The organism is Variovorax sp. FW301-JW7, from assembly GCF_058788795.1.
Genome location: NZ_JBYTBC010000001.1, coordinates 344,170 through 401,047, shown reverse-complemented (window position 1 = coordinate 401,047; position 56,878 = coordinate 344,170). Strand labels below are relative to the sequence as shown.

Sequence of the window (56,878 nt, the reverse complement as noted above, 5' to 3'; positions counted from 1 at the left end):
GCAGGCGTCCATGCCAGCCCCAGGGCTCCCGCAGCCCACCGGCCTGCTGAACCAGGTGATCGCGCAGCAGATGGAGCTGATGCGCCAGCAACTCGCGCTCCTGTCCGGCGGGGCCGCGCCGGTCGCACCCGAGGCCGCACCCGCCGTGCAGCCACCACAACCACCCGCCGAAGCCCCGCTTCGCTACGACGTCAACAAGGCCTTCGGTGCCATCGCCCGCATCCACACCCAACGCACCGCCGAGCCCAGCGCGCGGCAGAAGGCGCGGCTGGCGACCTTCGTGCGGCGCTATGTCGAACGCACGCAGAAGAGCAAGCGCTTCACCGAGGACAACCGCGCCCACATGGCCGACCCGCGCGTGGTCAACGGCTTTCGCCCGCTGACCAAGGAGATCACCTACCAGATCGTGATCGAGCGCTCCAAGGGCTCGAAGATGTGGGACATCGACGGCAACGAGTACGTCGACGCGCTCAACGGCTTCGGACTGAACCTGTTCGGCTGGCAACCCGACTTCGTGCAGGACGCCGTGGGCCGCCAGCTCGACGCGGGCTACGAGATCGGGCCGCAGCATCCGCTCGCGGCCGACGTGACCCGCCTCATCTGCGAACTCACGGGCAGCGAACGCGCCGGCCTGTGCAACACCGGCTCCGAGGCCGTGATGGCGGCGCTGCGCATCGCGCGCACCGTCACCGGGCGCAGCACGGTGGTGGCCTTCACGGGCTCCTACCACGGCACCTTCGACGAAGTGCTGGTGCGCGCCGGCAAGGGTGGCAAGGGCCTGTCGGCCGCGCCTGGCGTGATGAGCGGCATGTTCGGCGACATCCGCGTGCTCGACTACGGCACGCCCGAGGCGCTGGCCTTCATCCGCGACAACGCCGCGGACCTGGCGGCCGTGCTGGTCGAGCCGGTGCAAAGCCGCCGCCCCGACTTCCAGCCGCGCGAGTTCCTGCACGACGTGCGCGAGGTCACCGCGACGAACGGCTGCTGCCTCATCTTCGACGAGGTCATCACCGGCTTTCGCAGCGCGCTGGGCGGCGCGCAGGAACTGTTCGGCGTGCGCGCCGACCTGGCCACCTACGGCAAGGTGATCGGCGGCGGCTTTCCGGTCGGTGTGATCGCCGGCAAGCGCGAGTTCATGGACGCGCTCGACGGCGGCGCCTGGCAGTACGGCGACGACTCGATCCCGGGCGTGGGCGTGACCTACTTCGCCGGCACCTTCGTGCGCCATCCGCTCGCGCTCGCCGCGGCCAAGGCCTCGCTCACGCACCTGAAGGAGGCCGGGCCCGCGCTGCAGGCCGGGCTCAACGCGAGCACGACCGCCATGGCCACGGAACTCTCGGGCTGGTGCCGGGAGGTCGGCGCGCCGATCGAGATCCGCCATTTCGCCTCGCTGTGGCGCGTGAGCTGGCTCGAAGACCAGCCGCTGCAGGACCTGCTGTTCGCCATGATGCGCAGCCGCGGCGTGCACATCCTGGACAACTTCCCGTGCTTCCTCACGAGCGCGCACAGCGCCGAGGACATCGCCTTCCTGCAGCGTGCCTTCAAGGAGTCAGTCGCCGAGATGCAGGAATCCGGCTTCCTTCCGCGCCGCGCTCCCGCCCCGACCCGCTTCGACGCGCACCAGCCCGCCGAGGACGGCAGCGTGCTGGCCCGCGACAGCGACGGCCAGCCGTACTGGTACGTACCCGAAGACGCCGCCTCGCAGGCGCGCCTCATCAACGGAAAGGCTGCAGCATGAACGCCGCACTCAAGCCCACCGCGAGCGGTGGCCTCGTCGAATGCATCATCGCGACCACCGAGTCGCAGCGCGAAATCTGGCTCGGCGCCTCGCTGGGCTCCGAGGCCTCGATGGCCTACAACGAGTCGGTCGTGCTGCGCCTGCGCGGCGCGCTCGACGCCGACGCCATGGCGCGCGCCACCGACCGTCTGCTAGAACGCCACCAGGCGCTGCGCGCCACGATCTCGCCGGACGGCAGCTTCATGCTGGTCAGCCCGCCCACCGGGAACCACCTGGTCCGCCACGACCTGGGCGGGCTGGCGCCCGAAGCCCTCGCGCAGGCGCTGCACGCGGCCCACGACGACGCCGTGTGCACGCCGTTCCCGCTCGAACACGGGCCGCTGTTCCGGGCCGTGCTGTACCGCCTGGGCGATGACGAGCACGAGCTCGTGATGTCGGCGCACCACGTGGTCTGCGACGGCTGGTCGTGGGCGGTCATCACCGAGCAGCTGGGCCACCTCTATGCGGAGGAAACCGGCGTGGGGCTCAAGCTCAAGGCCGCACCGCTCTTCGCGGACTTCGCCGCCGAGGAAGCCGCCGCCGCCGCGAGCCCCGAGATGCAGGCGCACATCGACTACTGGCTGGCGCGCTTTGCCGGCACCACGCAGCCGGTGCTCGACCTGCCGCTGGACCGCCCCCGCCCGGCCGTGCGCACCTTCAACTCGCGCCGCGCCGAGCGCCTGCTCGACCGGCGCGTGGTCGGCGCCGTGCGCATCGCGAGCACCAAGGCCGGCGTCAGCCTGTTCACGGGCCTGCTCAGCGGCTTCGTGGCGACGCTGCACCGCCTCACGGGCCAGGAAGACATCGTCGTCGGCATCCCGACCTCGGGCCAGCTCGCGCACGACGTGCCCGGCCTGGTCGGCCATTGCGTGAACCTGCTGCCGCTGCGCATCGCCGCGCACCCGGCCATGCGCTTCGACGCGCTGATGGACGAATGCAGCACCGCCGTGCTCGACGCCTTCGATCACCAGGCCCTGACCTACGGCGCGCTGCTGGGCCAGCTGTCGCTCGAGCGCGACCCGAGCCGGCTGCCGCTGGTGAGCGTGAGCTTCAACGTCGACCCCGACGTGGCGAGCAGCGCGCAGGCCTTCACCACGCTCGACGTGCTGCAGGACACCATCGCCCGGCGCTACGAGAACTTCGAACTCTTCGTGAACCTGCGCCCGCACGCCGGCAGCCTGCAGGTCGAGGCCCAGTACAACACCGACCTGTTCGACGACGTGAGCGTGCAGCGCTGGCTCGACATGTTCGAGTGCGTGCTGCAGTCGGCCGCGCACAAGCCCGAGGACACCATCGGCGGGCTCGACGTGCTGTCGGCCGGCGCCGCGCGCGCGCTGCTGGCGCTGCAGCCCGCGCGCGTGCCGCTGCGCGGCGCGCCGCTGGCGCACGCCGGCTTCGTGGCGCGCGTGCCGCAGCAGCCGCACCGCCCGGCGGTGCGCGACGGCGCACGCAGCTGCAGCTACGGCGAACTCGACGCGCTGTCCAACCGCCTGGCGCGTGCGTTGCGCGCGCGCGGCGTGGGGCGCGGGCAGCGCGTGGGGCTGTGCCTGGAACGCAGCCTGGAGATGGTCGTCGCGATGCTGGGCATCCTCAAGGCGGGCGCGTCCTACGTGCCGCTGGACCCCGCGTTTCCGCCGGCGCGGCTGGACCACTACGCCAGCGACGCCACCCTCGCCCTGATGCTGACCTCGTCCGACATCGCGGTGGCGCCGCGCGACTGGCGCGTCGACGCCGACCAGCGCATCTTCGAGATCGATCGCGACACCGCCTGGCGCCAGCTCTCGGGCGACGCGCTGCCGCCGAGCAGCGACGACCCCGGCTCCGAAGACGCGGCCTACGTGATCTACACCTCCGGCTCCACCGGCCTGCCCAAGGGCGTCATTGCGCACCATCGGGGCGTGGCGCACCTGCTGCAGTGGATGCAGCGCGAATCGGGCATCGGCCCGTCCGACCGCATCGCCGCCGTTACCACGCTGTCGTTCGACATGGCCGTGCCCGACCTGCTGCTGCCGCTGGCGACGGGCGCCGAGCTGGTGATGGTGCAGCGCGAGGTCGCCATGGACGGCAACCGCCTGTCGCAGGCGCTGGACGACGAACAGATCACGCTGCTGAACGCCACGCCCGGCATGTGGCAACTGCTGCTCGATGCCCAGTGGGCCGGCGGCACACCCGGTTTTCGCGGCTGGACCGGCGGCGAGGCGCTGCGTCCGAGCATGGCGCTGGCCCTGTGCGAGCGCATGGAAGGCCTGTGGAACGGCTACGGACCGACCGAGACGACGGTGTACTCCTCCGCCTGGCATGTGCGTCCCGAAGAGATCGCCTCGCGCGGCGTGTCGATCGGCAGGCCCGTCGACAACACCGAGATCTGGATCCTCGACGCCGACCTGCAGCCCTGCCCGATCGGCGTGCCCGGCGAAATCTGCATCGCGGGCGAAGGCGTCTCGCTGGGCTACCTCGACCGCCCCGCGCTGACCGCCGAGCGCTTCGTCACGGTGCGCATCTTCGGCGCCACCAAGAAGGTCTACCGCACCGGCGACCGCGGCCGCTGGCGCAACGACGGGCTGCTCGACCACCTGGGCCGGCTCGACTTCCAGGTCAAGGTGCGCGGCTACCGCATCGAGCCCGGCGAGATCGAGGTGCGCTGCTGCGAAGCGGCCGGCGTCTCGCGCAGCGTGGTCGTGGCCCGCGAGGACACCCCCGGCGACGTGCGCCTGGTGGCCTACCTGGCGCTGGTGCCCGGCGGCGGCTTCGACCTCGATGCGCTGATGGTGCACCTGCGCAAGCACCTGCCGGTCTTCATGCTGCCGCAGCACGTGGTGACGCTCGATGCGCTGCCCACGCTGCCCAACGGCAAGGTCGACCGCGTCTCGCTGCCGCCGCCGCAGGCGGTGGCGCGCGACGAGGTGCGGCGCGGCGCCGGTCCGCGCAACGCGCACGAGCGCCAGGTGCTCGCGGTCATGGAGAAAGTGCTGAGCCTGCCGGGCCTGGACATGCACGACAACTTCTTCACCATGGGCGGCCACTCGCTGCTGGCCGCGCGGCTCACCACGCTGCTGAGCCACGAGTTCCAGGTCACGCTGCCTCTGCGTGCGCTGTTCGAGGCGCCCACGGCCGAGAAGCTGGCCGCGGCCATCGAGGCCCTCCAGGGCGCGGGCGTCGGCCTGCAGGCGCCGATTGCCTGCCACCTGGATCGCCGCAGCGCACCGCTCACGCCCTCGCAGGAGCGCATCCGCTTCATGGAGCAGCTGTATACGGGCCGCTCGGTCTACAACGCGCCGTCGGCGCAGCGGCTCACCGGCAAGCTCGACGCCGCGCGCTTCGAAGACGCGCTGCGCGAGATGATCCGCCGCCAGCCGACGCTGCGCACCTGCGTCGGCTTCGACAAGGACACGGGTCGGCCGATCCAGTCGATCGCAGCGTCGGTGGAATTCGCCTTGCCGCTGGTCGACCTGCGCGGCCTGCCCGCGGACCAGCGCGAGGCGGAGCTGGCCGAGCAGATGCAGGAGCTGTCGGACCGGCCGATCGACATCCACAGCGCGCCGATGATGCGCGCGACCCTGTTCCAGCTCGACGACACCGAGCACGTCTTCCTGTTCGTGCCGCATCACCTGATCTGGGACGGCTGGTCCTTCGACCTGATGCAGCGCGAACTGGCTGCGTTCTACGACGCCGCCGAACGCGGCCGTCCGCACAACCTGCCCGCGCTCGCCACCACCCAGGGCGACTATGCCGAGTGGCTCGAGACCTGGCTGACCGAACCGGCCTGCGAAGAGCAGCTCGCGTTCTGGCGCGGCCGGCTCGCGGGTGCCAAGGCCGTGCGCCCGCCCCGCACCGACATGCCGCGCCGCGCGGGCAAGAGCGGCCAGGGTGGCGCGCACTGGATCCACATCGACCTGCAGAGCACGCAGCGGCTGCGCGAGGTGGCGCGCGACATGGACGTGACGCTCAGCATGCTGACCTTCGGCATCTACGCGCTGACCATGGCCCAGGCCACCGGCAACGACGCCATCGTCATCGCGAACCCGGTGCGCGGACGCCAGCAGGCCGAGACGGAAGACGTCATGGGCTTCTTCAGCAACGTGCTGCCGGTCTCGCTCGCGGTCGACATGGCGCTGCCGCTGCCCGACTTCATGCGCTACGTGAAGCAGGAGCTGCTGTCGATGATGAACCACCAGCAGGTGCCGTTCGAGCGCCTGATGGCCGAGCCCGGCTATGCAGGGCAGATCAAGGCCTCCGGGCCCTACCAGGCGATGTTCTCGTTCCAGGACGCCCGCGAGCGCGCGCGCACCGTCGGCAGCCTGCAGACCCGTCAGGTGCACGTGATGCAGCACGGCGCCACCGACGACGTCGGCGTGTGGCTGATGGACAAGCCGCACGGCCTGGAAGGCGCGCTGCTCTACAACGCCGACGTCTACCTGCGCGAGACCGGCGCCCAGCTGCGCGAGCGCTACCTCGAGGTGCTGGGCCGCATCGCCGACCACCCGAACGCCACGCTGGCCGAGATCGCCAGCACCGAAGGCTCGGCCAGCGCGCGCTATCTGCGCAAGCTGGCGGCCGACGACGCGGACAAGGGTGCGCCGGCCGAGCCCCTCAACGGCGACGCGCGCGAGGCGAAGCGAGGCCTGCTCAGCCCCGAGCACGCCCAGCTGGCCCAGATCTGGGCCGACGTGATCGGCATCGACGTCGACGAGATCCGCGCCAGCGACAACTTCTTCGACCTCGGCGGCGACTCGCTGCTGGTGCTGCGCGCCGTGCAGCAGGCGGCGCAGACGCTGGGGCACCGCGTGGAGCCGCGCCGCTACCTGTTCGAGAACCTCGGGCAGATCGCCTCTTCGGCGCCCGGCACGGCGCACGGCGTGCCCCCGGACCTCGCCGACCTGGCTGCCGGCACGGCCGCGCATGCACAGCGCGGCGGGCTGCTCGGCGCACTCGGCAACTGGCTGCGCAAGGGGTGACCATGACCGGCGCCGCCCACGCCCTGTCCATCGACGCACCGGTCTGCCGGTACGTCGAGCTGGACCACTTCACCGACACCCTGCCCGCGCAGGTGCTGTCGGCAGAAGAGTGCGCGCGTGCCGAGAGCCTGCGCTTTCCCGTCGACCGGGCGCGCTTCGTGGCGGCCCATGTCGCGCTGCGCCAGGCGCTGTGCGCGTACACGGGCCTGGCGCCCGATGCGCTGACGCTGGCCACCGGCGCCTTCGGCAAGCCGTCGCTGGCGGGCCACCCGCGCACCCAGTTCTCGCTGAGCCACAGCCAGGGCCTGGCACTGATCGCCATCGGCGGGCGCGGCCCGCTGGGCGCCGACGTCGAGCTGCTGCGCCCGATGTCCGACGCGGCAGCCTTGGCCGCGGCGCATTTCACGCCGCATGAACAGGACGCACTGGCCGCCCTGCCCGCGCACGACCGTGACCGCGCCTTCCTGACCTGTTGGACCCGCAAGGAAGCCTGCCTGAAGGCCATCGGCGTGGGCCTGCTGGTGTCGCCGCAGAGTTTCGAGGTGGGCGTGACACCGGACTGCCGCAGCGTCGAGCTGCCGGTGGCCGGACGTACCCTCGTGCTGGTGCTGGAGCCCGCACCCGCGCGGCCGGACAGCGTGGGCTCGCTCGCCGAATGGCGCCACACCGAAGCCCGCGCCCAGGCATCGGGAGCCGGTTTCGAAGGCGGCCCCATGCGCGCCCTGGACGCGCGCCAAGGGATGACCGAGGCGCGATGCGCAGGGGGTGTCGCATGACCCTCTTCACGCCGCTCATGTTCGGGCCGGCTTCGCGCCAGGTCTTCGGCGCGTTCCACGCTCCCGACGAAGACCGGGGCGAGCCCACCGCGGTGCTCCTGTGCCCGCCCTTCGGGCAGGAGGGCCTGCGCACGCACCGCTTCTTCAAGGTGCTGGCCGAACGCCTCGCGCGCGCCGGCGTTGCCACGCTGCGTTTTGACTTCTACGGCGCCGGCGACTCGCCGGGCGACGAGAGCGAGGGCGAGCTCGACGGCTGGCGCCGCGACCTGTGCGCGGCGCACGAGGAGCTGCGGCGGCACGCGCCCCACGCCGCCATCGTGTGGATCGGCGCGCGGCTGGGCGCCACCCTGGCCGTGCTGGCCGCGCGCAACGGGCGCTGCGACCCGGCGCGGCTGGTGCTCTGGGAGCCGGTGATCGACGGGCAGGGCTACGCGCGCCTGCTGCGCGAGCGGCACGTCGAGGCGATCGACACCACCTTCTGCATCCCCGACCTGTCCTGGCGCCGCCACCTCGCGCGAGAACCCGACGCGCTGCCCGAGGAGGCGCTGGGCGTGCGCCTCTCGCCGGCGCTGCAGGCGCAGCTGCGCGCCCTCACACCGCAATCGCTGCCGCTCACCGCCCTGCACGACACCCTGGTGCTGGCCCCGCCCGACGACACGCCCACCGCGCAATGGGCGGCCGAGCAGCAGTCGCGCCACATGCCGGTGCGCCTGGCCTACCTGAGCCACCCGCTGGACTGGACGTCCGACCCCTATCCCCACAGCGCGATGGTGCCGGCCGATGCGCTCAGCCGCCTGCAGGGAGCCATCCATGAATGACCTGACGCAGACCCCGGTGTGCTTCGGCCCCGGCAACGCACTGATGGGCATGCTCACCGTGCCCGCGCAGCGGGTGCCGGCGCCCGTCGCCTGCCTGATGTTCAACATGGGCGCGAACCACCGCGTCGGGCCGCGCCGCATCAACGTGAAGCTGGCGCATGTGCTGGCCACACACGGCGTGGGCAGCCTGCGCTTCGACCTGGGCGGCATCGGCGACAGCGAGGCGCTGGACACCGGACCCGACCTGCAGACGCGCGCGGTGCACAGCCTGCAGGCCGCCATGGACCTCGTGCAGCGCAGGCTGGGCATCCACCAGTTCGCGGCCGTGGCCATGTGCTCGGGCGTGGAGCACGCCATGTCGGCGGCCGCGGTGGACGCGCGCGTGGTGGCGCTCTCGCTGTTCGACGGCTTTGCCTTTCCCCAGCGGCGCACGCGCTGGGAGCTCACGGTGCGCCGCGCGCTCGCGGCGCCGCTGCACCCGTCGTTCCCCGGCAAGGCGCGGCGCTGGGTGCTGCGCCATCTGCCGGGCAGCACGGTGGGCAAGCCGCTGCCGGGCTACTTCGTGGACCGGCGGCCGCCCAACGTCAACGCGATCTGGTTCGAAGCCACGATGAAGCAGCTGGTCGAGCGCGAGGTGGCGGTGCAGCTGCTGTATTCGGGATCGCTGCACGTGCGCGACCGCGACCGCGACCAGCTCGGCGCCCTGCGCCACGAACCGTTCATGCAGGGCCTGCAGTACGAGTTCATTCGGGACGTGGACCACACCGTCTGCACGGTGAAGGGCCAGCAGCTCTTCCTGCAGTCCGTCGGCGACTGGGTGGTCGCGCACTGCCTGGCCGCCCCCAGCCCGCAGCGGCAAGGCCGCCCGGCGACAGGCACCCCGCGCGCGATCCCCGCCACGCTCGCCGCGCCCTGAAACAACAACCGAAGCCAAGGAGATTGCCATGACATCCGCAACCCCAGCAAACCCGCGCGGCGAACGCCGCCTCAGCACCGAAGGCGCTTGCGCCCTTCCCGGTGGCCGCTTCCGGTCGCGCGCCATGGCGCTGCTGCTGTCGCTCGGGTTGTGCGGCTGCGCACCCGGCTTCGGCACGCCGGGCCCGTTGCAGTCCTCCGACGGCACGGCCGGCGGCCGGATCGCGGCCATCACGCCGGAGCTGATCCGCGCACAGCTGGCCGGCAACACGGGCATCCCGCCCGAGGTGAAGGCGCTGTTCGGCCGGCCCACGGCCTACACCATCGGGCCGGGGGACGTGGTGGGCATCACCGTCTACAACAACCCCGAGCTGCAGCCCAACCTGGGCGCGGTGATCGCGCAGCAAAGCGACCCGACCGGCGTCACCGTGGCGCCGGGCTTCATCGTCGATGCCGCGGGCGAGATCAGCTTTCCCTACATCGGCCGCACGCGGCTGCAGGGCCTCACGGAAAGCGGTGCGTCCGAGCTGATCGCCAAGCGCATCGGCAACATCATCAAGGCGCCGCTGGTGAGCGTGCGCATCCAGTCGTTCCGCAGCCAGCGCGCCTATGTCGAGGGCGAGGTCCGCACGCCGGGGCTGCAGATCTTCACGGACATCCCGATGACGCTGTCGGAGGCGCTCAACCGCGCGGGCAGCATCACCGCCGTGGGCGACCGCTCGCAGGTGACGCTCACGCGCGGCGACCGCACCGTGGCCATCGACCTGATGCAGCTCAAGCGCTTCGGCGCCGACGCCAACAACATCCCGCTGCGCAACGGCGACGTGGTGTACGTCGGCACCCGCGACGACAGCCGCATCTACGTGATGGGCGAGATCCTGCGGCCCTCGGCGCTCTTGATGCGCAACGGCCGCATGAGCCTGAACGAGGCCCTGGGCGATGCGGGCGGGCCCGACCTGCTCACGGCCGACCCCGGGCAGATCTACGTGATCCGCAACTCGCCGCAGACGCCCGACACGCCGCAGATCTTCAGCCTGAACGCGAAGAACCCGGCCGCGCTGGCGCTGGCCGACCGCTTCGAGCTGAGGCCGCGCGACGTGGTCTACGTCGACCGCGTGCCGCTGGTCTCGTGGAACCGCGTCGCCACCCTGATCCTTCCCGCCGCCCAGGTGATCAACCTCGCGCGCGACACCGCCCGCAAATAAACCGCGCGGCGCCCCGGCCCGACCACGAACCCAAGGTGAAGCCCATGAATGCGCGTTGGTACCCCCCGCTTCCCCCACCGTACAACCCGGAACCCGAGCGCCCCCGCTCGCGGTTCAAGGAGTACGTCGACCTCCTGCTGGACAACCGCTGGCTGATCGCCTCGGTCACCGCGGTGGCGCTGGTGCTGGGCACGGGCTACGCGCTGTTCGGGCCGCGGGTGTACGAGACGAACGTGCTGATCCAGCTCGAGGATGCCGAGCGCTCGCCCGGCGGCGCGGGCGATGCCGCCGTCAACGGCGTGAACGTGAAGACGCCGACCTCGGGCGAGGCCGAGATCCTGAAGTCGCGCATGGTGCTCGGCCAGGCGATCGAGAACACCAAGCTGTTCATCACGGCCCGGCCGCACTACATCCCGGTCGTGGGCGAGTTCATGGCACGGCATTCGAAGACGCTGTCCCGGCCGGGCTTCCTCGGCATGCGCGGCTACGTGTCGGGCACCGAGCGGATCGCGGTGCCGCAGATGGACGTGCCGCCGGCCCTCGAGGGCAAGAAGTTCCTGCTGACCGCCGGCGCCAACGGCAGCTACACCCTGACGCACCCCGACCTCGACACGCCCCTGCACGGCCGCGTCGGCGAGCCGATGGACAGCTCGGTGCCGGGCGGCACGGTCCACCTGCTGGTGGCCTCGTTCGACGCCCTGCCCGGCGGCGCCTTCGAGCTGACCCGGCGCTCCACACAGCTCACCATGCTCGCGTTGCAGCGCGAGCTGCGCGTGATCGAGAAGGGCAAGCTGTCCAGCGTGATCGACGTGAGCTGGCAGACCGACGACCGCGAGCACCTGGCGAACCTGCTCAACGAGGTGTCGCGCTTGTACATGCGCCAGAACATCGACCAGAAGACCGCGCAGGCCGAACGCACGCTGAACTTCCTGGGCACCGAGCTGCCCAAGTTCAAGCAGCAGCTGGAGCAGTCCGAAGAGGCCTACAACCAGTACCGCAACCAGAACGGAACCATCAGCCTGGACGACGAGGCGCGCAACGCGCTGTCGCAGAACGTCGACCTGCAGGCCAAGCTGCTCGACGCGCGCCAGAAGCGCCTGGACCTGGCGAGCCGCTTCACCAACGAGCACCCGATGCTGATCACGCTCGACGCGCAGATCGCCTCGCTGCGCAAGGAGCTGGGCGGCGTGGACAACCGCATCCGCCGCATGCCGATGCTGCAGCAGAACTCGCTGCGCATGCAGCGCGACATCAAGGTCAACACCGAGCTCTACGCGTCGCTTTTGAACAGCTCGCTGCAGATGCGGCTGGCGCGCCAAGGCCGCATCGGCAACGTGCGCGTGCTCGACCAGGCGCTGTCGCCCGAAAAGCCGGTGCGGCCCAAGGCCGTGATCTCGGTGGCGCTGGCGCTGGTCGTGGGGCTGTTCCTGGGCGCGCTCGCCGCGGTGCTGCGCCAGGCGCTCAAGAGCACGGTCGCCACCCCCGACGAGATCGAGATGCGCACCGGCCTGAACGTTTACAGCACGATCGCGCTCAGCGCGCGGCAGGCCGTGCTCGACCGCGCCATCCGCCACGGCAGGCCCGGGATCAAGCTGCTGGCGGCCTCGCACCCGGAAGACCCGGCGCTCGAAGGCGTGCGCAGGCTGCGCACCACGCTGGGCTTCCTGATGGCCGGCGCGCAGAACAACCGCATCCTGCTGACCAGCGCCACGCCGGGCGCGGGCAAGACCTTCCTGTCGGCGAACTTCTCGGCCGTGCTGGCGGCCTCCGGCAAGCGCGTGCTGCTGATCGACGCCGACATGCGCCGCGGCAAGCTGGCGAGCCAGTTCGGGCTGAAGGCGGGCACCGGCCTGTCGGAGCTGATCGCCGGCACCGCCACGCTCTCGCAGGCGGTGCACGCGCAGGTGCTGCCGCACCTGGACGTGATCACCACCGGCAAGCTGCCGCTCGACCCGGCCACGATGATGGGTTCCAGCGCGTTCACGCGATTGCTGGAGACCCTCTCGGCGCTGTACGACGCCGTGGTCATCGATGCCCCGCCGATCCTGCTGGCGACCGAGACCGTGGCGATGTCCCCGGACATCGGCACCCTGATGCTCGTGGCCCGCGCCGGCGACAGCGAGCTGAGCGACCTGGTGGAGAGTGCGAAGCGGCTGGCGCACGTGGGCGCGGCGTTCCACGGCGTGGTGCTCAACGCGCAGGACGCGCGCCAGCGCCACAGCACCTACGGCTACGACTACGGCCCCAACCGCCTGCCGCCGAACATCTATCCGCCCGCGCTGGGGCACACGCCCCACGCCGAACCGGAGCGCGCGACATCATGAGCACGCACCTTTCACGCACGTCACGCACGTCAAGCACGCCGCAGCGCACCGCCGCCCGCCCCGTGCCGGTGGGCGGCTCGCGGCGCCTGCAGGCCGCCAAGCGCGCCATGGACATCCTGCTGGCGGGCGCCTTCTTCCTGTTCCTGGGCTGGGCCTACGCGCTGATCGCCCTCGGCGTGCTGCTGACCTCGGGCGGCCCGGCCATCTACGTGCAGCCACGCTACGGCCGGGACGGGCGGATCTTCCGCTTCTACAAGTTCCGCACCATGGCGCCCAACGCCGACGCCCTGCTGGCCCGGCACCTGCGCGAGAACGACGCGGCGCGGCGCGAATGGGAGAAGTTCCAGAAGCTCGAACACGACCCGCGGATCACCCGCTTCGGCGCCTTCCTGCGCCGCTACAGCATCGACGAGTTTCCGCAGTTCTGGAACGTGCTCAAGGGCGACATGAGCATGGTCGGCCCGCGCCCCTGCATGTTTGCCCAGAAGGAACTCTACGGCCCCTACTGGGCGTACTACTGCGCCGTGCGCCCGGGCATCACGGGCCTGTGGCAGATCAGCGGACGCAACGAGGTGAGCTACCGCCGTCGCGCGGCCATGGACGCCGAGTACGTCGCCACGCTCTCGCTGCTGCGCGACGTGGTGATCCTGCTGAAGACCTTCCGCGTCGTGCTCGGGGCGCGCGGTTCGCGCTGACGCCCGCAGCCCCCTCTTCCTTCACCGAAAGAACGCCATGCGAATCTATGTTGCAGGTCATCGCGGAATGGTCGGCCAGACGCTCACGAGGCGCCTGGGCGAGCTTGGCCACGAGGTCGTGACGCGCAGCCACGCCGAGCTCGACCTGCTCGACCAGGCGGCCGTTGCGCGCTTCTTCGCGACCGAGCGCATCGACCAGGTCTACGTGGCGGCGGCCAAGGTCGGCGGCATCCACGCCAACATGACCTACCCCGCGCAGTTCGTCTACGAGAACCTGATGATCGCGGCGAACCTCACGCACCAGGCCTTTCTCGCCGGCGTCAAGCGCCTGCTGTTCCTCGGCTCCAGCTGCATCTACCCGCGGCTGGCCGAGCAGCCGATCCGCGAAGAGGCCCTGCTCACCGGCAGGCTCGAGCCCACCAACGAGCCCTATGCGATCGCCAAGATCGCGGGCATCAAGCTGTGCGAGAGCTACAACCGGCAGTACGGCGCCACGCACGGCGTCGACTTCCGCAGCGTGATGCCGAGCAACCTCTACGGCCCCGGCGACAACTACCACCTGGAGAACAGCCACGTGGTGCCCGCGCTGATCCAGCGCTTTCACCTGGCCAGGATCAGCCGCACGCCGAGCGTGCTGATCTGGGGCAGCGGCCGGGCGCGGCGCGAGTTCCTGTACGTGGACGACATGGTCGAGGGCTGCCTGGACGTGATGAACCTGTCGCGCGCCGCCTACGACCAGCACACCGACCCGATGCGCGGCCACATCAACCTCGGCACGGGCGAGGACGTCTCGATCGCCGAGCTGGTGGAACTCATCCGCGAGGTCGTGGGCTACGAGGGCAGCATCCGCTACGACCTGGCCCAGCCCGACGGCGCCCCGCGCAAGCTGCTGGACGTGTCGCGCGCGGCCAGCTTCGGGTGGCACGCCACGGTGCCGCTGGCCGAAGGGCTGCGCCGCACCTATGCGGACTACCAGGCGGTGCGCCGCAGCGCCACCGAGGCCGCGCACGCCTGAAGCAGAAACGGACCTCGCCATGCGAACCCTCGTCTTCTGGTCCGGCATCGTCTGCGCCGCGCTGTGCGGGCTGATCGATCCTGTCTGGGGCTACGGGGTGGTGTTCGTGCTGACGGTGGTGCAGCTGTCGATGCTGGGCACCGCCGGCGACAGCGTGTTCCTGCTGATCCACTACACGGCGGTGCTCATCTACTTCTCGCTGGCGCCGGCGATGCAGATCGCGACCGACACCGACTTCTGGGACGTCGGCATCGTCGGGCAGGCCGCGCACACGCAGGCGCTGATGCTCGTGCTGATGTACATGGCGGGCGTGGAGGCCGCACGGCTGGGCCAGCCCGCGCCGCCGGCCGGGCCCTGGCCGACGCCCCGCACGCACGGAGCACACGCCGCCGGCGTCGCCCACCCCTTCCTGCTGCTGGCCTGCCTGGAGGTGGCGTTCGCCATGCTCTTCCTGCGCCCCGACATGAACTTCACGGCGCGCGGCGTGATTTCCGAAGAGGAGGCCGCGCCGGTCCAGTACATCGTCTATTCCACGCTGCCCAAGCTCATGGTGCTGCTGTGCTGCGTGGCGCTCGCGATCCACGCCACGCGCCAGCGCACGCTGTGGGCCTGGTGCGTCGCGGGCCTGTCGTTCGCGCTCGCCGCCATTGCCGCCAACCCGGTCAACACGGCGCGCCAGATCATCCTGATCGGTCTGCTGCCGCTGCTCATCCATGCCCTGGGGCGGCGCCACCGGTGGGCGCTCGTCGCCGTGATCTTCGGCGCCATCGCGGGCCTGGGGCCGGTGCTGAACCTGATCTCGCGGGACGCCATGTGGGGCGCGGAGCTGGCGTCGTACCCCTTCAGCCAGGACTTCGACGCGATGTTCGTCATCGCGGGCATCCTGGAGCGCGCGCCCTCGCCCGAGCTCGGCTACGGGCGCTACCTGCTCTCGGCGTTCTCCTTCGTGCTGCCGCGCGAGCTGAAGATGTTTCCCGAGTTCGACCCGCTCGGCTGGCCGGCCGTGCTGGGCAACTTCTCGCAGAGCAACCTGTCGCTGCCGCCCTTCACCACCGCGTACTTCGACTTCGGGCTGGCGGGCCCGGCGCTGCTGGGCTTTGCGGTCTCGGCGCTCTTTCGCGTCGTCGACCGGGCCATCGACCCCCACCGCGCGCTCACGCCCGGCTACCTGTGCGCGCTGGTGCTGCTGGCCGCCTACGTGCCGTTCCTGCGCGGGCCGATCCTGGGCTGGGGACCGTTCGCCGTCTCGGGGCTGGCCGCGGCCGTCGTCGCCGGCAGCCTCGCCGCGTGGTTCCGCCGGCCGGCCCCCCGCCCGGCGCGCCAGCCTGCCGACGGCCTGAGAACGTGAGCGCGACCATGGCCACCTACCTCTTCTACGACACCATCCGGCTCAACGCGTCGGCGGGCGGGGTGCTGAACGTGTCCGAGGTGCTGCTGCAGAGCATGCGCGGCTCGCCGGACCACCAGGTGCAGCCGATCAGCGAGCGCCATCCGCGCCTGTACGCGGTCGCGCGGCGGTTGAAGATCAGCCGCTTCGTGCTCGACACGCTGCTCTACAACGTCCACCTGGTGCGCGGATGGCTGCGCGGGGAGCGCGTGTACTCGCTGTTCCCGAACTACTTCCTGCCCTTCTCGCTGCTGGCGCCCTTCGGCCGCCACCGGGACTCGATCGTGGTGGTGCACGACGTGCAGTACAAGTCGTACCCGCAGTACTTCACGCCGCAAAAGCGCCTCTGGCTCGACTGGAACCTGCAGCGCGTCGCGCGCAGCGCCGCCGACGTGGTCTTCATCAGCCGCAGCAGCCAGGAAGATTTCGAGCGGCACTTCAGGCGCTGCGAGCACCCGGCGGTGATCTTCAATCCCGTGGATGCGGGCGCCGTCCCCCCGGCTTGCGGCAGCACGCCGGCGCCCGGTGAGCGCTACCTGATCGCGGCCTACCACTACTACCCGCACAAGAACTTCGAGGGCATCCTGAAGCTGTTCGTGCGCATGAAGCGCCAGGGCCTGGTCGACTGCCTCGACATCACGGGCAACGGCGCCAAGGAGGTCGAACGCATGATCTCGGCCCTGGCGCCTGCGTTGCGCGCCAGCGTGCGGCACCGGGGGCTGGTGTCGCGGGACGAACTGCTGCGGCTGTACCGGGGCGCGACGGCCTTCATTTCGCTGTCGACCTTCGAGGGCTTCAACCTGTCGGCCGCCGAGGCGGCCACGCTGGGCGTGCCGCTGCTGCTCTCGGACCTGCCGGTGCACCGCGAGCTCTTCGCGGGCTACGCGTTCTTCATCGGCAACGAATTCGGCGGCCTGGGCGGCATCGAGCGCTACCTGGCCGCGCACCAGCGCACGCGCCCCGCGTGGTCGCTGTCGCGGGCCTGCGCACCGGGCGCGGTGGCGGCGAGCTATCTCACGCTCAAGCGCGGCGACGCGTCGCTGGCGAGGGCCACGCCATGACGACCCGCGCACGCGCCCTGCTTCACGCGCTCGCGGTGCTGGCGTTCGAGCTGGCCGCGTGGGCCGGGTCGGCCGTCGCGGCACTGCCCGAAACGCAGGGCGTGCAGGGTTTCGGCGTGATGGTGCACTACCTGCCCGACAAGCAATCCATCGCCGGCATCGGGCGCTTCGACGTCGAGGCCTTCGCTGCCGCGCTCGCCGAGATGCGCGCCAGCCATCTCATCCTCACGCTCGGGCAGAACAACGGCCAGTTCATCGCGCCGAATGCCGCCCTCGAAGCGCTGTGCCCGCGCAGCGCCGCGAACCGTTCGCCGCGCGACCTGCCGATGGAGATCGGCCGCGCGCTGCGCCGCCACGGCATCGCGCTGATCCTCTACCTGCCGTTCCGCGCACCGCAAGGCGACCCCTACCTGATGGAATGCCTGGGCGACGTCTCCGAGCAGCAGCCGCCGCCGGCGCGCTTCATCGCCGCCTGGTCGGCCGTGATCGACGACTGGTCGCAGCACTACGGCGCGCTCGCCACCGGCTGGTGGTTCGACGGTGTCTACAACACGACCGGCATGACCGCGCGCGACTGGGACCGGCTGTGCGCCGCCGCACGCAGCGGCGCCCCCACCCGGTGGCTGGCCTTCAATGCCGGCGAAGGTGCGGCGCGCTTCAGCCTCAAGAGCGCGCCGTGCCAGACCCTGATGGCGGGCGAGTACCTGCAGCCCACCGCACGCCTGGCCTCGCCGCCCTCCGAACTCCGGCTGCATGTGCTGACGCCGCTGGGTGCCTCCTGGGCCCAGCCGAGCGCGCCGCGCTTCTCGGCGACGCAGCTGCGCAGCTGGATCGGCGACGCCAACGCCCGGGGCGGAATGCTCACGCTCGACATGCCGCTGGACGCCGACTTCCACTTTCTTCCCGCGCACGTCGCGCTGGTGCGCAGCGCCACCGCGCCGCGGCCCTGACCCGTCTTGCCAACCTGCTTGCCCCGACCATGGACCACGCCCTCCCCTTCATCGTTGTGGAAGACCGCCAGAACACGGCCCTGCGCCTGTGCGGCGAATCCGCGGCCAGGGCGCAGGAGCCGCTGGTCGTCCTGTCGGACACCGACGCCGGGCCGGCATACGAACGCTTCTGCCAGGCCTACGTGCACCTGTCGAGCAACACGCCGGCGTTCGAGAAGATCTGCTTCCGGCGCTACTTCCTGCTGGCGAACCACCTGGCGGCGCACCCCGATTGCCGCGCCTTCGTGCTGATCGACAGCGACGTGCTGCTGTTTCGCGGCGTCGGCGCCCACATTGCGCGCCTGGTGGGCAGTGCCGATTTCTCGGGCTCCAGCATCCTGCCCACGGGCGGCTGGAACCCCTGCCAGGTTTCGCCGCACGTGAGCTACTGGACGGCCGCCGGCCTGCAGGACTTCGTCGCCTGCCTCGTGCGCATGTACAGCACGCCCGCCGGCCTGCACCAGCTGCGCGAGATTGCCGAGCGCTTCGCGGCCCGCAGCGTGCGCGGCGGGGTGTCCGACATGACGCTGCTGTACCTGTGGGCGCAGGCCACGGGCAACACCGTGCCGATCAACCGGGTGTTCGAGGGCCAGGTGATCGACCACAACGTCAACGGCGGCACCAACCACCTGGCGCGCGAGTTCCGCGTTCGCGGCGGCGCCAAGCGCCTGGCCTTCGTCGACGGCCAGCCCTGCCTGCGGACGCCGGCGGGCGACACGGTGCGCGTGCTCGCGCTGCACTTCCAGGGCTCGGCCAAGCTGGCGATGCAGCCCGCGCTGCATCGCCGCGTGTACACGGTCGCGGCGCTTACCTGGGCCCTGCAGATGGCGCGCCGGGCCAAGAACAACGCGCACCGGATCGCCTCGCGCGCGCGCCGCATGGCCGACAGCCTGGGCTTCGCAGACGCACCGGCGGCCAAGCACCCCGCGGACGGGAGCACGCCATGAAGCCAGCCGCCGGCACCTCGTTCGCCCTGCCCGGCGTCCGCCTGGCGCAGCGCCTGGGGCTGGGGGCGCTCGCGTCGCGGCTCTATGTGTACCTGTCGGGTTTTCTGGCGATCTTCCTGATCGCGGCGCAGGTGGCGCCCGCGCGCTTCGGCGAGTACTCGATCTACCAGTCGGTGCTGGAAGTGGCGCTGGTCGTGGGCACGCTGGGCAGTTCGCTGCTGTTCTCGCGCAATGCTGCGAGCGTGCCGCCCCGGGTGACGCGCGGCGACCTGGTGCGCACGCTGGCGATCGGGCTGCCGCTCGCCGCGGTGCTCGCGGCCGGCGTCGTGGGTGCGCAGCGCCTGCCGGTGGTCGGCATGCCCTTCGTGCTGATCGTGTTGTCGCTCGCGGTCTTCGCGTTCAACAGCCTGCGCCTGTCGTACAGCCGGGGCCTGGGCCATGCGGGCCTGCTCAACCTGGAGTCGGGCATGCGCGCGACCGTGCTGGTACTGGGCGTGGCGGCGATGGCTGTGCTCGGTCTGGAGATCGGTGTGGCGCACCTGCTCGCCATCAACCTGCTGGCCTTGATGCTCGTGGGCGCGGCCATCTTCCTGACGGCGAACGGCGCGGCACCGCCGGTCGGGCCGCCCGTGCTGGCGCTCGCGTCGCAGGCCAGCGCCACGGTGTATGCGCTGCTGACCTTCCTGCTGCGCAAGTCGGACCTGCTGCTGGTGGCGCTGTTCATGCCGCTGGGCTACGTGGGCGCGTTCAAGCTGGCCTTTCTTCTCGCGGAGGCGCCCTCGCAGTTCGTGCAGGCCTTTCTGGTCACGAAGACGCCGGCGATGCTGGACGCCAACGCAGCCAACCTGACGCGCGAGAAGCTGCGGCTGGCGCGGCATTCGTTCCTGCTCGGCTGCATGCTCTTCGTGGGGCTGGCGGGCCTGATGGCGGTGGCCGCGCCGTTGCTGAAGCTCGGCCCCGAGGCGCGCGACATCTTCGTGTGCATCGCGCCGTACTTCCTGCTGAGGACCTACACGGTCCATCACGAAATCATGCTCTCGCTCAACGCCACGATGGGCTCGCTCGGCTGGTGGACGCTGCTGGAGTTCGCGCTGCGCATCGCCTCGTACGGCGTCGTGATCTCGCTCTTTCCGGACAAGCCGCACTACGTCTTCTTCATCGCCTTCGTCTCCGACTTCCTGCTGTACGAGCTGCGCATGCGCGCGCTGTTCGGCTTCTTTCCGATCGTGCGCCTGCTGCGCCCGGTCATGGAGACGTCGCCGTGAAGATCCTGCTGTACTCGATGAACTTCGCGCCCGAGCTGGCCGGCATCGGCAAGTACTCGGGGGAAATGGCCGACTGGCTCCAGGCCCGGGGCCACGACGTGCGCGTGATCGCGGCGCCGCCCTTCTTTCCGCACTGGGCGGTGTTCGAGGGGCATTCGGCCTGGGCCTATCGCAAGACCACCGGGCGCAACGGCCTCACGGTCTGGCGCGCGCCCACCTGGGTGCCTTCGCAACCGCGTGCGCTGTCGCGCGTGGCGCACCTGTGCTCGTTCATGCTGTCGAGCCTGCCGCTGCTGCTGGCGCAGGCACGCTGGAAGCCCGACCTCGTGGTCGTCGTGGAGCCGCCGCTTTTCTGCGCGCCCGCGGTGCTGTGCTTCTCGAAGCTGCTCGGCGTCCCGTCGTGGCTGCACATCCAGGACTTCGAGGTCGATGCGGCGTTCGGCCTGGGCCTGCTGCGCGGTGCGGGCGTGCGGCGTGTCGCGCTGTCGCTGGAGCGCTGGCTGCTGGCGAGGTTCGACCGCGTGTCGACCATCTCCGCGGCGATGATCGACAAGGCCCGGAGCAAGGGCATCGATGAAGGTCGCCTGGTGCTTTTCCCGAACTGGGTAGACGTCTCGGCGATTCGCCCCGCCCCCCATGCGGGCGGCGGCTACCGGGCCGAGCTGGGCATTCCGCCCGAGGCCGTGGTCGTGCTCTATGCGGGCAGCCTGGGCGCCAAGCAGGGCATCGAGCTGCTGGCCGAGGCGGCAGGCCTGCTCGCCGACCGGCAGCACATCCACTTCGTGATCTGCGGCAACGGTCCGAGCCGCGGCCCGCTGATGTCGGCCTGTGCCGGCCTGGACCGCGTGCACTTTCTCGACCTGCAACCCGCCGAGCGGCTCAACGAATTGCTGGGCATGGCCGACATCCACGTGCTGCCGCAGCGCGCCGATGCCGCGGACCTCGTGATGCCCTCGAAGCTGGCCGGCATGTTCGCCAGCGGCAAGGCCGTGATCGTCACGGCGCACCCCGGCACCGAACTCGCCCGCGTGGTCGCGGACCGCGGCGTCGTGGTGTCCCCTGGCGATGCCGCCGTGCTGGCCGATGCGATCGCGCAACTCGCGTGCTCACCGGGCCTGCGCCAGGCGCTCGGCGCGGCGGGCCGCGCGTTCGCGCTGGCGGAGCTCGACCAGGACGCCATCCTGTCGCGCTTCGAGCAGGAACTGCTTCGCTGCGTGGCGCAGCCAGGCACGACCACGCCGTCTTCCCTTCACGAGTCACGGCCATGACCCCCTCCAAGATCCTCGTGACGGGTGGCGCCGGCTTTGTCGGAAGCCACGCCTGCGTGGCGTTGATCTCGGCCGGCTTCCTGCCGGTGGTGCTGGACACGCTGGTCAACAGCGATCCGCGTTCGCTGGAGCGCGTGGGGCGCATCTGCGGCGTGCAGCCGCAGCTCGTGCGCGGCGACGTGCGCGACGCGGCGGTGCTCGACCGCGTGTTCGCCGAGCACGGGGTCGACGCGGTGCTGCATCTCGCGGGGCTGAAGGCGGTCAGCCGCTCGGTGAGCGACCCGCTGGGCTACTACGACGTCAACGTGGCGGGCAGCCTGGCGCTGGCGCGCGCCATGGAGCGCGCCGGCGTGCGCACGCTGATCTTCTCGTCCTCGGCCACGGTCTACGGCGACATCCCGCGCTCGCCGATACGGGAAAGCGCGTCATACGCGGCCGTGAACCCCTATGGGCGCTCCAAGGTGATGGTGGAGCGCATGCTCGCGGACCTCTCGCGCTCCGATCCGCGCTGGGGCATCGCGTGCCTGCGCTTCTTCAATCCCATCGGCGCGCACGAGAGCGGCCTGCTGGGCGAACACCCCCAGGGGCCACCGGACAACCTGGTGCCGTATGTCTCGCAGGTCGCGGTGGGCGAGCGCGGGCACGTCGTCGTGCATGGCAACGACTACGACACACACGACGGCACGGGGGTGCGCGACTACGTGCACGTGATGGACGTGGCCGAAGGCCATGTGGCGGCCCTGCGGTACGCGGCGCTCCATCGGGGCCTGCTCACCGTGAACCTGGGCACGGGGCGCGGCGCGTCGGTGCTCGACGTGATTGCGGCGTTCGAACGCGCGTGCGGGCACCGCATCGCGGTGCACATCGGGCCGCGCCGTCCCGGCGATGCCGCGGCCTACTGGGCGGATGTGCAGCACGCCCAGGACAGGCTCGGCTGGCGTGCACAGCGAAGCCTGGACCAGATGTGCGCCGACAGCTGGCGCTGGCAGCTGGCGAACCCGCGCGGCTTCGACGCGCCGGTGCCGGACTTCCCGGTCCACACCGCCGACGGCAGCGCCGCATCGGCCTCCCTCCCTCACTCACTCCAACCGGGGCAAGAACATGGTTGACAACACGCTCATGACGTCCGGCGACCCCGCCCCCGCCGCGATGCTGCTGCGTCAGCAGGGCACTTCCACCACCCCCGCGTACGCGTCCGCCGCAAGGTTGTGGCCGGATTTCATGACCGGCCAGGAAAAGTCGCCGGTGCGCGTGCTGCTCATCGACGACGACGAGTACATGCGCCGGGTGATCGCCCAGGAGTTGCTGTCGGACCTGCGCATCCAGCTCGAAGGCCAGGCCGACAGCATCCGCGAGGGACGCAAGCTGCTGGCCACGCATGCGTTCGACGTGCTGATGGTCGACCTGCGGCTCAGCGACGGCATGGGCTTCGAGCTGATCACCGAGGCGCGCCGCCACCATGGCAACGGCGAGATCATCGTGATCTCCTCGCTCGAGGACGACGCCCACGTGCTGCGCGCCTTCGAGCTGGGCGCCACGGGCTATCTGCTGAAGAACGCCTGGCTGCAGAGCTTCGCCGAGGCGGTGCTGCACGTGGTGAACGGCGGCGCCGTCATCACGCCGCGGCTCGCGCGGCGCCTGCTGCACCGCCTGAACCAGCAGCCCCGCGAGCAGCCGCAGCAGCAGCCCGCCGACGACGCCACGTCGCCGCCGCACGGGGCCACGCTGACGCCGCGCGAGAGCCAGGTCCTTCGCCACGTGGCGTCAGGCTGCGTCTCGGCGGAGATCGGCGCCAGGCTCGGCATCACCGGCCAGACGGTCAACGTGCACATCAAGAGCATCTACAAGAAGCTGCATGTGCATTCGCGCGCCCAGGCGGTGAACTTCGCCGTTCACACGGGCCTGATCTGAGCGGCACGCCTTCGAAGCGATCCGATCCACCACCCCCTGCACAACAAAGGCTGGTCACCATGAACACCCCCACCATCCATCCCGTGGTCCTGTGCGGCGGCAGCGGCACGCGGCTGTGGCCGCTGTCGCGCAAGGCGTTTCCCAAGCAGTTCGCGCCGCTGATCGGCAACAAGAGCCTGCTGCACCTCACGCTGGAGCGGCTCGCCACGCTGAACCGGACGATCACCTGCGTCGCGTCGGAAGAGCATCGGTTCCTGGTGCGCGAAGCGATCGAGAACGCGCACACGCAAGGCCGCCAGATCCTCGAACCCGTGCCCCGCAACACGGCCGCTGCCATGGCCGCGGCGGCCCTGCTGGCCGACCCCGACGACCTGCTGCTGTTTGCGCCCGCGGACCACCACATTCCCGACGTGGCGCTGTTCGAGGCCACGATGCGCAGCGGCGTCGAAGCAGCCCTGGCGGGCAAGATCGTCACCTTCGGCATCGCGCCCAGCTTTCCGAGCACGGCCTACGGCTACATCGAGGCGGCCGGGGCCACGGGCCATGGCCCCAGCCACGCGGTGGCGCGCTTCGTCGAGAAGCCGACGGCGGCGGTGGCCGCAGCGCTGATCCTGCAGGGCAACTACTGCTGGAACGCGGGGATCTTCCTGGTCCAGGCGCGCACGCTGGTCGCGGCCTTGCGCACGCATGCGCCCGACATCCTCGCCACCTGCGAACGCGCGACCGCCGCGGTGTCGGTCGACGGCAGCTTCGTACGCCTGGACCGCGAGGCCTTCGAAGGCTGCCGCAGCGACAGCATCGACTACGCGGTCCTCGAAAAGCACGCCGACGTCGCGGTGGTGCGCTTCGAGGGCGCGTGGAGCGATGTGGGCAGCTGGAACGCGGTGGCCCAGCTGCACCCGGCCGACGAGGCGGGCAACCGCGTGAGCGGCGCGGGCAGCGTGCTGAACTCGCGCAACACCTTCGTGCATGCACCGCACCGGCCGGTGGTGGCGCTCGGCACCGAGGACCTGATCATCGTGGACACGCCGGACGCGGTGCTGGTCGCCGGCGCGGACTGCGCCGAACAAGTGGCCGAGGTGGTGCGCATGCTGGCGCGCGAGGGCACGGTCGAAGCCACCGAACATCGCCGCGTGGTGCGGCCCTGGGGCGCCTACGACAGCATCGACACGGGCGAGCGCTTCCAGGTGAAGCACCTGACCGTCAAGCCCGGCGGCAAGCTGTCGCTGCAGATGCACCACCACCGCGCCGAGCACTGGATCGTCGTCAAGGGCACGGCCAAGGCCACGCGCGGCGGCGAGGTGCTGCTGGTGCGGGAGAACGAGTCGATCTACCTGCCCTCGGGCACCATCCACCGGCTGGAGAACCCCGGCAAGACGATGCTGGAAGTGATCGAGGTGCAGACCGGCAGCTACCTCGGCGAGGACGACATCGTGCGCTTCGACGACACCTACGGCCGCTGCCCTGCGGCCGAGAAGCGCGAGGCGCTCGCGATGGCATCGGCCGTGGCGCTGGCGATCGAACGCGGCATCGATGCGCCGGCCTGACCCGTCCCTTCATCTCACCCCACCGAAGCCATGAAAAAACGCGCTGTCGTCACTGGCATTACCGGACAGGACGGGGCGTACCTGGCCGAGCTGCTGCTGGGCAAGGGCTACACCGTCTACGGCGCCTTCCGCCGAACCAGTTCGGTGAACTTCTGGCGCATCGAGTCGCTCGGCATCCAGGACCACCCGGAGCTCCAGCTCGTGGAGTACGACCTGACGGACCTGGGCAGTTCGCTCACGCTGATCCGGGACGCGGAGCCCGACGAGGTCTACAACCTGGCGGCGCAGAGCTTCGTGGGCGCGAGCTTCAACCAGCCCGAAGCCACCACGCACACCAACGGCCTGGGCGCCCTCCACCTGCTTGAAGCGATCCGCCTGACGAACCGCCAGATCAAGTACTACCAGGCATCGACGTCGGAGATGTTCGGCAAGGTCCAGGCCATTCCGCAGAAGGAAGACACGCCCTTCTACCCGCGCAGCCCGTACGGCGTCTCCAAGCTCTTCGCCCACTGGATGACGATGAACTACCGGGAGAGCTATGGGATCTTCGGTTGCTGCGGCATCCTGTTCAATCACGAGAGCCCGTTGCGCGGCCGCGAATTCGTGACGCGCAAGGTCACCGACGCGGCGGCCAAGATCAGGGTCGGCAAGCTCGATGTGCTCACGCTGGGCAACCTGGACGCCAAGCGCGACTGGGGCTACGCGAAGGAGTACGTCGACGGCATGTGGCGCATGCTGCAGGCCGACAAGCCGGACAACTACGTGCTCGCCACCCACCGCGCGGAAACCGTGCGGGAGTTCGTCGACATGGCGTTCAGGGCCGCGGGCTATGAGCTCCGGTTCGAAGGAATGGGACAGGAGGAAGTCGCCATCGACCGCGAGACCGGCAAGGTCCTCGTGAAGATCGACCCGAAGTTCTATCGCCCGGCCGAAGTGGACCTGCTCATCGGCGACGCGTCGCATGCCAGGAAGACGCTGGGCTGGGAGCCCCGCACGACGCTGGAAGAACTGTGCGCGATGATGGTGGAGGCCGATTTGCGGCGCAACCGCGAAGGCCATTCCTTCTGAGCGCCCGGGGTGCGCTGGCCGCGCAGCAGACCCCTCCTGAATGGCACCAGGATTTGCGCGGGACCAACGAAAACGGCACCCGAAGGTGCCGCCTGAAACGGAAACAGCACCTGATGGTGCCGTTTGTCGTAGGTCTGAATGGTGGGCGGTGGAGGTTTCGAACCTCCGACCCCAGCAGTGTGAATGCTGTGCTCTACCCCTGAGCTAACCGCCCTGAGACACTGCTTTTGAGTTCAGTGTCTTGAACACGTATCGCGTTGTGCGAAGCCTCAGATTATGCCATAGCTTTTCAGCCGTTTTGGCGAAATAAAGTTTTTCCGCCGCTGGATTTGTCGAGTTGCGACAACACGGCCTCGTGCGCGCTGAGCTCATGCTCGGCCGCCGTGATCACCGGCAGCTCGAACTGGCTCAGGTCGATGGCCACGACCGTCGTGCCCTGCGCGGGCTCGTTCGAGGCCACGTCGATCAGCAATGCGTCCTGCCCGCGCGTGAGGTTGATGTAGACGTCGGCGAGCAGCTGCGCGTCGAGCTTGGCGCCGTGGAAGGTGCGGTTCGAGCGGTCGACACCGAAGCGGTCGCACAGCGCGTCGAGCGAATTGCGCTTGCCCGGGTAGACCAGCTTGGCCATGGCCAGCGTGTCGGTCACCTCGCTCACGAAGGTCTTGAGCGGCGGCAGGCCGGCGCGCTCGAATTCCTTGTTCAGGAAACCGACGTCGAAGGCCGCGTTGTGAATGATCAGCTCGGCATCGCGCAGGTACTCGATGATGTCCTTGCCCAGCGTGGCGAACTTCGGCTTGTCGCGCAGGAAGTCGGTGGTCAGGCCGTGAACCTTGAGCGCGTCCTCGTGGCTTTCGCGCTCCGGGTTGAAGTAGATGTGCAGGTCGTTGCCGGTGAGCTTGCGCGCGAACAGCTCCACGCAGCCCAGCTCGATGACGCGGTCGCCGTTCTCCGCAGACAGGCCGGTGGTTTCGGTATCGAGAACGATCTGGCGCGACATCAGTGGTTTTCCTTGGCGTGGTTGATCGTGTACTTGGGAATCTCGATCGTCACATTCTCTTGCGCCAGGATGGTCTGGCAGCTCAGGCGCGACTGCGGCTCCAGGCCCCAGGCGCGGTCAAGCAGGTCTTCCTCGCCTTCCTCGGCTTCGTTCAACGAATCGAGGCCCGCGCGCACGATCACGTGGCAGGTGGTGCAGGCGCAGCTCATCTCGCAGGCGTGCTCGATGTTGATGTCGTTGTCGAGCAGGGCCTCGCAGATCGAGGTGCCGGCCGGCGCGGTGATCTCGGCGCCTTGCGGGCAGTACTCGGGATGCGGGTAGATCTTGATCGTGGGCATGAAATGGTTCTGTCTACAGGGATTCGACCTTGCGGCCTGCGAGCGCGCGTGCAATGCCCGCGTTCATGCGCTGGGCGGCGAAGGCTTCGGTGTCGTTGGCCAGCGCCTTCGTGGCGGCTTCGATCACGGCGGCTTCGCTGCTGCTCTTGGCAACGTCGCGCAGCCGCGCCATCGAGGCGTCGATGGCGGCGCGCTCTTCGGCGCTCAGCAGGTCGCCGTCGGCATCGAGCGCGCTCTGCGTGGCCAGCAGCATGCGGTCGGCATCGACGCGCGATTCGACCAACGCACGGGCCTGCATGTCCTGCTGGGCGGTGGAGAAGCTCTCCTGCAGCATGGTCGCGATCTGGTCGTCCGACAGGCCGTACGAGGGCTTGACCGCCACGCTGGCCTCGACGCCGCTGCCCTGCTCCTTGGCGCTCACGCTCAGCAGCCCGTCGGCATCGACGGTGAAGGTCACGCGGATGCGCGCCGCGCCGGCCGCCATCGGCGGGATGCCGCGCAGCGTGAAGCGTGCGAGGCTGCGGCAGTCGGACACGAGGTCGCGCTCGCCCTGCACCACATGCAGCGCCAGCGCGGTCTGGCCGTCCTGGTAGGTCGTGAAGTCCTGCGCCATCGCGGTCGGGATGGTCTGGTTGCGCGGCACGATGCGCTCGACCAGACCGCCCATCGTCTCGATGCCGAGCGACAGCGGGATCACGTCGAGCAGCAGCAGCTCGCCCGCGCCGTTGTTGCCGGCCAGCTGGTTGGCCTGGATCGCGGCGCCGAGCGCCACGACCTCGTCGGGGTTCAGGTTGATCAGCGGCTCGCGGCCGAAATAGGCGGCCACTGCGCTGCGGATCTGCGGCATGCGCGTGGAGCCGCCGACAAGCACGATGCCCTGCAGGTCTTCGGGCTTGAGCTTCGCGTCGCGCAGCGCCTTGCGCACGGCGGCGAGGGTGCGATCGGTCAGCGCCTGGGTGGCCGCGAAGAACTGCGCACGGGACAGCGTGAACTCGACATCCCCGCCCGCCAATGCGGCACGGAAGGTGGTCGAGTCGGCGTCGGTCAGCGCTTCTTTCGCGGCGCGTGCGGCCACGAGCAGTGCGGCACGGTCGTTGTCGCTGGCGGCCTGACGGCCGGTCTGCGCGAGCACGAAGTCGGCGATGGCGTGGTCATAGTCGTCGCCGCCGAGGGCCGAATCGCCGCCCGTGGCGATCACTTCGAACACGCCCTGCGTGAGCCGCAGGATCGAGATGTCGAAAGTGCCGCCGCCGAGGTCATAGACCGCATAGACACCTTCGCTCGCGTTGTCCAGGCCGTAGGCGATGGCAGCGGCGGTCGGCTCGCTGATGAGGCGCAGCACGTTCAGGCCCGCGAGCTGCGCGGCGTCCTTGGTCGCCTGGCGCTGGCCCTCGTCGAAGTACGCGGGCACGGTGATGACGGCGCCGTAGAGCTCGTCGTCGAAGGTGTCTTCGGCGCGGTAGCGCAGCGTGGCCAGGATCTCGGCGCTGATCTCGACGGGCGACTTCTCGCCGGCGGAGGTCTGCACCTTGACCATGCCGCCGTCGTCACCGCCGATGCGGTACGACATGGCGTCGCGGTTCGCGATGTCGGCCAGGCCGCGGCCCATGAGCCGCTTGACCGAGGTGATGGTGTTGGCGGGGTCCTGTGCGCGTGCAGCCACGGCCTCGAAGCCGATCTGGCGACGGTCGCCGTCGAGGTAGCGCACGGCCGAGGGCAGCAGCACGCGGCCCTGGTCGTCGGGCAGGCACTCGGCCACGCCATTGCGCACCGAGGCCACCAGCGAATGCGTGGTGCCCAGGTCGATGCCCACGGCGATGCGGCGCTGGTGCGGATCGGGCGCCTGGCCGGGTTCGGAAATCTGAAGAAGAGCCATAAGGGCCTATTGTCCCAACTGATCGAGTTTTGTTTCGACGTCCTGGCCGAAGCGCTCAATGAACATGAGGGCTCTCACCTGCTGCACGGCGCCGGGGTAGTCGCCCTTCTCGTCGATCAGCCAGTCGAGCGACGAGAGTGCGCGGGCGCGCGTGGTTTCGACGTCCTCCTGCAGCAGCTCGACGGCGGCGATGTCGCGGGCGTCGTCGAGGGCCTCGCGCCATTCCATCTGCTGCATGAGAAAGGCGCCCGGCATCGCCGTGTTGTTCTCCGCATTCAGCGGTGCGCCGTTGAGTTCGCAGATGTAGCTCGCGCGACGGATCGGGTCCTTGAGCCGCTGATAGGCCTCGTTGATGCGCACCGACCACTGCATGGCCACGCGCTGCGCCGCGGCGCCCTGCGCGGCGAAGCGGTCCGGGTGCGCCTCGCGCTGCAGTTCCTTCCAGCGCGCGTCGAGCACGGCGCGGTCCTGCGCGAAGGTCGCCGGGACGGCGAACAGTTGGAAGTCGGTGTCGTTGAGGTTCATGGCAATAAAAAGCCGCCAGCACATGACATGGTGGCGGCTGTGGTCGCAGTCAGCGACGACGCATCAGATGCGAAAACTTTCGCCGCAGCCGCAGCGGTCACGTTCGTTCGGGTTGATGAACTTGAAACCCTCGTTCAGGCCTTCGCGCACGAAGTCGAGCTGCGTGCCGTCGATGTAGGCCAGGCTTTTCGGGTCGACCAGCACCTTCACGCCGTGGTCTTCGAACACCACGTCTTCCGGCGTGAACTCGTCGACGTACTCGAGCTTGTAGGCCAGGCCCGAGCAGCCGGTGGTCTTCACGCCCAGCCGCACGCCCACGCCCTTGCCTCGTTTGCCGAGGTAGCGGGTGACGTGGCGCGCAGCGGCTTCGGTCAGCGTGACGGCCATCTCAGTGAACAGCAGCTTCGGCGGTCGACTCGGGGGTCTTGGCGCCGTGCTTGGCCTTGTAGTCGCTCACGGCCGCCTTGATGGCGTCTTCCGCGAGGATCGAGCAGTGGATCTTGACCGGCGGCAGCGCCAGTTCTTCGGCGATCTGCGCGTTCTTGAGGGCCGCCGCTTCGTCGAGCGTCTTGCCCTTGACCCATTCGGTCACGAGCGACGAGGAAGCGATGGCCGAACCGCAGCCGTAGGTCTTGAAGCGCGCATCTTCGATCACGCCGGTTTCGGGGTTGACCTTGATCTGCAGCTTCATCACGTCGCCGCAAGCCGGTGCGCCGACCATGCCGGTGCCTACCGAGTCGTCGCCCTTTTCGAAGGAGCCGACGTTGCGGGGATTTTCGTAGTGGTCGATGACCTTGGAAGAATATGCCATGGTGTACCTCTCAAACTTTGTTCAATCGTGGAGCCTTGGGCTGGCCTGGGTCAGTGGGCCGACCACTGGATCGTGCTGATGTCGACGCCGTCCTGGAACATCTCCCACAGGGGGCTCAGCTCGCGCAGCTTGGCGACGTTGTGCTTGATGGTCGAGATGGCGTAGTCGATTTCTTCTTCGGTCGTGAAACGGCCGATGGTCATGCGCAGGCTGCTGTGGGCCAGCTCGTCGCTGCGGCCCAGGGCGCGCAGCACATAGCTGGGTTCCAGGCTGGCCGAGGTGCAGGCCGAACCCGACGACACCGCCAGGCCCTTGATGCCCATGATCAGCGACTCGCCTTCGACGTAGTTGAAGCTCATGTTCAGGTTGTGCGGCACGCGGCGCTCGAGGTCGCCGTTGATGAAGACCTGTTCGACATCCTTCAGGCCGTCGAGCAGGCGCTTCTGCAGACGCGCCGCATGGGCGATGTCGTCCTTCATCTCGAGCTTGGCAATGCGGTAGGCCTCGCCCATGCCGACGATCTGGTGCGTGGGCAGCGTGCCCGAGCGCATGCCGCGCTCATGGCCGCCGCCGTGCATCTGCGCTTCGATGCGGATGCGCGGCTTGCGGCGCACGTACAGGGCGCCGATGCCTTTAGGGCCGTAGGTCTTGTGCGAAGCCAGGCTCATCAGGTCGATGGGCAGCTTGGTGATGTCGATGTCGACCTTGCCGGTGGCCTGGGCCGAGTCGACGTGGAAGATCACGCCCTTTTCGCGGCAGACGTTGCCCAGCGCAACCACGTCCTGGATCACGCCGATTTCGTTGTTCACGAACAGCACGCTGGCCAGGATGGTGTCGGGGCGGATGGCCGCCTTGAATTTCTCGAGGTCGACGAGGCCGTTTTCCTCGACGTCGAGGTAGGTCACTTCGAAGCCCTGGCGCTCGAGTTCGCGCATGGTGTCGAGCACGGCCTTGTGCTCGGTCTTCAGGGTGATCAGATGCTTGCCCTTGCCCTTGTAGAACTGGGCCGCGCCCTTGAGGGCCAGGTTGATCGACTCGGTGGCGCCCGACGTCCAGACGATCTCACGCGGGTCGGCGTTGATCAGGTCGGCCACCTGGCCGCGCGCCTTTTCGACCGCCTCTTCGGCTTCCCAGCCCCAGGCGTGGCTGCGCGATGCCGGGTTGCCGAAATGTTCGCGCAACCAGGGGATCATGGCGTCGACCACACGCGGGTCAACCGGCGTGGTGGCGCCGTAATCGAGATAGATCGGGAAATGAGGAGTGACGTCCATGGCTGGCTCGGGCTGGCGTGGGGGTTGTTTTATGAGGTCGGGGCAAACTCGGAGCGATGCCCGCAGGCATCGCCGGACTCAATCAGGTCAGGACTTCGCGAAAACGTTGCCGAGAGCGAAGACCGAATTCGGCGCATTCACGCGAATGGGCTTGACCACCGGCTGGGCCGAGATGGCGCGCTTGACGACCGGCTTGTTCTCGATCTGCACGCCCTTGGCGATCTGGTCGTCGACCAGCTTCTGCAGCGTGACGGAGTCGAGGAACTCGACCATGCGCTGGTTCAGCGAGGCCCAGAGCTCGTGCGTCATGCAGCGACCCTGCTCACCGAGGCAGTTTTCCTTGCCGCCGCACTGCGTGGCATCGATCGGCTCGTCGACGGACACGATGATGTCGGCGACCGTGATGTCCGCCGCCTTGCGTCCGAGGCTGTAGCCGCCGCCGGGGCCGCGGGTCGATTCGACCAGCTCGTGGCGGCGCAGTTTGCCGAACAGCTGTTCGAGGTACGACAACGAAATCTGCTGCCGCTGGCTGATCGCAGCCAGCGTGACCGGACCGGTGTTCTGACGCAACGCCAGATCGATCATTGCTGTGACCGCAAAACGGCCTTTGGTAGTGAGACGCATCGCAAGCTCCTTCAAGTGCTTACCGTTGAAATGACACCACAGCCTTGGGCCGCGGTGACTTCGTCTCCGCCCTGCCCGACCCCGACGCTGGTGAACCAGCCGGTAGGAGTCGGTCCTTCATCGCGAAGTTCTTTGTTGTTGAGTATTTCGGTCAAGTATAGCAGATGCCCCTGAGATCTGCTCGGGTAAACCCCAGCGCGGCTCGCTTGAAGAAAGCGAACTTATGGCCTAGCCGAAATCAGGACGTCAAACCGGGGATGTTGTCGCCGCCCGACGCCCCGAACGCCTGCTCGCGCAGCAGCGCCAGCTGGTCGCGCACCCGGGCCGCCTTCTCGAATTCGAGGTTGCGGGCGTGCTCCAGCATCTGCTTCTCGAGCCGCTTGATTTCCCGGGCGATGTCTTTCTCGCTCATGTCCTCGACCTTGGCGCGTTCCAGGTCGAGCTTGGCCATTTCCTTGCCGGTCTTCTCGCTGTAGACGCCGTCGATCAGGTCGCGCACCTGCTTCACGATGCTGCGCGGCGTGATGCCGTTCGCCTCGTTGTGGGCAATCTGCCGGGTGCGGCGGCGCTCGGTTTCGCCGATGGCCTTCTTCATCGACTCGGTCATCCGGTCGGCATAAAGAATGGCCTTGCCGTTCAGGTTGCGCGCCGCACGGCCGATGGTCTGGATCAGCGAGCGCTCGGCACGCAGGAAGCCTTCCTTGTCGGCATCGAGGATCGCCACCAGCGACACCTCGGGAATGTCCAGCCCCTCGCGCAACAGGTTGATGCCCACCAGCACGTCGAAGGAGCCCAGGCGCAGGTCGCGCAGGATTTCCACCCGCTCGACCGTGTCGACGTCGCTGTGCAGGTAGCGCACCTTCACGCCGTTGTCGCTCAGGTAGTCGGTGAGCTGCTCGGCCATGCGCTTGGTCAGCGTGGTGATCAGCACGCGCTCGTTCTTCTCGACTCGGATGCGGATCTCGCCCAGCACGTCGTCCACCTGGTGCGTGGCGGGACGCACCTCCACCTCGGGGTCGATCAGCCCGGTCGGCCGCACCAACTGCTCGACGACGTTGCCGGCGTGGTCCTTCTCGTACTGCGCCGGCGTGGCCGACACGAAGATGCACTGGCGCACCCGCTTTTCGAACTCCTCGAGCTTGAGCGGTCGGTTGTCCAGCGCGCTCGGCAAGCGAAAGCCGTACTCGACCAGCGTGACCTTGCGCGCCCGGTCGCCGTTGTACATGGCGCTGAGCTGGCCCATCATCTGATGGCTCTCGTCGAGGAACATCAACGAGTCCTTCGGCATGTAGTCGGTGAGCGTCGCCGGCGGGTCGCCAGGCTCCGCGCCCGAGAGGTGCCGCGTGTAGTTCTCGATGCCCTTGCAGTGGCCGATCTCGGCCAGCATTTCCAGGTCGAAGCGCGTGCGCTGTTCCAGCCGCTGCGCCTCGACCAGCTTGCCCGAGCCGGTCAGCTCCTTGAGCCGGCCGGCCAGTTCGATCTTGATGGTTTCCACCGCCGCCAGCACCTTGTCGCGCGGCGTCACGTAGTGGCTCGACGGGTACACCGTGAAGCGCGGCACCTTCTGGCGGATGCGTCCGGTGAGCGGGTCGAACAGCTGCAACGACTCGATCTCGTCGTCGAACAGCTCGAAGCGGATGGCCAGCTCGCTGTGCTCGGCCGGGAACACGTCGATGGTGTCGCCGCGCACGCGGAACGTGCCGCGCGCAAAGTCCTGCTCGTTGCGCGTGTACTGCATGCGGATGAGCCGCGAGATCAGGTCGCGCTGGCCGACCTTGTCGCCGACGCGGGCAATCAGCCGCATCTCCATGTAGTCCTCGGGCGTGCCGATGCCGTAGATGGCGCTCACCGTGGCCACGATGACCGTGTCGCGCCGCTCCAGCACGCTCTTGGTGGCCGACAGGCGCATCTGCTCGATGTGTTCGTTGATCGAGGAATCCTTCTCGATGAACAGGTCGCGCTGCGGCACGTAGGCCTCGGGCTGGTAGTAGTCGTAGTAGCTCACGAAGTACTCGACGGCGTTCTTCGGAAAGAACTCGCGGAATTCGCTGTAGAGCTGGGCCGCCAGCGTCTTGTTGGGTGCGAACACGATGGCCGGACGGCCCAGCCGGGCGATCACGTTGGCCATGGTGAAAGTCTTGCCCGAGCCCGTCACGCCCAACAACGTCTGGTACACCTCGCCGTCGAGCACCCCGGCCACCAGGCCGTCGATGGCCGTGGGCTGGTCGCCTGCCGGCGGATAAGGCTGGAACAGCTCGAACGGCGAGTCGGGGTAGCGGATGAATTGGCCCTGTTTCGCCGGCCCGATCGGGTCGACTTTCTTCAGGTCTGCTATGGCTTCGGTGTTCTCTGGCATGGCTGTTCCCGACAGGTGGCGTGGCGCCGGTAAAATTCAAGGCAACCGGAAAGGATAAAGCCTCCTCCGGTTGCCAGCGAAGCTTTCATCCCAAAGGACCTTTCCATGTCTATGTTCACCGCGGTCGAAATGGCGCCGCGCGACCCGATCCTCGGCCTCAACGAGCAATTTGCAGCCGACACCAACCCCCTCAAGGTCAATCTCGGCGTCGGCGTGTATTACGACGACAACGGCAAGCTGCCCCTGCTCCAGTGCGTGCAGGCCGCAGAGCAGAACATGATGAAGGCCCCCTCGGCCCGCGGCTACCTGCCGATCGACGGCATCGTGGCCTACGACAACGCCGTCAAGGGCCTGGTCTTCGGCCCCGAGAGCGAGCCCGTCACCTCCGGCCGCGTGGCCACCATCCAGGCCATCGGCGGCACCGGCGGCCTGAAGGTCGGCGCCGACTTCCTCAAGAAGCTCAACCCCAACGCCACCGTGCTGATCAGCGACCCGAGCTGGGAAAACCACCGCGCGCTGTTCACCAACGCCGGCTTCACGGTCGAAAGCTACCCCTACTACGACGCCGCCCAGCGCGGCATCAACTTCGACGGCATGCTGGCCGCCCTGAACGCGGCACCGGCCGGCACCATCGTCGTGCTGCACGCCTGCTGCCACAACCCGACCGGCTACGACATCACCCCCGCGCAGTGGGACCAGGTCGTCGCCGCCGTCAAGGCCAAGGGCCTCGTGCCCTTCCTCGACATGGCCTACCAGGGCTTCGGCTACGGTCTGAAGGAAGACGGCGCGGCTGTCGCCAAGTTCGTCGATGCCGGCCTGACCTTCTTCGTGTCGACCTCGTTCTCCAAGAGCTTCAGCCTGTACGGCGAGCGCGTCGGCGCCCTGTCGGTGCTGTGCGAGAACAAGGAAGAAGCCGGCCGCGTGCTGTCGCAACTCAAGATCGCCATCCGCACCAACTACAGCAACCCGCCGATCCATGGCGGCGCCGTGGTGGCCGCGGTGCTCGGCACCCCCGAGCTGCGCGCCCTGTGGGAAAAGGAACTGGGCGAGATGCGCGTGCGCATCAAGGCCATGCGCCAGAAGCTGGTCGACGGCCTGAAGGCCGCCGGCGTGAAGGAAGACATGAGCTTCATCACCACCCAGATCGGCATGTTCAGCTACTCGGGCCTGACCAAGGACCAGATGGTTCGCCTGCGCAACGAGTTCGGCGTGTACGGCACCGACACCGGCCGCATGTGCGTCGCCGCGCTCAACAGCAAGAACATCGACTACGTCTGCGCGTCGATTGCGAAGGTCATCTAGGTGACAACCGGGTGTGACTGAATCGACTTTTTGACGATTCGTTCACATTCGGCCACAGAAGGCGAATCCAGCCCGCTTCGGGCTAGGGTTCGGCCCCCTGCGCCGCGGCAAATGCACTGATATATTGCACTGCAACATCCACTCAAAGACCCGCGATGCTCTATCAACTCTACGAAGCCCAGCGTTCCCTGATGGAGCCCTTCTCGGACTTCGCCCAGGCCGCCTCCAAGCTCTACGGCCCCGGCGCCGTCTGGAGCCAACTGCCGATGGCACAGCGCATGGCCGCCGGCTATGACCTGCTGTACCGGCTGGGCAAGGACTACGAGAAGCCCGAGTTCAACATCAAGTCCGTCAAGGTCGACGGCGAAGACGTCGTGATCCAGGAGGCCGTCGAGCTCGACAAGCCCTTCTGCGAACTGCGCCGCTTCAAGCGCTTCACCGACGAACCGCACATCCTCAAGACGCTCAAGAGCCAGCCCGTGGTGCTGATCGTGGCGCCGCTGTCGGGCCACTACGCCACGCTGCTGCGCGACACCGTGCGCACCATGCTGCAGGACCACAAGGTCTACATCACCGACTGGAAGAACGCGCGCCTGGTGCCGCTGTCCGACGGTGAGTTCCACCTGGACGACTACATCAACTACGTGCAGGAGTTCATCCGCCGCCTGCAGGCCGAGTACGGCAACTGCCACGTGGTGAGCGTGTGCCAGCCCACCGTGCCGGTGCTGGCGGCCGTGTCGCTCATGGCCAGCCGCGGCGAGCCGCTGCCCCTCACGATGACCATGATGGGCGGCCCGATCGACGCGCGCAAATCGCCCACGGCCGTGAACAACCTCGCGACCAACAAGAGCTTCGAGTGGTTCGAGAACAACGTGATCTACCGCGTGCCGCAAGGCTTCCCTGGCGCGGGCCGCAAGGTCTACCCGGGCTTCCTGCAGCACACGGGCTTCGTGGCCATGAACCCCGATCGCCACGCCAGCAGCCACTACGACTACTTCAAGGACCTGATCAAGGGTGACGACGCCAGCGCCGAAGCCCACCGCAAGTTCTACGACGAGTACAACGCCGTGCTCGACATGGACGCGGACTACTACCTCGAGACCATCCGCACCGTGTTCCAGGACTTCGACCTGGTCAACGGCACCTGGGACGTGAAGAACCCCGCCGGCCAGGTGGAGCGCGTGCGTCCGCAGGACATCCACGCCACCGCCCTGCTCACCGTCGAAGGCGAGCTCGACGACATCTCCGGCTCGGGCCAGACCCAGGCCGCGCACAGCCTGTGCACCGGCATCGCCGACGGCAAGCGCGAGCACTACGAGGTCAAGGGTGCAGGCCACTACGGCATCTTCAGCGGCCGCCGCTGGCGCGACCTGGTCTACCCGAAGGTGCGCAACTTCATCGCCGCCAGCGACGAGCCCCAGCGCCGCGCCGGTGCGCGCGAAGAGTTGCCGGCCGAAGACCGCATCAAGCCGGGCCAGAAGCTGAAGGCCGTGGCCACCGCCGCGGCCCGCAAGACGCCGGTCGCCGCCAAGAAGGCCGTCGCCGTGAAGGCCGCGCCGGCTGCCAAGAAGCCGGCCGCAGCGGCAAAGAAGCCCCGCGCCAGCGCCGCGCGCTGAGCCGCGCGCATCACCCACCGTGAACGGGCTGGCCGCACGCATCAACGACGCACTGCCTCAAACGCAGTGCACACGGTGCGGCTATCCCGATTGCGCGGGTTATGCGCAGGCCATCGCCGAGGGCGAGGCCGACATCAACCAGTGCCCGCCCGGCGGTGCCGAAGGCATCGAGCGCATTGCGCTGCTCACCGGCCGCCCCGCGCTGCCGCTCGATCCGCAGTTCGGCACCGAAGGCCCGCGCGCCATGGCGGTCATCGACGAGGCCTGGTGCATCGGCTGCACGCTCTGCCTCGACGCCTGCCCGACCGACGCGATCATCGGCATCAACAAGCGCATGCACACGGTGATCGAGGCGCACTGCACGGGCTGCGAGCTGTGCATTCCGGTCTGCCCTGTCGACTGCATCTCGCTCGAGGTTGAAACACCCGGCCGCAGCGGCTGGCAGGCGTGGTCGCAGGCACAGGCCGAGGCCGCATTGCAGCGCTACAAGCTGCACGCCCAACATCGCGAGACAGCGAAGCGTGAGGCCGAACCCGCGCCTGCCGCCGCCGAACCGCAGGCCGCCGACACGCGCAAGCGCTCCATCGTCGAAGCCGCCCTGGCGCGTGCCCGCGCCGCCGCCGAACAGCGCCAAGCCGCCACCAAACCATGACCCTCGACACCCTGCTGATCTATGCCGTCGCGTCGCTCGCCCTGGCGGTGATCCCCGGCCCGACCATGCTGCTGGCGCTGTCCAACGGCATCGACGGCGGCATGCGCCGCGCCAGCTGGGGCATCGCGGGCGCGTCGCTGGGCAGCGTCTCGCTGATCGCGGTCGTGGCGCTCGGGCTGGGCTCGCTGCTCGCAGCCTCGGAATGGCTCTTCAACGCGATCCGTGTCGCGGGCGTGGCCTACCTGGTGTGGCTCGGCATCAAGCTGTGGCGCAGCGAAGCGACCGACCTGGGCACGGCGCTGGCCAAGTCGGCCGTCGAGGTTCGTCCGCACGGGCGCATCGCGCTCGTGCGCAGCCTGATGGTGGCGCTCTCGAATCCGAAGACGGTGCTGTTCTTCGCGGCCTTCCTGCCGCAGTTCATCGACACCGCCAAGCCCCAGGGCATGCAGTACCTGGTGCTGGGCGCGATCTTCGTGGTGCTCGACACCTGCGTGATGCTGGCCTATGCCGGCGCCGGCACGCAGGCCGTGCGCTGGCTCTCGCGCCGCGGCCTCAAGGTGCTCAACCGCAGCTGCGCCGTCGGCATGTGGCTGCTGGCCGCCACCCTCGCCTTCTGGCGCCGACCGGCCTGAGCCTCGTCGAACTCAGCCCTTCTGCGGGCGCTTGAACAGCAACAGCAGCACACCCGCCAACACGACGCCCACGGCGTACCACTCGAAGCGCGTGACCGTCTCTTGGGCGATCCACACGCCCAGCAGCATCGCGATCACCGGGTTGACGAAGGTGTAGCTCGCCGCCAGCCCGGCTGGTGCCTGCGCGAGCAGCACCATGTAGGCGTTGAAGGCGATCAGCGAGCCGAACACCACGAGGTAGACCCACGCCCCCAGCGCCACCGGCTGCGGCGGCCAGCGCATCGTTTCGCCCGACACCGCGGCCAGCACCATCAGCACCACGCCGCCGCACAGCATCTCGCTCGCGAAGCCCATCGCACCGGGAGCCAGCGGCAGACTGCGCTGGCTCAGCACGCTGCCGAGCGACCAGCAGATGCAGGCCACGCAGATCGCCACCAGCCCCTCGGGCGAGGCCTTGAAACCGCTGCCCTGCGTGAGCATCAGCACGCCGACCAGCCCCAGCGCGATGCCCGCCGCCTCGAGCCGCGCCGGCTTCACGCCCCAGATCAGGTTCAACAGAGCAATCAGCAACGGAATGACGGCAATGAACGCCACCACCAGCCCCGAGCCGATCGACACCTCGGCCAGCGCCGTGCCGCCCATGCCGCCGCCGAGCATCAGCGCACCGACGACCAGCGCATTGCGCCACTGCAGACGCGTCGGCCAGGGCGTGCCGCGCCAGCGCATCCACGCCGCCAGCAGCACGCTCGCGACCAGGAAACGCGAGCCCATCTGCAGGAACGGCGGAAAGCTGATGAGCGCGTACTTGATGGCCAGGTAGGTCGAGCCCCAGACCACCCAGGTGGCGGCCAGGCACAGCCACAGCAGCGGCGTCAGCCGGGGGCGCGAGGAGGAAGCGGCAGGCGCGGCCTGCGCAGTGGGTGCGAGTGTCGACATGGCGAGGGTGTCTCTTATTGGTATCAGGTGTCCGTCATGGTATGAAAGCCGCCCGCCGGCAGCCATGCGAATTTCATGGTTCTGCTCGCACCGCACCGTCGATTTAAAGGACTTCCATGGACTTCACCTTGACCCCCCCGCTGGACGCCCACGACTCCCGCATCCTGGCCGAACTGCAGGCCGACGCCCGCCTGAGCATGGCCGAGCTGGGCCGCCGCGTGCACCTGAGCCAGCCGGCCGTGACCGAGCGCGTGAAAAAGCTGGAAGCCGCCGGCGTCATCACCGGCTACCGCGCCACCGTGAACCTCACGCGGCTGGGCTACGGCATCCGCGGGATCATCCGCGTCGGGCGGGCCGACTACGACCTCGTGGTGAAGCTGGTGCAGGAGACGCCCGAGTGCGTCAATGCCTACAACGTGACCGGCGAGGACAGCTGGATCCTCGAGATCGCGGTGATCGACGTGCCGCACCTCGATGCGGTGCTCGCCAAGTTCTGCATCCTGACCGAGACCGCGACCTCGATCATCCTGAACCCGGCGCGCGAGCACCAGCCGATGCTGCCGCCGCAGCGCGCCGACGTGAAGCCGCCGGTGCGCAAGGCGCTCAGCGCGTAGCGGCGAGCGCGTTGAAGGCCGTCACCACCTCGGGCGGCGCCTGCACCATCTCGACCAGCACGCCCTCGCCCGAGATCGGGAACTCGTCGTTGGCCTTGGGGTGCAAAAAGCAGATGTCGAAACCGGCCGCGCCCTTGCGGATGCCGCCCGGCGCAAAGCGCACGCCCTGCGCCGTGAGCCACTCGACGGCCTTGGGCAGGTCGTCGATCCACAGGCCGACGTGATTGAGCGGCGTGGTGTGCACCGCCGGCTTCTTCTCGGGGTCCAGCGGCTGCATCAGGTCGACCTCGACCTTGAACGGGCCGCTGCCCATCGAGCAGATGTCTTCGTCGACGTTCTCGCGCTCGCTGCGAAAGGTGCCCGTCACCTCGAGCCCCAGCATGTCGACCCACAGCTTCTGCAGACGCAGCTTGTCGGGGCCGCCGATGGCGATCTGCTGGATGCCCAGCACCTTGAAGGGGCGCGGCGCGGTCATGCGCAACCGCCTTCTTCCGCCTGCTCCTGCGTGCGATGCGAGCGCAGGCCGAGCTTGCGCAGCAGCTGCACGTCGGCATCGACGTCGGGGTTGCCGGTGACCAGCAGCTTGTCGCCGTAGAAGATCGAGTTGGCGCCGGCCATGAAGCACAGGGCCTGCACCGCCTCGCCCATCTGCTGGCGGCCGGCCGACAGGCGCACGCGCGCGGTCGGCATGGTGATGCGCGCCACGGCGATCATGCGCACGAAGTCGAAGGGATCGACCGGTTCCGAGTCGGCCAGTGGCGTGCCGGGCACGCGCACCAGGCTGTTGATCGGCACCGACTCCGGGTACGGGTCCATGTTGGCGAGCTGTGCGATCAGCCCGGCGCGGTGCACCGGCTGCTCGCCCATGCCCACGATGCCGCCGCAGCACACGCTGATGCCGGCGCCGCGCACGGCCGCCAGCGTGTCCAGGCGGTCCTGGTAGGTGCGTGTGTCGACCACGTCGGTGTAGTACTCGGGCGCGGTGTCCAGGTTGTGGTTGTAGTAATCGAGGCCCGCGGCCTTGAGCTGCTGCGCGTGGTGCGGCTCCAGCATGCCCAGCGTGGCGCAGGTCTGCAGGCCCAGGCCCTTCACGGCCTCGACCAGCACCGCCACCTTCTCGACGTCGCGGTCCTTGGGCGCGCGCCAGGCGGCTCCCATGCAAAAGCGCGTGGCGCCGGCGTCCTTGGCGGCCTGCGCGGCGCGCACCACCTCGTCGACCTCCATGAGCTTCTGCGCCTTCACGCCGGTGTCGAACTCGGCCGACTGCGGGCAGTAGCCGCAGTTCTCGGGGCAGCCGCCGGTCTTCACCGACAGCAGCGTGGCCAGCTCGATGTCGCCCTCGGGGAAATGCCGGCGGTGCACGGTCTGCGCCTCGAACAGCAGTTCCATGAAAGGCTTGTCGAGCAGCGCCTGGATGGCCTCCACCGACCAGGGGCCCTGGGGCGTCGCCACGGCCTTGGCCGGGCGGTGCAGCGTGATTGCCGCTTGTTGCAGATCGTTGGCACCCATCAGTTGAACTCCAGAATGATTTGGTCGACGGCGAGCGATTCGCCCTTGGCCGCCGAGATCTTGCCCACCACGCCGTCCTGCGCGGCGAACAGCACGTTTTCCATCTTCATGGCCTCGATCACGGCCAGCTTCTCGCCGGCCTGGACCTGCTGCCCCGGCTGCACCGACACCTCGACCAGCAGCCCCGGCATCGGCGACATCAGGAACTTGCTGAGGTCGGGCGGTGCCTTGTAGGGCATCAGCTCGAGCAGGCGCGCGCCCAGCGGCGACAGCACCATGGTCTCGATCTGCGTGCCGTCGTGCGAGACGCGCAGCGCCAGCGGGTTCTTGCCCGCGCCGCGCTCCACCTGCGCCGTGAAGGGCTTGCCGTTGGCCGTGCCCTGCACGCGCACCGCGCCCAGCGCGAAATCGCTCTCGATCTGGTAGCGCTTGTCGCCCACCGTGACGGCGCTGGCGCCGGTCTTGTCCTGGAAGTCGCTCACCGACACCGCGTGGTGCACGTGCTTGCCCTCGGGACCCAGCTCGACCACCACGAACTGCTCGCCCACCTTCACGCCGTGGCCCGCGAGCTGTCCGCTGATGCCCGAGGCGCGCGCGCGGTAGCGGCGGTTGACGAAGGCGGCCAGCGCCACCAGGAACGACGGGTCGGCGTGCGGCACGTCTTCCGCATGGAAGCCCTTGCCGTAGTGCTCGGCAATGAAGCCGGTGTTGAAATCGCCCGCCACGAACTTCGGATGCGCCAGCAGCGCGGCCTGGAACGGGATGTTGCTGCTGATGCCGCGGATCACGAAGCCGTTGAGCGCCTCGCGCATGAGGGCGATGGCCTCGTTGCGGTCCTTGCCGTGCACGATGAGCTTGGCGATCATCGAGTCGTAGTACATCGGGATCTCACCGCCGTCGTACACGCCGGTGTCCACGCGCACGCCGTGCAGGTGGCCGGTGTCGCTCGCGAACATGCTCTCGGCCGGCGGCTGGAACTTCACCAGGCGGCCCGTCGACGGCAAGAAGTTGCGGAACGGGTCTTCGGCGTTGATGCGGCACTCGATGGCCCAGCCGTCGCGCTTCACGTCGGCCTGCGCCAGCGGCAGCTTCTCGCCGGCCGCCACGCGGATCATCAGCTCGACCAGGTCCAGGCCGGTGATGCACTCCGTCACCGGGTGCTCCACCTGCAGGCGCGTGTTCATCTCCAGGAAGTAGAAGCTCTGGTCCTTGCCGACCACGAACTCCACCGTGCCCGCGCTCTGGTACTTCACGGCCTTGGCCAGCTGCACCGCCTGCTCGCCCATCGCCTTGCGCGTGGCGTCGGTGATGAACGGCGACGGCGCCTCCTCGATCACCTTCTGGTGGCGGCGCTGGATGGAGCACTCGCGCTCGTTCAGGTAGATGACGTTGCCGTGCGAGTCGCCGAGCACCTGGATCTCGATGTGGCGCGGCTCCTCGACGAACTTCTCGATGAACACGCGGTCGTCGCCGAAGGAATTGCGCGCCTCGTTACGGCACGAGGTGAAGCCCTCGAAAGCCTCCTTGTCGTTGAAGGCCACGCGCAGGCCCTTGCCGCCGCCGCCGGCCGAGGCCTTGATCATCACCGGGTAGCCGATGTCCTTCGCGATCTCGACGGCACGCTCGGCCGTCTCGATGGCGTCGTTCCAGCCGGGAATGGTGTTGACCTGGGCTTCGTTCGCGAGCTTCTTCGAGGCGATCTTGTCGCCCATGGCCGCGATCGAATAGTGCTTCGGGCCGATGAAGGCAATGCCCTCTTCCTCGACCTTGCGCGCGAAGGCTTCGTTCTCCGACAGAAAGCCGTAGCCCGGGTGCACGGCCTCGGCGCCGGTCTTCTTGCAGGCCGCGATGATGCGGTCGGCCTGCAGGTAGCTCTCACGGCTGGGCGCGGCGCCGATGTGCACGGCCTCGTCGGCCAGCTCGACGTGGCGGGCTTCCTTGTCGGCGTCGGAGTAGACGGCGACGGTGAGGATGCCCATCTTCTTGGCAGTCTGGATGACGCGGCAGGCGATTTCGCCACGGTTGGCGATCAGGATTTTCTTGAACATGTTCTTCTTTCTCCGTGCGGCTCAGAGCGGAATGTTTCCGTGCTTGCGCCACGGGTTCTCGAGCTTCTTCTCGCGCAGCATGACGAGCGAGCGGCAGATGCGCTTGCGCGTCTCGTGCGGCAGGATCACGTCGTCGATGTAGCCGCGCGCGCTGGCCACGTACGGGTTGGCGAAGCGGGCCTTGTATTCGGCTTCGCGGGCCGCGAGCTTCTCGGGGTTGTTCTTGTCTTCGCGGAAGATGATTTCCACCGCGCCCTTGGCACCCATCACCGCGATCTCGGCGCGCGGCCAGGCCAGGTTGACGTCGCCGCGCAGGTGCTTGGAGGCCATCACGTCGTACGCGCCGCCGTAGGCCTTGCGCGTGATGACGGTGATCTTCGGCACCGTGCACTCCGCGTACGCGTACAGCAGCTTGGCGCCGTGCTTGATGATGCCGCCATACTCCTGGCCGGTGCCGGGCATGAAGCCGGGCACGTCGACGAAGGTGATGACGGGGATGTTGAACGCATCGCAAAAGCGCACGAAGCGCGCCGCCTTGATGCTGCTCTTGATGTCCAGGCAGCCCGCCAGCACCAGCGGCTGGTTGGCCACGATGCCGACCGTCTGGCCTTCCATGCGCGCGAAGCCGATCACGATGTTCTTCGCGTAGTCGGGCTGCAGCTCGAAGAAGTCGCCGTCGTCCACCACCTTCAGGATCAGTTCCTTGATGTCGTAGGGCTTGTTCGGGTTGTCGGGCACCAGCGTGTCCAGCGAGTAGTCGGGCCGGTCGGCCGGATCGCCCTGGCCGTCATTGCCCAGGCGCACGGGCGGCTTCTCGCGGTTGTTCAGCGGCAGGTAGTTGTACAGGCGGCGCAGCATCATCAGCGCCTCGACGTCGTTCTCGAACGCCATGTCGGCCACGCCGCTGCGCGTGGTGTGGGTGATGGCACCGCCCAGTTCTTCGGCCGTGACGCTCTCGTGCGTCACGGTCTTCACCACCTCGGGGCCCGTGACGAACATGTAGCTGCTGTCTTTCACCATGAAGATGAAGTCGGTCATGGCGGGCGAGTACACGGCGCCGCCCGCGCACGGGCCCATGATCATGCTGATCTGCGGCACCACGCCCGAGGCCATCACGTTGCGCTGGAACACGTCGGCATAGCCGCCCAGCGACGCCACGCCTTCCTGGATGCGGGCGCCGCCCGAATCGTTCAGGCCGATGACCGGTGCGCCGACCTTCATGGCCTGGTCCATCACCTTGCAGATCTTCTCGGCATGGGCTTCGCTGAGCGCGCCGCCGAAGACCGTGAAGTCCTGGCTGAACACGAACACGAGGCGGCCATTGATCATGCCGTAGCCCGTGACCACGCCGTCGCCGGGGATCTTCTGCTCGGCCATGCCGAAGTCGACCGAGCGGTGCTCGACGAACATGTCCCATTCTTCAAACGTGCCGTCGTCGAGCAGCAGCTCGATGCGCTCGCGCGCCGTGAGCTTGCCCTTGGCGTGCTGCGCGTCGATGCGCTTCTGCCCGCCGCCGAGTCGCGCCTGGGCGCGCTTCTTTTCGAGTTGTTCGATCAGTTCTTGCATGGTGTGCTTCCGAAGCTGTGGTTCTGGATTGCTGGGAGAGTCTTGTGGGGGCCGGGGCGTCACACCCGGGCGGTGATGGCTGCCGCGGCGAGCAGCTGGCGCGCCGCCGTGGAGGCCGGCAGGCTGCCCTGCGCCACCTGCTGCGTGAGCTGCGGCAGCAGCTCGCGCACCTGCGCATGGTGGCGAAACGCCTGCTTGAGCCCGGCGTCGATGCGTTCCCACATCCACGCGGTGGCCTGCTTTTCGCGGCGCTTGGCGAGCTTGCCGTTGGCGGTCTGCAGCGCCTTGAATTCGAGCACGGCGTCCCAGAAGGCGTCGACGCCGGTGCCCGCGAGCGCGCTCAGCTGCAGCACCTTGGGCAGCCAGAAGCGGCGCTCCACGCCGCTGTGCGCGTCGTGCACGGCGTGCGCATGGTCGGGGTTGCCCTGGTGGCCGAACAGGCGCAGCGCCGAAGTGATCTGGGCCTGCGCGCGCGTGGCGGCGTCGCGGTCGATGTCGGCCTTGTTGATGGCGACCAGGTCGGCCAGCTCCATCACGCCCTTCTTGATCGCCTGCAGGTCGTCGCCCGCGTTGGGCAGTTGCAGCAGCACGAACATGTCGGTCATGCCGGCCACGGCCGTTTCGCTCTGGCCCACGCCCACGGTCTCGACGATGACGACGTCGTAGCCCGCGGCCTCGCAGACCAGCATGGCCTCGCGCGTCTTCTCGGCCACGCCGCCGAGCGTGCCGCTCGAGGGGCTGGGGCGGATGTAGGCGCGCTCGTGCACCGACAGGCGCTCCATGCGCGTCTTGTCGCCCAGGATGGAGCCGCCCGACACGGTAGACGAGGGGTCGATGGTGAGCACGGCCACGCGGTGGCCCTTGCCGATCAGCAGCAGGCCCAGCGTTTCGATGAAGGTCGACTTGCCCACGCCGGGCACACCCGAGATGCCGAGGCGAAACGAGGCGCCGGTGCGCGGCAGCAGCGCCGTGAGCAGCTCGTCGGCCTGCGTACGGTGGTCGGTGCGCGTCGATTCGAGCAGCGTGATCGCCTTGGCGATGGCACGGCGCTGCGCCATGCCCGGCGCATCGGCGAGCGCGCGTTCGAGCGCGCCGACGGTGTTCAGCACGCGGCCTCCGACGCCACGCGCCAGCGGTAGTGCAGGTCGACGCCCTCCTCGCCTTCGAGCACGAAGCCGTGCCGCTGGTAGAAACGGTTGGCGTCGCTCTTCACGAGCGCGGTGAGCTTGATGTCCAGCTGCTGTTCGCGCGCCTGCGCCTTGGCCCAGCGCAGCGCCCATTCGCCGATGCCGCGCCCCTGGAAACCGGTGCGCAGGTACAGGTGATCGAGGCGCAGCGCATCCGCGTCCTCGGGCTTGAGCGTGATGAAGCCCAGGCGCTGCTCACCGTCGAGCACGATGTGGTGCATGTACGGCACCACGAAACCGGCCGACAGGCGCTCGCGCGAGCGCGTGAGGTCGAAGCGGCCGACACGCTCCAGGCTCGGGCGCATCGCATCGATGCGCACGGCCAGCATGTCTTCGAAATCGCTGGAATCCACGGGCTGCAGCGACAGCCGCGACAAGAGATCGCCCACGTCGCTTCGTCTCAGACTGCGACGGCCGCGCGGATCTGCTCCAGCACGTCCTTGGCGCTGGCCGGGATGGGCGTGCCCGGGCCGTAGATGCCCTTGACGCCGGCTTCGTAGAGGAAGTCGTAGTCCTGGCGCGGAATCACACCGCCGACGAAGACGATGATGTCGTCCGCGCCCTGCTTGCGCAGTTCTTCGATGATGGCCGGCACAAGAGTCTTATGGCCGGCGGCGAGCGTGCTCACGCCCACGGCGTGCACGTCGTTTTCAATCGCTTGCCGCGCGCACTCTTCGGGCGTCTGGAACAACGGGCCCATGTCGACGTCGAAGCCCAGGTCGGCGAACGCCGTGGCGACGACCTTCGCGCCGCGGTCGTGCCCATCCTGGCCGAGCTTGGAAATCATCACGCGCGGGCGGCGGCCTTGCGCTTCGGCGAAGTCGTTGATCTCGGTCTTGAGCGCTTCCCAGCCTTCGGCCGAGTCATAGGCGGCAGCGTACACACCGGTCACCTTTTGCGTGTCGGCGCGATGGCGGCCGAAGGATTTTTCGAGGGCGTCGGAAATCTCGCCGACGGTGGCGCGCGCACGCACCGCATCGATGCTCAGCGCCAGCAGGTTGCCGGTGTTGCTTTCGGCGGCGTCGGTGAGCGCGTCGAGCGCGGCCTGCACCTTGGCGTTGTCGCGCGAGGCGCGGATGCTCTGCAGGCGCGCCACCTGCTGATCGCGCACCTTCACGTTGTCGATCGACAGGCTGTCGATCGCGTCTTCGCTCTTGAGCTTGTACTTGTTGACGCCGACGATCACGTCCTTGCCCGAGTCGATGCGCGCCTGCTTCTCGGCGGCGGCGGCCTCGATCTTGAGCTTGGCCCAGCCGCTGTCCACGGCCTTGGTCATGCCGCCCATGGCCTCGACCTCTTCGATGATGGTCCAGGCGGCGTCGGCCATGTCCTGCGTGAGCCTTTCCATCATGTAGCTGCCGGCCCAGGGATCGATCACGTTCGTGATGTGCGTCTCTTCCTGGATGATGAGCTGCGTGTTGCGCGCGATGCGCGAGCTGAACTCGGTGGGCAGCGCAATGGCTTCGTCGAGCGCGTTGGTGTGCAGCGACTGCGTGCCGCCGAACACCGCGGCCATCGCCTCGATGGTGGTGCGCACCACGTTGTTGTACGGGTCCTGCTCGGTGAGCGACCAGCCAGACGTTTGGCAGTGCGTGCGCAGCATCAGGCTCTTGGGGTTCTTGGGATTGAACTCCTTCATGATGCGGCACCACAGCAGGCGCGCCGCGCGCATCTTGGCCACTTCCAGATAGAAGTTCATACCGATGGCCCAGAAGAAGCTCAGGCGTCCGGCAAAGCCGTCGACGTCCAGGCCCTTGGCCAGCGCGGTCTTCACGTATTCCTTGCCGTCGGCCAGCGTGAAGGCGAGCTCCAGCGCCTGGTTGGCGCCGGCTTCCTGCATGTGATAGCCGCTGATCGAGATCGAGTTGAACTTCGGCATCTTCTGCGCCGTGTACTCGATGATGTCGCCAATGATCCGCATGCTCGGCGCCGGCGGAAAGATGTACGTGTTGCGGACCATGAACTCCTTGAGGATGTCGTTCTGGATCGTTCCGCTCAGTTGGTCTTGCGCCACGCCCTGCTCTTCGGCCGCGACCACGTAGCCCGCGAGCACCGGCAGCACGGCGCCGTTCATCGTCATCGACACGGAGACCTTGTCGAGCGGGATCTGGTCGAACAGGATCTTCATGTCCTCGACCGAGTCGATCGCCACGCCGGCCTTGCCGACGTCGCCCGTCACGCGCGGATGGTCGCTGTCGTAGCCGCGGTGGGTGGCCAGGTCGAAGGCCACGCTCACACCCTGGCCGCCGGCGGCCAGCGCCTTGCGGTAGAACGCGTTCGATTCTTCGGCCGTCGAGAAGCCGGCGTACTGGCGGATGGTCCAGGGGCGCACCGCGTACATGGTGGCCTGCGGGCCGCGCAGGTAGGGCTCGAAGCCGGGCAGCGTGTCGGTGTACTTCAGGCCTTGCAGGTCGGCCGCGGTGTACAGCGGCTTCACGCTGATGCCGTCGGGCGTGATCCAGTTCAGCGCATTCACGTCGCCGCCGGGCGCCGACTTGGCGGCGGACTTGGCCCAGGCGTCGAGGTCGGCCGGCTTGTAGGTGGGTTCGGGTGTGCTGCTGCTCATGGAAGGCGCCGCTCCAGGCGGTGGTCTGACGGGATTCGCAAGGTCGCTTGCACGGATTTGCAAGCCGTTCACAAGTCTAACCCATCCGTAATTATTAATTCAAACGCATTTTTTGAAGTACAGTGCAGCCCATGTCCGCCGTCACCCTGACCCCCCGCGCCCTCTATGAAGAGGTGGCCGAGCTCCTGCGCCAACGGATCTTCCGCCGCGAGCTGGAGCCCGGCAGCTGGATCGACGAACTCAAGCTGGCCGAGGAATACGGCATCAGCCGCACGCCCCTGCGCGAGGCGCTGAAGGTGCTGGCCGCCGAAGGGCTGGTGACGATGAAGGTGCGCCGTGGCGCCTACGTCACCGAGGTGTCGGAGCAGGATCTGGCCGACGTGTACCACCTGCTCTCGCTGCTCGAGAGCGACGCCGCCGGCGTGGTGGCCGAGCGCGCCACCGACGCCCAGCGCGCCGAGCTGAAGGCGCTGCACGCCGAGCTGGAAGCCGCCGCCGCCCCCGGCAAGGAAGACCGCGAGCACTTCTTTGCGGTGAACGAGCGCTTCCACATGAGCCTGCTGGCCATTGCCAACAACAAGTGGCGCGACCAGATGGTGGCCGACCTGCGCAAGGTGATGAAGCTCAATCGCCACAACTCGCTGCTGAAGGCGGGGCGCATTGCCGAGTCGCTCGCGGAGCACCGCGCAGTGATGGCGGCCATCGAGGCGCGCGACGCCGCCACGGCGATGGCGCGCATGCGCGAGCACTTCCTCAACGGCCTCGAAGCCGCTGTATAAGGCTCTCCCCCAGGCTGCGCGCACTTCGTGTCGCTTCGCCAACCCCCTTCCGGGGCGACGCCTGCGGCCCGGCAGAGCCGGTTCCGCGGCGTCTCGCGAAGGGGCCTGCGCCTGCGGCGCGGCCTCGTTCAGTCCAGGGTGAGGGTGCCTGCCTCTGTAGAGATGCGATGGGCGATTTCCAGCATGCGCGGGGCTACGCGGCTCAGCATGGTCTCCCTTGGCAGCAGGTACGCGGGGCCACCGCAGCTCACGCCGTAGCGTTCGCCGCGCGGGCCTTCGAGCGCGAAGCCCAGGGCGTGGATCTGAGGGTTCCATTCGCCGAAGGAGGTGCAGTAGCCCAGGCGGGCGTACTCTTCCAGGCTGGCGATGAGGCGCGGTTCGATGGCGTGCCAGTTCTCGCCGGTTTCGAGCCGGATCTGCTCCAGCAGCGCCGACTGCTCGGCCGAGGGCAAGGCGCCGATGTAGGCGCGGCCGGAGGCGGAGGTGGCGATCGACATGCGCGAGCCGACGTCGATGCGGGAGCTGATGAGCGCCGAGCGCGGACGCAGCGAATCGATGACCAGCATGTCCAGATCGTCGCGCACCGCCATGTGGATGCTGGCACCTGACAGTTCCGCCAGGTTGCCGAGATGGGGACGCGCCAGCGACCTCAGGTCGAAATTGCGCAGGTAGCGGCTGCTCATGTCGAGCAGCACCGGCCCCAGGCTGAAGCGCTCGCTGTCCTGCGACTGCCGCAGAAACCCCGCGCCCACCAACGTCGCCGTGAGGCGCGACACCGTGGCCTTCGGGATGCCGGTGGTGTCGGCCAATTCCCGGTTTCCGACGGGTGCCGCTGACATCCCGATGACCTTCAGCAGCGACAACCCCCTGGCAAGCGCACTGACTTCTTCCTTGCCGCCCACAGCTTCACTCATAAGACAGAACCTTTTTCTTGTTTCCCTGACCGCCTTATTCTTGAGCAAAAACAGGTGCTTCGCTCACACTTGTTGTTGCATTGTCATGAAACTGTGTTCCATCGAGCGTCAACTTCGCTCAATTGTGTTGACTGTCTACAAAGTCGGTGGCGGCGGCGAAGGGAATCAGGCGGCCTGAGCGGCGACGGGTTCGTGCGCCAGCGCCATCACTTCGTGCGGCGGGCGGGTCTTCAGGCGGTGGTCGCTCCAGACCTGGCGCCAGCGGCGCGCACCGGGCAGTCCGTTGCGCAGGCCCAGCATGTGGCGCGCGATCGACCACCAGTTGGTGCCATGTTCGGTCGCCTCGCGGACCATGTAGTCGCACATCTGCGCCTCGATGTCCTCGCGCGTGAGCGTCTGGGGGGCGTCGCCGTAGAACTCGGCGTCCCACTCGGCCAGCCACCAGGGGTTGTGGTACGCCTCGCGGCCGATCATGGCGCCGTCGAGCAGCCGCAGGTGCTCGTGCACCTGCGCGTTGGTGGCGATGCCGCCGTTGATCGAAAACTGCAGCGCCGGAAAGTCGTGCTTCAGGCGGTGCACCAGCGCATAGCGCAGCGGCGGAATCTCGCGGTTCTGCTTCGGGCTCAGGCCCTGCAGCCAGGCGTTGCGCGCATGCACGATGAACGTGCCGCAACCGGCCTCGCTCACCGCGCCGACGAAATCGCGCACGAACTCGTAGCTCTCGATCTTGTCGATGCCGATGCGGTGCTTCACCGTGACCGGCACGTCGACCACGTCGACCATCGCCTTCACGCAATCGGCCACCAGCTGCGGCTCGTTCATGAGGCAGGCACCGAAGGCGCCGCGCTGCACGCGCTCGCTCGGGCAGCCGCAGTTCAGGTTGATCTCGTCGTAGCCCCACTCCTGCCCGAGCTTGGCGCAGTGCGCCAGGTCGTGCGGCTCGCTGCCGCCGAGCTGCAGCGCGACGGGGTGTTCTTCTTCATGAAAACGCAGGTGGCGCGGCACGTCGCCGTGGATCAGCGCGCCGGTGGTCACCATCTCCGTATAGAGCAGCGCGTGGCGTGTCATGAGGCGGTGGAAGACGCGGCAATGCCTGTCGGTCCAGTCCATCATGGGGGCCACGGACAGGCGCATGGCCTCGGTGGCACGGGCCTTCCGAGGAAAATCAAGGCTTGGCGCGGGGTTGCCGCTCATCTCGTTCGGTGTCATTCGGTCTTATTCATCGCAATTCTTGGGCTTCGTTGGCACATTTCTGCCACAAGCTCGGCATGCACCAACGAGAGAACCCCCTTTGGGCAGCATCACGAAACGCAAGCGCGCAGCGGAAGCGTAGCGCACATGGCTCGCATCCGAATCGAGGATGCCCCATAGGGCCAATCAAAGAGAACACCCGCCGTCTTACGCGCGCGCCTGACGGTCAATGAGGCACTCACCGCGAAGCCGCTGAAGAAAACGGATAAGTTTTCGACGAACATGGGTTTACGCTGCCTCCGCGTCGCTCATCGTGGCAAAGCCCTCTTCGTTGCCCATGTTTACGTCCACGACCCCATCAGTATTCGTGACCCGCGCCCGCCCGGCGCATCACCCTGTACGGTCTAAGCAGAGACGACAACGCCGGCGGTCGCGTGCATGTCATAGCGATATATCGCACTGAGTGCCTCATAGCTCAACGCCCAACGGGCCGAGACCGGCGAGTCCGCGAGCCGTCGCCCCCCCTTTGGCATCGCCGAGAATGAGGGAGGCGGGTTCGGCGCTGATAGGTTGATGGCCACGCTCGGACCCTTGATCAACGCTGACCACACTATCAAAGGCACCGGATAGCGTTTACAAGGCGAGCCACGCCATCTCTCGGCGAGAACGGATCGCTCAAAGGCGCGTGACGCCTGCCCAGTAGCCAGGGACGCGCCGGCTGACCGATGAAGCCGATCAAAGCCACCAGCCAAAAGACCACACTCTCGAGTAGAGTATAGCGAAGCGAAGTCAGCAATCGTAAGTCCTTGTTTTCATTAGACTTATTTTTTGAAAACTAAACTCCCGCTAAACTTTTCTTTTTGGCAAAAAAAAACGGCTAGCATTCAAGCACTGGTCTTCCGGCAAAGAAGTGAACCAGTGCTTAGCCACCTAGCCTAAAAGGAGTGATTTTATCATGGCCGACAAAGACGCTGAGCGCGACTACCGCGTGAAGCAATTGGAACGCAAAGTTCAGGGTTTGCAACGAAATCTTGGCGTGTTGAATGCGCGCTTCGAGGTCACGACCAACAAGCAAGAGCAACGCATTCGCGACCTTGAGATCAAGGCTGCAGTGCAAAACGGTGTGCCGCAGAAGAAGGTCGCTCAGATCTTTGAGCTATCCGCCGGTCGCGTTAGCCAGATCATGAAAAAGGTCGCGTAACCTAATTTGATTCGATAGCGAAGTCCAAGGGGTGCCCAGATCGGGCACCCCTTTTTTGCTTGTGCGTGAACGGTGGAGCGAGGGAAGACGAAGACGAAGAAGAAGGCGACATCAAACAACCTGTCGTGACGGAGTCAAAGAAGCCCCGCACGATAGGCACGCCCCGCACCCGCGTCTTGTACGCCAGTGATGCAATGCAAACAGCGCTTTCGCGTGCGCGGGGGGACGCCATGTGGCGGCGTTGTCCGACTCCGCCCCGCTCTCGCCTCGTGACAATGGACCGGCCCGGCAGACCCGCGCCACAAGCGCAGACGAGCCGACGCATTTCATTTCCAGGCTACGCACCGATGACCCGCATCTACCTCATAGAAGACAACCCCCTGATCGCCACCACCCTGACCGACGGACTGAGGGAATTCTCCGGATGCGAAGTCGTCGCCACCGCCAGCAGCAGCGACGAAGCCATCGACTGGCTCGACGCGAACCCCGATGCCTGGGACGCCGCCGTGATCGACGTGTTCCTCGCGCAAGGCAACGGCCTGACCGTGGCCAACCACCTGAGGGAACGCAAGTCGCCCGCGCAGCGCACCGTGGTGTTCATGAACCACGCGACCTCCGAGGTGCGTGAAGGCGCGCTGTCGGCGGGCGTCGATGCGGTGTTCGACAAGTCGCTGCAACTCGAAGACTTCTACGACTTCTGCCGCACGCTCGGCATTGCGCCGCGACGTTAGTCGTTCAGACGGTGGCCGCGCGAATCGATTCGGCCAGCAGCCCCAGCCCTTCTTCAAAAACCGCCTCCGGAATGGTGAGCGGAAACAGGAAGCGCACCACGTTGCCGTGCACCCCGCAGGTCAGCAGCAGCAGACCGCGTTCGAGCCCCGCCGCATGCACGCGCTTCGTGAACTCGGCATCGGGCTCGCCGCTGCGCGGATCGCGAAACTCCACCGCCACCATCGCGCCCAGGCCGCGCACGTCGCAGATGCGCGGCACCTCGGTGCGCAGCGCCGCAAGGCTGGCCGTCAGCCGCTCTCCGAGCAGGCGGGCGCGTGCGACCAGCCCTTCGTCCTCGATCACGCGCATCGTCTCCAGCGCTGCGGCCACCGCCAGCGGATTGCCCGCGTAGGTGCCGCCGAGGCTGCCGACGCGCGTGGCGTCCATGAGTTCGGCGCGCCCCGTGAGCGCCGACAGCGGAAAGCCGCCGGCCAGGCTCTTGGCGGTCGTCACCAGGTCGGCCTCGATGCCGTAGTGCTCCAGCGCGAAGAGCTTGCCGGTGCGCCCGAAGCCGGTCTGGATTTCGTCGACGACCAGCAGGATGCCGTGGCGGTCGCACTCCGCGCGCAGGTGCTCCATGAGTGCGGGCCGCGCCACATAGAAACCGCCCTCGCCCTGCACCAGCTCGATGACGATTGCCGCCACGCGCTGCGGATCGACGTCGGTCTTGAACAGCCGGTCGAGCGCCGCGATGCTGTCGTCCACCGTCACACCCAGCGGCGCGGCCGGGAACGGCACGTGCCACACGTCGCCCGGCATCGGGCCGAAGCCCGCCTTGTACGGCGCGACCTTGCCGGTGAGCGCCATGCCCATGAAGGTGCGGCCGTGGAATGCGCCCGAAAACGCCACCACGCCGCTGCGGCCGGTGGCGGCGCGCGCCACCTTCATCGCGTTCTCGATGGCCTCGGCGCCGGTCGTGAAGAGCGCGCTCTTCTTGGCGCTGGGGCCGGGCACGACGCGGTTCAGCTGCTCGCACAGCGCCACGTATTCCTCGTACGGCGTGACGTGGAAGCAGGTGTGGTGAAAGTCGTCGAGCTGCGCGCGCACGGCGGCCACGATGCGCGGGTGGCGGTGGCCGGTGGCGAGCGTGGCGATGCCGCTGGCAAAGTCGACGAGGCGTCGGCCTTCCACGTCCCACAGCTCGGCGTTGTCGGCGCGGGCGGTGAAGTGCGGCGTGAGCGTGCCGATGCCCTGCGCGCAGGCGGCGTTCTTGCGGGCCTGCAGGCTCGCGTTGGTCGTGACTTGGGTGAGCATGAAGAAGAAAGAATAGAAAAGAGAACGAAATCAGCCGCGCATCAGGTGCTCGGCCAGCGCGCGAAAGGCGTGCATCGAGGTCGGCAGGTGCGCGTTGGCGGCCAGCGGGTGCGAGGCAAAACGCGCCACCACCATCTCGGCCTCGGGGTCGATGTGCAGCGCCTGGCCGTGGATGCCTTGTGCGGTAAAAGTACGGCGCGCGTCGTGCGCCACCCACCACATGTTGCGATAGCTCCAGCCGGCCAGCCGCGTGTAGCCCGCGAGCGCGAAGCGCGCCGGATCGGCGCCGCGGCGGATGTCGGCCACCACGGCCTCGGGCACGATCTGCATGCCGTTGAACGCGCCGCCCAGCCGCATCATCTCGCCCAGCCGCGCGAGGTCGCGCAGGCCGGTGCACAGGCCACCGCCCGCGAACTCGGCGCCCTGCCCGTCCACCGCAAAGGCCGCGTCCTGCTCGACGCCCAGGCGCGACCAGATGCGCTCGCTCAGCACCCGCGCCAGCGGCTGGCCCGCCACGCGGCTGATGAGCCAGCCCAGCACATCGGTGTTGACGGTGCGGTAGGCAAAGGCCTCGCCGTGTGTGCCCTGACCCTGCACGGTCTGCAGGAACTGGCGGTAGCCCTCGGCGCCCGCATAGCCCGCGGGGCGCGGCAACAACTGACCGGCGCGCGCGTGCTTCCACACGCCAGCATCGGGGTCTGTGTAGTCCTCCGAGTAGTCGATGCCCGTCGTCATGTCCATCACCTGGCGCACGGTGGCATGGCCGAAGGCGCTGACCGCCAGCTCGGGGATGTAGTGCCGCACCTGCGCGTGTTCGTCGAGCGCACCCTCGGCCGCGAGCATCGCGCCGACCGTGCCGACGACCGACTTGGTGACCGACATCGCCATGTGCTGCCCGTGCTCGTCGAGCGCGCCGAAGTAGCGCTCGTACACGATGCGCCCGCGGTGCAGCACCACCGCGCCGTCGGCGCAGATCGTCGCGAGCGCGCTGTGCCAGTCGGTGCGCGAGCCGTCCGCGGGCAAGGTGAAGGCCAGCGTGTCGAGTTCGGGGCGCTCGGCACGCGGCAGCACCGACACCGGACCATTGCCGCGCGACACGTTGCGCGTCGGTTGCAGCTCGCGCAGGTGCGAGAAGGCCCAGCGGTTCTCGGGCGCCTGGAAGATCGGGCGTTCGCGCGGGCGCTGCACGGCGGTGCCGGCCGTAGGAAAACCATCGCGCCAGCCGTCGGCCAGCGCGGCATCGGGAGCCGTCGTTTCTTGGGTGGTCATAGGGGTGCGATGGCTCAGTCGCCGAGCGCATCCAGGTCGCCCATCACGCGGCGCTCCAGGATGTCGCTGGCACGGCTCAGGTGGGCGTGCATGTGCTTGGCGGCGACTTCGAGCTTGTTCTCCTCGACCGCGTCGAGGATCTGCAGGTGC

49 protein-coding genes and 1 tRNA gene (2 of these 50 running past the window's edge) are annotated in these 56,878 nt (G+C 68.3%); 27 read left to right on the top strand and 23 right to left on the bottom strand.

The window, feature by feature from the left end; all coding sequences use genetic code 11:
- From AC3WQM_RS01670 to gmd, 19 genes are all read left to right on the top strand, one after another.
- On the top strand, positions 1-1,738 hold the final stretch of the coding sequence (locus AC3WQM_RS01670; RefSeq protein WP_492676688.1) for a hybrid non-ribosomal peptide synthetase/type I polyketide synthase. It extends 5,402 nt beyond the left edge of the window; the window shows 1,738 of its 7,140 coding nt (coding positions 5,403-7,140); its start codon lies off the left edge, out of view; the stop codon is at positions 1,736-1,738.
- Positions 1,735-6,732, top strand: a complete 4,998-nt coding sequence (locus AC3WQM_RS01665; protein ID WP_492676686.1) for an amino acid adenylation domain-containing protein — start codon at positions 1,735-1,737, stop codon at positions 6,730-6,732. Before AC3WQM_RS01670 ends, AC3WQM_RS01665 begins: the two co-directional genes overlap by 4 nt.
- 2 nt (positions 6,733-6,734) lie before the next feature.
- Entirely contained in the window at positions 6,735-7,508 is a 774-nt protein-coding gene (locus AC3WQM_RS01660) for a 4'-phosphopantetheinyl transferase family protein (RefSeq protein WP_492676685.1), read from the top strand.
- Complete coding sequence (locus AC3WQM_RS01655; protein ID WP_492676684.1) at positions 7,505-8,326, top strand: serine aminopeptidase domain-containing protein; 822 nt, start codon at positions 7,505-7,507, stop codon at positions 8,324-8,326. Before AC3WQM_RS01660 ends, AC3WQM_RS01655 begins: the two co-directional genes overlap by 4 nt.
- Entirely contained in the window at positions 8,319-9,242 is a 924-nt protein-coding gene (locus tag AC3WQM_RS01650) for a hypothetical protein (RefSeq protein ID WP_492676683.1), read from the top strand. Before AC3WQM_RS01655 ends, AC3WQM_RS01650 begins: the two co-directional genes overlap by 8 nt.
- Positions 9,243-9,366: 124 nt before the next feature.
- The gene (locus AC3WQM_RS01645; protein WP_489058853.1) at positions 9,367-10,446 is read left to right on the top strand and encodes a polysaccharide biosynthesis/export family protein; all 1,080 of its coding nucleotides are present in this window, start codon (positions 9,367-9,369) and stop codon (positions 10,444-10,446) included.
- Between the two features lie 44 nt (positions 10,447-10,490).
- Positions 10,491-12,770 carry a polysaccharide biosynthesis tyrosine autokinase gene (locus tag AC3WQM_RS01640; protein WP_492676681.1) on the top strand — a complete coding sequence of 760 codons (2,280 nt, stop codon included), beginning with the start codon at positions 10,491-10,493 and terminating at the stop codon, positions 12,768-12,770.
- Positions 12,767-13,465, top strand: coding sequence for a sugar transferase (locus tag AC3WQM_RS01635; RefSeq protein ID WP_492676680.1), 699 nt, complete (start codon positions 12,767-12,769; stop codon positions 13,463-13,465). Before AC3WQM_RS01640 ends, AC3WQM_RS01635 begins: the two co-directional genes overlap by 4 nt.
- Positions 13,466-13,502: 37 nt before the next feature.
- Positions 13,503-14,480, top strand: coding sequence for a GDP-L-fucose synthase family protein (locus AC3WQM_RS01630; protein ID WP_492676678.1), 978 nt, complete (start codon positions 13,503-13,505; stop codon positions 14,478-14,480).
- A 19-nt stretch (positions 14,481-14,499) separates the two neighbouring features.
- Positions 14,500-15,828, top strand: a complete 1,329-nt coding sequence (locus AC3WQM_RS01625; protein WP_492676677.1) for a hypothetical protein — start codon at positions 14,500-14,502, stop codon at positions 15,826-15,828.
- Positions 15,829-15,836: 8 nt separating this feature from the next.
- Positions 15,837-16,928 carry a glycosyltransferase gene (locus tag AC3WQM_RS01620; RefSeq protein WP_492676676.1) on the top strand — a complete coding sequence of 364 codons (1,092 nt, stop codon included), beginning with the start codon at positions 15,837-15,839 and terminating at the stop codon, positions 16,926-16,928.
- Entirely contained in the window at positions 16,925-17,878 is a 954-nt protein-coding gene (locus AC3WQM_RS01615; protein WP_492676675.1) for a hypothetical protein, read from the top strand. The genes AC3WQM_RS01620 and AC3WQM_RS01615 overlap by 4 nt, the downstream gene beginning before the upstream one ends.
- Positions 17,879-17,907: 29 nt before the next feature.
- The gene (locus AC3WQM_RS01610) at positions 17,908-18,864 is read left to right on the top strand and encodes a hypothetical protein (RefSeq protein ID WP_492676673.1); all 957 of its coding nucleotides are present in this window, start codon (positions 17,908-17,910) and stop codon (positions 18,862-18,864) included.
- Positions 18,861-20,129, top strand: a complete 1,269-nt coding sequence (locus tag AC3WQM_RS01605) for a lipopolysaccharide biosynthesis protein (RefSeq protein WP_492676672.1) — start codon at positions 18,861-18,863, stop codon at positions 20,127-20,129. The genes AC3WQM_RS01610 and AC3WQM_RS01605 overlap by 4 nt, the downstream gene beginning before the upstream one ends.
- Complete coding sequence (locus AC3WQM_RS01600) at positions 20,126-21,397, top strand: glycosyltransferase WbuB (RefSeq protein ID WP_492676671.1); 1,272 nt, start codon at positions 20,126-20,128, stop codon at positions 21,395-21,397. Before AC3WQM_RS01605 ends, AC3WQM_RS01600 begins: the two co-directional genes overlap by 4 nt.
- On the top strand, positions 21,394-22,506 hold the full coding sequence (gene galE, locus AC3WQM_RS01595; RefSeq protein ID WP_492676669.1) for a UDP-glucose 4-epimerase GalE: 1,113 nt from the start codon (positions 21,394-21,396) through the stop codon (positions 22,504-22,506). The genes AC3WQM_RS01600 and galE overlap by 4 nt, the downstream gene beginning before the upstream one ends.
- Before the next feature lie 40 nt (positions 22,507-22,546).
- Positions 22,547-23,308, top strand: coding sequence for a LuxR C-terminal-related transcriptional regulator (locus AC3WQM_RS01590; RefSeq protein ID WP_492677177.1), 762 nt, complete (start codon positions 22,547-22,549; stop codon positions 23,306-23,308).
- Positions 23,309-23,367: 59 nt separating this feature from the next.
- Positions 23,368-24,855: a mannose-1-phosphate guanylyltransferase/mannose-6-phosphate isomerase gene (locus tag AC3WQM_RS01585; RefSeq protein WP_492676667.1), complete on the top strand. Its 1,488-nt coding sequence runs from the start codon at positions 23,368-23,370 to the stop codon at positions 24,853-24,855.
- Positions 24,856-24,885: 30 nt separating this feature from the next.
- A complete protein-coding gene (gmd, locus tag AC3WQM_RS01580; protein WP_492676666.1) occupies positions 24,886-25,923 on the top strand; it encodes a GDP-mannose 4,6-dehydratase in 1,038 nt (345 codons plus the stop codon).
- A 139-nt stretch (positions 25,924-26,062) separates the two neighbouring features.
- Here the strand turns inward: gmd and AC3WQM_RS01575 are convergent.
- The 10 genes from AC3WQM_RS01575 to uvrB all read right to left on the bottom strand — a co-directional run bounded on the left by AC3WQM_RS01575 (position 26,063) and on the right by uvrB (position 34,721).
- Positions 26,063-26,137 (bottom strand) — tRNA-Val (locus tag AC3WQM_RS01575).
- A gap of 75 nt (positions 26,138-26,212) precedes the next feature.
- A complete protein-coding gene (gene dnaQ, locus AC3WQM_RS01570; RefSeq protein ID WP_492676665.1) occupies positions 26,213-26,920 on the bottom strand; it encodes a DNA polymerase III subunit epsilon in 708 nt (235 codons plus the stop codon).
- Positions 26,920-27,258, bottom strand: coding sequence for an ISC system 2Fe-2S type ferredoxin (fdx, locus tag AC3WQM_RS01565; protein WP_099790179.1), 339 nt, complete (start codon positions 27,256-27,258; stop codon positions 26,920-26,922). The genes dnaQ and fdx overlap by 1 nt, the downstream gene beginning before the upstream one ends.
- Before the next feature lie 13 nt (positions 27,259-27,271).
- The gene (hscA, locus tag AC3WQM_RS01560; protein WP_492676664.1) at positions 27,272-29,134 is read right to left on the bottom strand and encodes a Fe-S protein assembly chaperone HscA; all 1,863 of its coding nucleotides are present in this window, start codon (positions 29,132-29,134) and stop codon (positions 27,272-27,274) included.
- Between the two features lie 6 nt (positions 29,135-29,140).
- The gene (gene hscB / locus AC3WQM_RS01555; protein ID WP_492676663.1) at positions 29,141-29,659 is read right to left on the bottom strand and encodes a Fe-S protein assembly co-chaperone HscB; all 519 of its coding nucleotides are present in this window, start codon (positions 29,657-29,659) and stop codon (positions 29,141-29,143) included.
- Positions 29,660-29,722: 63 nt separating this feature from the next.
- A complete protein-coding gene (iscA, locus tag AC3WQM_RS01550) occupies positions 29,723-30,046 on the bottom strand; it encodes an iron-sulfur cluster assembly protein IscA (RefSeq protein WP_007828190.1) in 324 nt (107 codons plus the stop codon).
- A 1-nt stretch (position 30,047) separates the two neighbouring features.
- On the bottom strand, positions 30,048-30,470 hold the full coding sequence (iscU, locus tag AC3WQM_RS01545) for a Fe-S cluster assembly scaffold IscU (RefSeq protein WP_062473231.1): 423 nt from the start codon (positions 30,468-30,470) through the stop codon (positions 30,048-30,050).
- A 50-nt stretch (positions 30,471-30,520) separates the two neighbouring features.
- The gene (locus AC3WQM_RS01540; RefSeq protein ID WP_489058440.1) at positions 30,521-31,741 is read right to left on the bottom strand and encodes an IscS subfamily cysteine desulfurase; all 1,221 of its coding nucleotides are present in this window, start codon (positions 31,739-31,741) and stop codon (positions 30,521-30,523) included.
- 87 nt (positions 31,742-31,828) lie between these two features.
- Entirely contained in the window at positions 31,829-32,365 is a 537-nt protein-coding gene (gene iscR / locus AC3WQM_RS01535) for a Fe-S cluster assembly transcriptional regulator IscR (RefSeq protein WP_056580055.1), read from the bottom strand.
- A 238-nt stretch (positions 32,366-32,603) separates the two neighbouring features.
- A complete protein-coding gene (uvrB, locus tag AC3WQM_RS01530; protein WP_492676662.1) occupies positions 32,604-34,721 on the bottom strand; it encodes an excinuclease ABC subunit UvrB in 2,118 nt (705 codons plus the stop codon).
- 105 nt (positions 34,722-34,826) lie between these two features.
- Here uvrB and AC3WQM_RS01525 point away from each other — a divergent pair, with 105 nt between their 5' ends.
- From AC3WQM_RS01525 to AC3WQM_RS01510, 4 genes are all read left to right on the top strand, one after another.
- A complete protein-coding gene (locus tag AC3WQM_RS01525; RefSeq protein ID WP_369646673.1) occupies positions 34,827-36,023 on the top strand; it encodes an amino acid aminotransferase in 1,197 nt (398 codons plus the stop codon).
- 155 nt (positions 36,024-36,178) lie between these two features.
- Positions 36,179-37,639 (top strand): polyhydroxyalkanoate depolymerase, encoded by a 1,461-nt coding sequence (locus tag AC3WQM_RS01520; RefSeq protein ID WP_492676660.1) that lies wholly within the window; start codon positions 36,179-36,181, stop codon positions 37,637-37,639.
- Positions 37,640-37,658: 19 nt separating this feature from the next.
- Positions 37,659-38,291 carry an RnfABCDGE type electron transport complex subunit B gene (locus tag AC3WQM_RS01515; protein ID WP_492676659.1) on the top strand — a complete coding sequence of 211 codons (633 nt, stop codon included), beginning with the start codon at positions 37,659-37,661 and terminating at the stop codon, positions 38,289-38,291.
- Positions 38,288-38,923: a LysE family translocator gene (locus AC3WQM_RS01510; protein ID WP_492676657.1), complete on the top strand. Its 636-nt coding sequence runs from the start codon at positions 38,288-38,290 to the stop codon at positions 38,921-38,923. Before AC3WQM_RS01515 ends, AC3WQM_RS01510 begins: the two co-directional genes overlap by 4 nt.
- 12 nt (positions 38,924-38,935) lie before the next feature.
- Here the strand turns inward: AC3WQM_RS01510 and yedA are convergent, their stop codons facing one another.
- Positions 38,936-39,859 (bottom strand): drug/metabolite exporter YedA, encoded by a 924-nt coding sequence (yedA, locus tag AC3WQM_RS01505; RefSeq protein ID WP_492676656.1) that lies wholly within the window; start codon positions 39,857-39,859, stop codon positions 38,936-38,938.
- A 116-nt stretch (positions 39,860-39,975) separates the two neighbouring features.
- Between yedA and AC3WQM_RS01500 the strand changes: the two genes are divergently transcribed.
- Entirely contained in the window at positions 39,976-40,473 is a 498-nt protein-coding gene (locus AC3WQM_RS01500; protein ID WP_492676655.1) for an Lrp/AsnC family transcriptional regulator, read from the top strand.
- Here the strand turns inward: AC3WQM_RS01500 and AC3WQM_RS01495 are convergent.
- From AC3WQM_RS01495 to scpA, 7 genes are read right to left on the bottom strand one after another with little or no spacing between them, the layout of a single operon-like run.
- Positions 40,463-40,948 carry a VOC family protein gene (locus AC3WQM_RS01495; RefSeq protein ID WP_159271498.1) on the bottom strand — a complete coding sequence of 162 codons (486 nt, stop codon included), beginning with the start codon at positions 40,946-40,948 and terminating at the stop codon, positions 40,463-40,465. The two genes, AC3WQM_RS01500 and AC3WQM_RS01495, sit on opposite strands and share 11 nt — an antisense overlap.
- Positions 40,945-41,982 carry a biotin synthase BioB gene (gene bioB / locus AC3WQM_RS01490; protein ID WP_070061063.1) on the bottom strand — a complete coding sequence of 346 codons (1,038 nt, stop codon included), beginning with the start codon at positions 41,980-41,982 and terminating at the stop codon, positions 40,945-40,947. The genes AC3WQM_RS01495 and bioB overlap by 4 nt, the downstream gene beginning before the upstream one ends.
- Positions 41,982-44,030, bottom strand: coding sequence for an acetyl-CoA carboxylase biotin carboxylase subunit (accC, locus tag AC3WQM_RS01485; RefSeq protein ID WP_492676653.1), 2,049 nt, complete (start codon positions 44,028-44,030; stop codon positions 41,982-41,984). Before accC ends, bioB begins: the two co-directional genes overlap by 1 nt.
- 21 nt (positions 44,031-44,051) lie before the next feature.
- A complete protein-coding gene (locus AC3WQM_RS01480; RefSeq protein ID WP_099790205.1) occupies positions 44,052-45,596 on the bottom strand; it encodes an acyl-CoA carboxylase subunit beta in 1,545 nt (514 codons plus the stop codon).
- 59 nt (positions 45,597-45,655) lie between these two features.
- Entirely contained in the window at positions 45,656-46,705 is a 1,050-nt protein-coding gene (gene meaB, locus AC3WQM_RS01475) for a methylmalonyl Co-A mutase-associated GTPase MeaB (protein WP_492676652.1), read from the bottom strand.
- Positions 46,699-47,172 carry a GNAT family N-acetyltransferase gene (locus tag AC3WQM_RS01470; protein WP_139704974.1) on the bottom strand — a complete coding sequence of 158 codons (474 nt, stop codon included), beginning with the start codon at positions 47,170-47,172 and terminating at the stop codon, positions 46,699-46,701. The genes meaB and AC3WQM_RS01470 overlap by 7 nt, the downstream gene beginning before the upstream one ends.
- 11 nt (positions 47,173-47,183) lie before the next feature.
- Positions 47,184-49,349 carry a methylmalonyl-CoA mutase gene (gene scpA / locus AC3WQM_RS01465; protein WP_492676651.1) on the bottom strand — a complete coding sequence of 722 codons (2,166 nt, stop codon included), beginning with the start codon at positions 49,347-49,349 and terminating at the stop codon, positions 47,184-47,186.
- A 131-nt stretch (positions 49,350-49,480) separates the two neighbouring features.
- Here scpA and AC3WQM_RS01460 point away from each other — a divergent pair, with 131 nt between their 5' ends.
- A complete protein-coding gene (locus AC3WQM_RS01460) occupies positions 49,481-50,128 on the top strand; it encodes a GntR family transcriptional regulator (protein WP_095947169.1) in 648 nt (215 codons plus the stop codon).
- A 128-nt stretch (positions 50,129-50,256) separates the two neighbouring features.
- Here AC3WQM_RS01460 and AC3WQM_RS01455 read toward each other — a convergent pair whose 3' ends face one another.
- Both AC3WQM_RS01455 and dusA read right to left on the bottom strand, forming a co-directional pair.
- Positions 50,257-51,042, bottom strand: a complete 786-nt coding sequence (locus AC3WQM_RS01455) for an IclR family transcriptional regulator (RefSeq protein ID WP_492676650.1) — start codon at positions 51,040-51,042, stop codon at positions 50,257-50,259.
- 165 nt (positions 51,043-51,207) lie between these two features.
- A complete protein-coding gene (gene dusA, locus AC3WQM_RS01450; protein WP_492676649.1) occupies positions 51,208-52,176 on the bottom strand; it encodes a tRNA dihydrouridine(20/20a) synthase DusA in 969 nt (322 codons plus the stop codon).
- A gap of 1,012 nt (positions 52,177-53,188) precedes the next feature.
- Here dusA and AC3WQM_RS01445 point away from each other — a divergent pair.
- Together AC3WQM_RS01445 and AC3WQM_RS01440 are read left to right on the top strand one after the other, a co-directional pair.
- Positions 53,189-53,434: a hypothetical protein gene (locus AC3WQM_RS01445; protein WP_492676647.1), complete on the top strand. Its 246-nt coding sequence runs from the start codon at positions 53,189-53,191 to the stop codon at positions 53,432-53,434.
- Positions 53,435-53,781: 347 nt separating this feature from the next.
- Positions 53,782-54,165: a response regulator gene (locus tag AC3WQM_RS01440; RefSeq protein ID WP_062473196.1), complete on the top strand. Its 384-nt coding sequence runs from the start codon at positions 53,782-53,784 to the stop codon at positions 54,163-54,165.
- A 4-nt stretch (positions 54,166-54,169) separates the two neighbouring features.
- Here AC3WQM_RS01440 and gabT read toward each other — a convergent pair whose 3' ends face one another.
- The 3 genes in view from gabT to AC3WQM_RS01425 are tightly spaced (at most 30 nt apart) and all read right to left on the bottom strand, a layout consistent with a single transcriptional unit that may run on beyond the window.
- The gene (gene gabT, locus AC3WQM_RS01435) at positions 54,170-55,459 is read right to left on the bottom strand and encodes a 4-aminobutyrate--2-oxoglutarate transaminase (protein WP_492676646.1); all 1,290 of its coding nucleotides are present in this window, start codon (positions 55,457-55,459) and stop codon (positions 54,170-54,172) included.
- 30 nt (positions 55,460-55,489) lie between these two features.
- Positions 55,490-56,728 (bottom strand): serine hydrolase domain-containing protein, encoded by a 1,239-nt coding sequence (locus AC3WQM_RS01430; protein WP_492676644.1) that lies wholly within the window; start codon positions 56,726-56,728, stop codon positions 55,490-55,492.
- Between the two features lie 14 nt (positions 56,729-56,742).
- Positions 56,743-56,878, bottom strand: partial view of a GntR family transcriptional regulator gene (locus AC3WQM_RS01425; protein ID WP_492676643.1) — the 3' end only. Its footprint extends 815 nt past the window's final position; the window shows 136 of its 951 coding nt (coding positions 816-951); its start codon lies beyond the right edge, outside the window; it ends in the stop codon at positions 56,743-56,745.

What these genes read in the sequence shown, in the direction of transcription:
- iscU (WP_062473231.1), bottom strand. Translation starts at nt 30,470, where the DNA reads ATGGCATATTCTTCCAAGGTCATCGACCACTACGAAAATCCCCGCAAC.
- AC3WQM_RS01480 (WP_099790205.1), bottom strand. Translation starts at nt 45,596, where the DNA reads ATGCAAGAACTGATCGAACAACTCGAAAAGAAGCGCGCCCAGGCGCGA.
- AC3WQM_RS01650 (WP_492676683.1), top strand. Translation starts at nt 8,319, where the DNA reads ATGAATGACCTGACGCAGACCCCGGTGTGCTTCGGCCCCGGCAACGCA.
- AC3WQM_RS01525 (WP_369646673.1), top strand. Translation starts at nt 34,827, where the DNA reads ATGTCTATGTTCACCGCGGTCGAAATGGCGCCGCGCGACCCGATCCTC.
- hscA (WP_492676664.1), bottom strand. Translation starts at nt 29,134, where the DNA reads ATGGCTCTTCTTCAGATTTCCGAACCCGGCCAGGCGCCCGATCCGCAC.
- gmd (WP_492676666.1), top strand. Translation starts at nt 24,886, where the DNA reads ATGAAAAAACGCGCTGTCGTCACTGGCATTACCGGACAGGACGGGGCG.
- bioB (WP_070061063.1), bottom strand. Translation starts at nt 41,982, where the DNA reads ATGGGTGCCAACGATCTGCAACAAGCGGCAATCACGCTGCACCGCCCG.
- AC3WQM_RS01520 (WP_492676660.1), top strand. Translation starts at nt 36,179, where the DNA reads ATGCTCTATCAACTCTACGAAGCCCAGCGTTCCCTGATGGAGCCCTTC.
- AC3WQM_RS01500 (WP_492676655.1), top strand. Translation starts at nt 39,976, where the DNA reads ATGGACTTCACCTTGACCCCCCCGCTGGACGCCCACGACTCCCGCATC.
- AC3WQM_RS01620 (WP_492676676.1), top strand. Translation starts at nt 15,837, where the DNA reads ATGGCCACCTACCTCTTCTACGACACCATCCGGCTCAACGCGTCGGCG.
- AC3WQM_RS01455 (WP_492676650.1), bottom strand. Translation starts at nt 51,042, where the DNA reads ATGAGTGAAGCTGTGGGCGGCAAGGAAGAAGTCAGTGCGCTTGCCAGG.
- AC3WQM_RS01615 (WP_492676675.1), top strand. Translation starts at nt 16,925, where the DNA reads ATGACGACCCGCGCACGCGCCCTGCTTCACGCGCTCGCGGTGCTGGCG.
- AC3WQM_RS01625 (WP_492676677.1), top strand. Translation starts at nt 14,500, where the DNA reads ATGCGAACCCTCGTCTTCTGGTCCGGCATCGTCTGCGCCGCGCTGTGC.
- AC3WQM_RS01665 (WP_492676686.1), top strand. Translation starts at nt 1,735, where the DNA reads ATGAACGCCGCACTCAAGCCCACCGCGAGCGGTGGCCTCGTCGAATGC.
- AC3WQM_RS01430 (WP_492676644.1), bottom strand. Translation starts at nt 56,728, where the DNA reads ATGACCACCCAAGAAACGACGGCTCCCGATGCCGCGCTGGCCGACGGC.
- AC3WQM_RS01460 (WP_095947169.1), top strand. Translation starts at nt 49,481, where the DNA reads ATGTCCGCCGTCACCCTGACCCCCCGCGCCCTCTATGAAGAGGTGGCC.
- uvrB (WP_492676662.1), bottom strand. Translation starts at nt 34,721, where the DNA reads ATGCCAGAGAACACCGAAGCCATAGCAGACCTGAAGAAAGTCGACCCG.
- scpA (WP_492676651.1), bottom strand. Translation starts at nt 49,349, where the DNA reads ATGAGCAGCAGCACACCCGAACCCACCTACAAGCCGGCCGACCTCGAC.
- AC3WQM_RS01495 (WP_159271498.1), bottom strand. Translation starts at nt 40,948, where the DNA reads ATGACCGCGCCGCGCCCCTTCAAGGTGCTGGGCATCCAGCAGATCGCC.
- AC3WQM_RS01640 (WP_492676681.1), top strand. Translation starts at nt 10,491, where the DNA reads ATGAATGCGCGTTGGTACCCCCCGCTTCCCCCACCGTACAACCCGGAA.
- AC3WQM_RS01440 (WP_062473196.1), top strand. Translation starts at nt 53,782, where the DNA reads ATGACCCGCATCTACCTCATAGAAGACAACCCCCTGATCGCCACCACC.
- fdx (WP_099790179.1), bottom strand. Translation starts at nt 27,258, where the DNA reads ATGCCCACGATCAAGATCTACCCGCATCCCGAGTACTGCCCGCAAGGC.
- galE (WP_492676669.1), top strand. Translation starts at nt 21,394, where the DNA reads ATGACCCCCTCCAAGATCCTCGTGACGGGTGGCGCCGGCTTTGTCGGA.
- yedA (WP_492676656.1), bottom strand. Translation starts at nt 39,859, where the DNA reads ATGTCGACACTCGCACCCACTGCGCAGGCCGCGCCTGCCGCTTCCTCC.
- dusA (WP_492676649.1), bottom strand. Translation starts at nt 52,176, where the DNA reads ATGCGCCTGTCCGTGGCCCCCATGATGGACTGGACCGACAGGCATTGC.
- dnaQ (WP_492676665.1), bottom strand. Translation starts at nt 26,920, where the DNA reads ATGTCGCGCCAGATCGTTCTCGATACCGAAACCACCGGCCTGTCTGCG.
- AC3WQM_RS01635 (WP_492676680.1), top strand. Translation starts at nt 12,767, where the DNA reads ATGAGCACGCACCTTTCACGCACGTCACGCACGTCAAGCACGCCGCAG.
- gabT (WP_492676646.1), bottom strand. Translation starts at nt 55,459, where the DNA reads ATGCTCACCCAAGTCACGACCAACGCGAGCCTGCAGGCCCGCAAGAAC.
- AC3WQM_RS01540 (WP_489058440.1), bottom strand. Translation starts at nt 31,741, where the DNA reads ATGGACGTCACTCCTCATTTCCCGATCTATCTCGATTACGGCGCCACC.
- AC3WQM_RS01445 (WP_492676647.1), top strand. Translation starts at nt 53,189, where the DNA reads ATGGCCGACAAAGACGCTGAGCGCGACTACCGCGTGAAGCAATTGGAA.
- hscB (WP_492676663.1), bottom strand. Translation starts at nt 29,659, where the DNA reads ATGAACCTCAACGACACCGACTTCCAACTGTTCGCCGTCCCGGCGACC.
- AC3WQM_RS01660 (WP_492676685.1), top strand. Translation starts at nt 6,735, where the DNA reads ATGACCGGCGCCGCCCACGCCCTGTCCATCGACGCACCGGTCTGCCGG.
- accC (WP_492676653.1), bottom strand. Translation starts at nt 44,030, where the DNA reads ATGTTCAAGAAAATCCTGATCGCCAACCGTGGCGAAATCGCCTGCCGC.
- AC3WQM_RS01590 (WP_492677177.1), top strand. Translation starts at nt 22,547, where the DNA reads ATGCTGCTGCGTCAGCAGGGCACTTCCACCACCCCCGCGTACGCGTCC.
- iscR (WP_056580055.1), bottom strand. Translation starts at nt 32,365, where the DNA reads ATGCGTCTCACTACCAAAGGCCGTTTTGCGGTCACAGCAATGATCGAT.
- AC3WQM_RS01585 (WP_492676667.1), top strand. Translation starts at nt 23,368, where the DNA reads ATGAACACCCCCACCATCCATCCCGTGGTCCTGTGCGGCGGCAGCGGC.
- AC3WQM_RS01610 (WP_492676673.1), top strand. Translation starts at nt 17,908, where the DNA reads ATGGACCACGCCCTCCCCTTCATCGTTGTGGAAGACCGCCAGAACACG.
- AC3WQM_RS01605 (WP_492676672.1), top strand. Translation starts at nt 18,861, where the DNA reads ATGAAGCCAGCCGCCGGCACCTCGTTCGCCCTGCCCGGCGTCCGCCTG.
- AC3WQM_RS01510 (WP_492676657.1), top strand. Translation starts at nt 38,288, where the DNA reads ATGACCCTCGACACCCTGCTGATCTATGCCGTCGCGTCGCTCGCCCTG.
- AC3WQM_RS01630 (WP_492676678.1), top strand. Translation starts at nt 13,503, where the DNA reads ATGCGAATCTATGTTGCAGGTCATCGCGGAATGGTCGGCCAGACGCTC.
- AC3WQM_RS01655 (WP_492676684.1), top strand. Translation starts at nt 7,505, where the DNA reads ATGACCCTCTTCACGCCGCTCATGTTCGGGCCGGCTTCGCGCCAGGTC.
- AC3WQM_RS01645 (WP_489058853.1), top strand. Translation starts at nt 9,367, where the DNA reads ATGGCGCTGCTGCTGTCGCTCGGGTTGTGCGGCTGCGCACCCGGCTTC.
- iscA (WP_007828190.1), bottom strand. Translation starts at nt 30,046, where the DNA reads ATGGCCGTCACGCTGACCGAAGCCGCTGCGCGCCACGTCACCCGCTAC.